Origin of the sequence: Hellea balneolensis DSM 19091, assembly GCF_000428525.1 — a bacterium.
In the GTDB taxonomy this organism is placed as follows: Bacteria; Pseudomonadota; Alphaproteobacteria; order Caulobacterales; family Maricaulaceae; genus Hellea; species Hellea balneolensis.
On the sequence record NZ_AUAC01000003.1, the window covers coordinates 287,410 to 345,080 of the forward strand.

Here is a 57,671-nt window from a genome sequence, read left to right on the forward strand (position 1 = left end):
GGCGCATCTCTTAATATTGACTGGTTAGGCCTGATACGCGCCTCCTTATCTTGCGCTTCAATCCTGACAGGTATCTTCTTTGTCATGGCCGGGACACTCGGTGTGTTGCGGCTGCCGGATTTTTACACTCGGCTTCATGCTGCAGGTATGACGGATACGCTTGGCGCGGAGTTAGTTATATTGGGCCTGATTATTCAATCAGGATTTACGCAGATGAGCCTCAAGCTCTTATTAGTGGCGTTCTTCCTGTTGCTGACAAGCCCGACGGCGACACATGCCATTGCCAATGCGGCTTATAAGGCGAAGCTAAAGCCCAAGCTCGGCAAATATACAGCGCCGAGTATTGACGGAGACGGTTCATGATTATGGCGTCGTCTTTTGTGCCATCTGTGCTCATTCTGGATCTAGCCTTTATGGCGATCTTAGTTGTTGTCGCTTTTTCAATTGTGCGGATGCGCAGCCTTTTTGCCATTGTTATGTTGCAGGGCGTCTATTCACTGGTCTGCGCGGCTTGGTTTGTCTCGCTTGATGCGGTCGATGTGGCTTTTACCGAAGCGGCAGTAGGGGCAGGGGTCTCCACTGTCCTGATGTTAGCGGCGATGCTCTTAGCTGACCGTAAATCTGAACCCGTCCCAGTGTCTAAGCAAATCGCGCCGCTTATTGTCGTTATCGTGGCGGGCCTTGCAATGTTCTATGCCATTGGGGATATGCCAGCCTTTGGTGATGTGAACTCTCCGGCCAATAGCGGCCCCGGCATGGATTATGTGGATCGCACAACGGAAGAGATACACATTCCCAATGTCGTGACAGCTGTTTTGGCAAGCTATCGCGGCTATGATACATTTGGCGAAGCTGTCGTGATTTTTGCGGCGGGTCTGGGTGTTTTGCTCTTATTGGGCCTTAACGGCAATGCGGGACGCTGGACGGCCTCTCCTAACGGGCAGCGTATCTCTGCTCCGGCAGCCCCTTCCGCGGCCACGCCGAAACCTGCGCTAAAGCAAACGCCGCCTCGGCCCTCCGCGCCTCTGAAAGGCCCGCTCAGGGAAGAAGAGAGGGAACCTTCAGCCGCATTAGTTTCGGCCCCCGAACCCGTAAAGGGCCCTATCGTTGAAACTGCGAAAACAAATACAAAGCCAACCGCAAAGCGAAAAGCTCCTGCGAAGGGAAAGACTGACGCAAAGCCAAAGGCCGCGACCGCAAAAACTACAAAATCGAGCACAAAGGCGGCGCCCAAAAAACGAGGCCGCCCTGCCGGGTCCAAGAACAAGCCTAAAACCACAGCAAAAAAGACAACTGCCAAGAAGATAACTGATAAGACTGCTCCAAAGTCTACGCCCAAAAAGCGCGGCCGTCCTAAAGGCTCTAAGAATAAGCCTAAAACGGGAGGCACATCCTAATGCGTGATCCTCATGTTATTTTACGCGTGGTCAGTAAGTTTCTGATCCCCTTTATCGCGCTTTTTGCGTTTTACGTTCAGTTCCATGGCGATTTTGGTCCGGGGGGAGGTTTCCAAGCGGGTGTTATTCTGGCGGCGGCTGTCATCCTCTATGCCCTGATCTTTGGTCTTGAGGCTGCAAAGGAAGCTTTTCCGCCAAGCTGGGTCAGAATTGGTATGAGCCTCGGGGTTTTGCTTTATGGCGGAACAGGGGTCGTGACATGGATATTAGGCGCGGACTTCCTCTCTTACGGCGTCCTTGCTGAGAAATCCTATCACGGACAGCATTATGGAATTATAGCAGTTGAGCTAGGTATTCTTTTGGCCGTGACAAGCGTGATGATTGCGATTTTTTATGCCTTTGGCTCTCGTCAGCCCGAAACAGATGAGGGGGATTGGTAATGTTCTCAATTCTGTTCGAACAATATAATTATGCGGTTGTTATTATCCTGATGATGACAGGGCTTTATGTTGTTTTTGCCAGTCAAAACCTGATCAAAAAACTCGTTGGGCTGTCCATTTTTCAAACTTCGGTCTTCTTACTCTATATCACAATTGGCAAAGTCGAAGGCGGGCAACCACCAATTGTCGAAGCTCACGGCGATGACCATGCGAGCCTGGAACCCGTCTTGGTCGCAGCGGGGAATGCCAAAGACGCGGCAGGTTACGCGGCAGGGCATTCTGATGTGCTCTATTCAAACCCGCTGCCTCACGTTCTTATCCTGACAGCTATTGTTGTGGGTGTGGCGACGCTTGCGATTGGTTTGTCCCTTGTTGTGCGTATTCGTGAAGTTTACGGCACAATTGAGGAAGGCGACATCAACGCGTTGGATTACAGCTATAATCTTGAGGGCATAGAGGAATAATGGACATTTTATCTCTATTCCCGGCATGGCTGCTTGAGCAAGGTCCGGCCTTTGTTATCGTATTGCCGCTGCTGATGGGCGCAATTGTGGCGATTCTACCAAGCCGGACATTAGCCTGGTGGGCGGCCCTAATTGTAACGCTTCTCTGCTCCGTTACAGCATTCGGACTTTTATTACAGGTCTATTCAGAGGGCGCGTCGCTTTACACCATGGGCGGATGGGACCCGCCTCACGGAATTTCTCTCGTTGTTGACGCTTTGAGCGCGCCTGTTTTGTTGCTGATTGCAGCTATGGCTGTCGTGACAATGGTTTACGCTATGCCGGCTACAATAGCCGAGATTGAGCCTAAGAAACGCGCCCCATTTTATGCGGCTTTCCTACTCTGCTTCGCAGGGCTAATGGGCATGGTTATTACGGGCGACGCCTTTAATGTCTTTGTCTTTCTTGAGGTCAGTTCAATCTCGACTTATGCGATCGTTGCCATGGGCGCGGCGCGAGATCGCCGTGCTTTAGCCGCCGCTTATAATTACCTCATAATGGGATCCATTGGCGCTACGTTTTTTGTCATCGGCCTTGGATTTCTGTTCATGGAAACGGGCACACTGAATATGGCGGATATGAGCCGTATTCTGGCTGACTTGGATGGCGGCTCACGCGTGGCCATGGTCGGCTTTGGCTTTATAGTCGTCGGTTTAGGCTTAAAAATGGCCATGTTCCCACTTCACACCTGGCTGCCGGGGGCCTATGCGTATTCACCGACAATGGTGTCCGTCTTTTTGGCGTCAACGGCGACGAAAGCTGCGCTTTATCTATTGCTACGTTTCACATTCACCGTTTTTGATCCGAGCTTTAACTATGACATTGTTGTCGTAAAATATGTCCTTGTTGGCGTTGGGGTTGTCGGCATGATATTCGCCTCACTTCAAGCTATCTTCCAAACGGATGCCCGCCGTACGCTAGCTTATTCTTCTGTGGCTCAAGTCGGTTATATGCTACTTGGCGTAGGCATCGCCACAGCTGCAGGTATTGCGGCTGGGTATCTACATCTGCTCAATCACGCGATTATCAAGGGTGGTTTGTTTCTGGCGATGGGCGCATTTTGGTATCGCTTTGGGATTACGCGCGTTACGGATTTTAACGGCCTTTCTAAAACAATGCCTTGGACCATGGGCGCCTTTATGATCTCCGGCCTCTCTTTGATTGGCGTCCCGTTTACAGCCGGGTTTGTGTCCAAAGTAAACTTAACGATTGCCGCCGCCGATAAAGGGTGGTGGTGGGCTGTAGCCGTTATCGTGGTGACCTCTGTTTTAGCGATCATCTATATAGGACGTATTTTACTCGCCGCTTATTTCGGCTCCCCGCCGGAAATTGACGGCGAAATGGCCAAGCGCAATGAAGCGCCTCTCATGATGCTTATCCCGATGTGGATTTTGGTTTTCCTCTCTATTAGCATAGGGTCAAACCTCTTCGGTCTTGGCGATAATTTTGTGATGGCCTCTGAACGCGCTGCAAACCTTCTCGTCGGAATAGGAGGTTAGCATGGCCTATACAGCTGAACTCGCATTATTCCTCCTGCTGGTGATCCCGCTCGCTGCGGCGGTAATTATACCAATTGTCGGATCCCGCCCAAATCTGCGCGAAGGCGTTACATTTGTGGCAGGGGTCTTATTGCTATTGAATGTTATTGGCCTGATATCCATGGTGTCCGCCGGTGACAGGCCTGAGCTTCACCTCTTTACCTTTGCTGGTAATTTTGATGTACGACTCAAACTCGAACCGCTTGGCGCTATCTTTGCGGCCATTGCCAGTTCGCTCTGGATCTTAAATTCACTCTTCACGCTTGGCTATATGCGCGGGAATAACGAGAAAAATCAAACCCGTTTCTTTGCTTTTGTCGCTGTAGCGATTTTTGGCGCAATGGGGATAGCGGCTTCGGCGAACTTGATTACGCTTTTCATTTTTTACGAAGCCCTTACGATTTCGACATTCCCGCTTGTGACGCATAAGGGCGATGCCAAAGCCAAACGCGGCGGTACAATATATGCGCTTATTTTGATGGGCACATCGCTGGCATTACTACTTCCCGCCATCATCGGCACCCAGGTTATTGCCGGAACAACAGAATTTACAGTGGGAGGCGTCTTTCCCGAAGGCACAGGCACGATGGCCACGTCAATCCTTCTGTTCCTCTTTGCTTTTGGTATTGGTAAGGCCGCGCTTATGCCGGTTCATCCATGGCTGCCCAATGCTATGGTGGCGCCCACGCCGGTATCGGCTTTGCTTCACGCTGTAGCGGTTGTGAAAGCAGGCGTGTTCTCGATTTTGAAAGTCGTTATATTTATCTTTGGCGAATCTGTTATGGCGGATACGTCCATGAGCACATTCTTGTCTTGGGTCGCGGCGATCTCTATCGTGCTCGCCTCTATCATAGCTTTGCGTCAGGATAATCTCAAAGCCCGTCTGGCGCATTCAACCGTCTCGCAGCTCTCCTATATTACGCTCGGCGCGATGCTCGCAACGCCTGCGGCCTTTATCGGCGGAGCGCTGCAAATCGTCATGCATGCATGGGGTAAAATTACGCTCTTCATGTGCGCGGGCGCGATATACACTGTGGCCCACCGGGCGGAAATTTCGAAACTAGATGGTTTGGGCCGCACGATGCCTTGGGTCTTTGGGGCTTTTCTCGTGGGCTCAATCTCGATTATCGGCATTCCGCCCATGGGAGGGTCTTGGCCGAAATTTTTCCTTATGCTTGGGGCATTGGATAGCGGGAAAGGCATTTTGATGGCAGCGCTGATTGTGTCCTCTATTTTGAATATTATCTATCTCATCCCTATTTCCATCCGCGCCTTTATGAAACCTGCAGCCAGTCCGGATGGGGATTTGCTATTACTCGAAGAGCGTAAGAAGCACCGCTGGGTTATTATACCGCCAGTCATTTCTGCACTGGGAGCCTTTGTTCTCTTCTTCTTTGCCGGAACGATTGTTGACTTCCTGCAACCCATTATTTCGGGAGGAGGTTAGTTATGACCGATAAAAACGAACCCGAAACCCTCAGCCGAAAAGAGCTTGAGGAACGCCAAAACGCACATCCTTTTGCGGTGCCTTTCTTATGGCTCGGCAACCAAAAGGTTATTGATAATTTTATCTGGCTTCCCGTATTGGGTATGATTGCCATGATAGCATTGGGCATAGTCTTTCCGCAGGCAAAGCCCGCGCCGTGGGACGCCATTCCCGGCTCTTGGGCCCTTATCGGATTTGTCGCTTACAGCTTTATCGTGCTTTGCGCTAAGCCGCTGACAGCCCTGCTATCGCGAGATGAAACTTATTACGGTGAGGGCGGCTTGCCTGACCCTGAATATTCGACAGAGCATTCAAGTGGAGATCATCATGATTGATATCTTCCAAATAAATCCAGGTCTGTGGATGATCCTCGCAGGTCTTATCTGTGCGCTTGTACCCAAAGGCGATACCTTCGCGTTAGTGCGTAAAGTCTTTATCATAGGCGCGCCGATTTTTGCAGGGGTCATGATAACTCAGATTTACACCTCACAGGAAGTCCTGGCAGGGCAAATTACGATAGGCGGGTTAGAACTCACCACATTGCGCATTGATAATCTTTCTATGGTATGGGGTTATCTCTTTTGCTTAATTGCGGTCATTAACGGGATTTACGGCTTTCATGAGAAATGCCGTATCACCGACAGCTCCGCGCTGATTTATGCAGGTGCGGCGATTGCCGGCGTCTTCTCTGGTGATTTGCTTACGCTTTTCTTATTCTGGGAATTGACGGCGATTTCTTCTGTCTTCTTGATTTGGAAAGGCGGCAAGAGGGCCTATGCGGCAGGTATTCGCTATCTGGCACTTCATGTGCTGTCCGGGGTCTTGCTTCTCGCGGGGGCTATCTTCTACGCGCACTCTAATGGCGGGGATTATAGCTTTAACGCTATCGGGACAGACACACTTGGCGGTTGGCTCATCCTTTTTGCCATTGGTATAAAATGCGGTTTCCCATTCCTTCATATGTGGATGCAGGACGCTTATCCCAAAGCCTCAATAACGGGCACGGTTATACTCTCAGCCTTTACCACCAAGATGGCGATTTATGCTCTGGCGAGGGGTTATGTCGGCGTTGATATTCTAATTTATATCGGCGCGATAATGACCTGTTTCCCGGTCTTCTTTGCGCTTATCGAAAATGATCTTCGCCGTGTCTTGGCGTTCTCGTTGAATAATCAACTTGGCTTTATGGTCTGCGGCATCGGCATTGGAACAGAGCTAGCGCTGAACGGTGTTGTAGGACAGGTCTTTGTCCACGTCATTTTCAAAAGCCTCCTCTTTATGTCCATTGGCGCGGTTATGTATCGCGTCGGCACGGCCAAAGCGTCAGAGCTAGGCGGACTGTTCCGCTCCATGCCGATAACGGCGGTCTTTTGCTTGATTGGCGCGGGCTCTATTGCGGCTTTCCCGTTACTTGCCGCTTTCGTGACCAAGGCCATGATAATAAGCGCCGTCATCTATGAAGCGGCTTACAATCCAGGGCTTTATGTCATTGCAGCGATGCTGCTCTTTGCCTCTGCTGGTGTGATGGAGCATTCCGGAATTAAGGTCCCATATTTCACATTCTTTAGCCATGATAGTGGCCGCCGCGTGAAAGAAGCGCCGTGGAATATGCTCGTGGCAATGGGCCTTGCAGCGCTACTTTGTATTGTTCTGGCCTTCCCCTGGGGCGGATATCAAATACTTTACAGCCTTATGCCTTATGAGCCGAATTATCAGCCTTACACAGTGGATCATGTCGTCTTTCAGTTGCAGCTCTTATTCGCTGCCATTTCGGCCTTTTGCGTTCTCAAGAAGTTTAAGCTTTATCCTGCTGAAAAACGCGGTGAAATTCTTGACTTCGATTGGACGTATAGGAAGCTTGGCCTTGGAATTATGCAGTGGATAGGTGCGATGTGGACGCGGCTTTCTGTACAGACAAAGCGGTTACGTGAGCGCGCGATTGAGAGTGCGGGCCGGCGCCTGTTTCAGGTCTTTAGTCCTGCGGGCGCCATGAGTGAATCTGCGCCAAGCGGACTTGCCGCTGTGCTGACAGCCGCGATGCTTATCATCGTGCTTATCTTTGTCTATTTCATACGATGAGCGGTGACGAGCCCGTCATAAGTAAATCTGCGCTGCTGGATATTACGGCAGATATTGTGAGCGCTTATGTGGCGCACAACCAAATCAAGGCCAAAGCTGTGCCTGAACTAATAGACAGCGTCTTCGCTGCTATTGACGCGATTGCCAATAGCTCTGAGGCTGATGATGATACTTCGCGCCCCGAACCCGCCGTGCCGATAGTGGACTCGCTAACGGATGATTACATCATCTGCCTCGAAGATGGTGCGCAATTCCAATCGCTCAAGCGTCATTTACGCGTGAAATATAATCTCACCCCCGAAGCTTATCGGAAGAAATGGGGTCTCCCCAGAGACTATCCCATGGTCGCGCCTAATTACGCCAAGCGAAGATCAGAGCTCGCGAAGAAGACGGGCTTAGGAAAAAGCCGGACTTAGGCCTTCACAAATCGGATTTCTTTTCCATTCACCTCACTCGAATCGGCTCCGTAACGAAAAACGTGGTTAATTTCGTGTTAACTATTTAAAAAGTGTTAACGGCGCTTGCTGAAAGCCTCTCTACGATTCACACATGATGTGAGGGAAGGGATGGGGCCCACTTCATAAAATTAAACCATAAATAGGGCAGGGGACCTGTACTATGCTTTCAGGCAATGCACTCAGACATCAAATGATATTGCCCAAGCAGCAGCGTTTTTACGATTATTGGCGCAGCAAATGTAAGGGCGGTAATTTCCCATCGCGCCACGATATCCTACCAGAAGATATTGTCTCACAGCTCACTATGACTAGCCTTATCGATATTGAAGAGGGCGAAAAGCGCCGCTTTAAATACCGCCTCGCGGGAACAGGATTTTGGAATTTATACCTTGATGAAATCCAAGGCCAATATGTTGATGAGCTGCCTCTTGGTGATCGTTGTGCCTATTGGGACCGCGTTTTAGGACAAGTTATTGAGAAGCGCCGCCCTTTTGCAGGTGTCACGCGCCCGGGTACGCCTACCGGGGCTCATCTGGCGCAATTTTGGATTCGGTTGCCGCTGTCTGAGAATGGTACCGATATCAATCTTATCCTTGGTTACGATCATCTTGTTAAGCTTTCCGACGTCCCTGCTTTAGGGGCTGTAAAAGCGCAAAAATATGCTTAAAGCTCTTTAAAAACAGGACTTTGAGAGGCCTTTATTTTACTCTCAATCCAAGCCGTTAAAGACTCGCTATTTCCTATAATAGGAATATAATCCTCATATCTTAATTCTGTGTTACACTGCGCAGAGATAAGATTGAGGAGTTATATGCCACATAAAAATAAAAACCCGCTCATCATGGATAAGACTTGTGCCCGCCTTGTCGTCTCGGCTGTCGCGATGGAATTTGCTGTGCCTGGCTTTGTTCTCTCCTCGCGATTCAAAGGTAAGAGCGAGGTCAGCTATGCACGGCAAATCGCCATGTATTTGATGTGCTGTGTTTACGGGCTGACCAAACAGCGCATCGCCGAAGTCTTTGAGCGTCACTACACCACCGTGTCTCATGCATGCCGCCTGATCGAAGATCAGCGCGATGACCCGGTCTTTGATGCCAAGCTTCTCAAATTAGAGAATTTCTTGGGGCAAGCCCCGCTTCCCTCTGCCGATAACTTTAAGGAGTCCGAATTATGTTAAGTTTACCCGATCGCAAACTGGCCGAAAACCTAGCGTATAAAAATGCTGTCATTATTAAATCCGCTCAAGGGGATGCCTATCCCGCTTATGCCTATGGCGATCGACGGAAACGGCCTTTGCGCTGGATAAGCCGTGAAAGCTTCCAGCAACTCACAAGCTTTGGTGGTCTGCAATCCACAGATCAAGGTTACCGCGTCTCTGAGAGCTTTGCGCGGCGGTTGAAATCTGGCGGTGCTCATTCGGCTCAACATCGCGATATGGAAGAAAGAGAGCTTTACGTTCCCAGTGGGGTAAAGCGGTCTGTGCGCCGTAATATTGGTATGAGCGCCTTTGAACGGCTTTGCGGGCGAACAGATAAAGAGGGTGAACCCCTGCTGAGCGCGTCTCTGCAAGAAGCCGGCAAAATGCTTGCGCAAGATTTCGCTCATGCCGGTTATGCAAAAGTCAAAACACAAAATTATCAGAGCGCGGGTGAGGATTGGCGCAGCTATAATGGCGGTGAAGAAGATAATCACATTCGCAGAATTGATGCCGGAAAGCGGCTTAGCGCGGCCAAAGCAGCGATGGGGGAGGGTCTGGATAAAGCCGTCCTTGCCGTCTGTTGTCATGATCAGCGATTGGAACAGATAGAACGCGCTGAGCAATGGGCGGCAGGCAGCGGCCTTACGCTTCTCAGGATGGGGCTGACGCGCCTCGCCAAACATTACGGCACACAAGCGGGATATGAAAACTAAACATATATTCAAAAGGATTTTAGATGCAGCAGCTTTCCACAGATACACTTATAGAGGCCGTAAATCGCCTGATGGCGGATATTGGCATACATGCACAGAACAAAGAAGAGGCAGCAGTGCAGCGCCTTGATCACTGCGCCAAGGCGCTTTGCACGCAGCTCAAAGCTATTCAGGAATTAGAGGCCCATAATCTGCGCTGTCACAGCGCTGAAACAGATAAGAAATTTACGCGCTATGAAGACCTTCCGCCCCTCCCCGTCGAAGACCGAGAGCGTTTCAAGTAAAAACTTGTCGATATGCTGTCTCCGAGAGGAACTGATACGGAAACAGCAGCATCCTAACCAATATCTTGAGAGACGTACTTCCGATATTCTGCTCGCGGATATTAACTTATTTTGGCCGCTTCACGCGCGTTCGCATCAAAGCCCCGCGCATGACCAATGGCTCATTTGGATGCTACTCGGCTCCTGTGCGGGTAAGACACGCACAGGAGCCGAGTGGATTAGGGAGCAGGTCTTTGCCAAGGGGAAATCCCGTATCGCTTTGGTCGCGCCGTCTATCAATGATGCTCGCGAGGTTATGCTGGAGGGGGAAAGTGGGCTTTTAAATATTGGTTATCCTTCTGAGAGGCCATTTTTTTCACCCTCGCGCCGCCGCCTTGACTGGCCCAATGGCGCGGTCGGGCATATTTTTACCGCCGAAGATCCGGACGGCTTGCGCGGGCCGCAATTTGATGCCGCCTGGGCAGATGAATTTTGCGCGTGGGCCTATCCCGAGCAGACCTTGTCAAACTTGCGCTTGGCCTTGCGTTTGGGGCGGGCTCCGCAACTTGTCATCACGACTACGCCGCGCCCCATTCCGGCGCTTAAAGCTCTGCTGAAAAGCCGCGGCCTTTTGATCTCGCGCGGCACGACTGCGGATAATGCAGATAATCTGGCCCCAACATTTCTCAGCGCGATGGAAGATGCTTATGGCGGAACGCGGCTTGGGCGGCAGGAGCTGGGCGGAGAATATATCGAAGATCTGGATGGTGCGTTATGGACACGCGCAATGCTGGAGACGGCCTATACCTCTCAGCGCCCGAATTGCAGCAAAATTATTATAGCCATTGATCCGCCCGTGACCTCCGGTGAAAACTCCGATGCTTGCGGTATTATCGTGGCAGGAACACAGGGACATTACGGCGCAAGCTCTTGCAGGGAGAAAGCCTTTATTTTACACGACGGGACAGTAGAGGGCCGCTCTCCCGAGGGCTGGGCTAAAGCCGCCGTTCAGCTCGCGAGACAATGGGAAGCGGATTATATTCTGGCCGAAACCAATCAAGGCGGGGAGCTTGTAAGCTCAGTTCTGAATATGGTTGACCCAAGCATTCCCGTCCGCAGCGTCTATGCCAGCCGTAGTAAGACGATCCGCGCCGAACCTGTTGCCTTGCTTTATGAAAAAGGCCGCGTTGCGCATTGCGGGCATTTTCAAGCGCTAGAAGATGAACTGACAACATTGGGAACGGAGGCTATGCGCCGTAGTCCCGACCGCGCAGATGCGCTAGTCTGGGCGGTAAGTGAACTACTACTGAAATCCCGCGCCGCGCCGCGTGTAAGACATTTGTAATTGTTCATGAAACGTTCTATGATAAGGGATGCTGGAAACATGTCTCATCATCATTCTTATCGCCGGTCTATGTCTGCTGTCTTTTCGGCGAAAGAGCTTTACGCCGCCCAAGACGATGCCTGCGGATAAGCGTATTTTTGCCTGTTTCGAGCGCGTGGATAACCTCTTCGTCAACCAGCCTGAGCGTGAGTTTTTTGACATATTAAATCGCAACCTTCCTTCGGATTATCATCTTCACAGCAAGGTCAGGCTGGAAGATATCGTGCGGGTGAAACGCCAGATAGAGGGGCGTGCGCAATGGCATCTGCGTGGGCGCGTGAAATCTCGTCATGTCGATTATCTGATTACCAATAAATTTGGCGTCCCAAAAGCCGCAATTGAACTTGACGGTAGCAGCCATAATAAAGAGACGCTCAATGCAGATAATTTCAAGGATGATTTGTTCAATGCTGTCGGGCTGCCGCTTATTCGCGTGGCCAGTAGGAGTAATTACACAGCAGTGTCCCGAAAGATTTTAGCACAGCTTGAGTCCCAATTTTAACGGGACATTAACCGTAAACTGGCAAGTTTTGGGCGCAAAAGCTATTGGGGCTGGAAGACGTCATGAAGAAAACGAAACTCGATTTGAAACGTAAACTGAAAAATACCAATAATGAACTGGCAAAACTCAACCGAGAACTTGCAGGTCAAATGGTAATTCTTGCTTCACAAACAGGCGACAGCGAACCCTTAATAAATGCGGTCAAAGCGCTGCGGTCTGCGCAAGAGCTTTATTCCGTTGATAACATGCCGCGCGAAAATGCCGAAGTACAGCAAGCCCTTGCAGATACGCTCTTAAAGCTTGGCCGTGCCAATAATGATACGAAGGCCCTAGAGAGCGCAGTAAAAGCCTATCGCGGCGCAATTACAATTGCTTCAGTTTTAGGTGACGAGACCATGCGTAAAGAGCTGAAAAAGAATTACGGCTTGGCACGTGCGCTCCTCGGTGACAACACTAAGACTCAAGGCCTGTTCAGCGCCGCCTAAGGAATATCTAGGCAATAGGTAAACTTGCTTAGTGTTATGAATTGCGCTTAGATTGCGGCTCACAAAGAGTTGGGCCGTTATATCTCCTTAAATCCACAGACAACACATAAGCAGGGCCAGTCATTTGACGTTCGAAGGTTTGTCTTCTGGATGCCCTTATCCGTTTTTACAATACTTGTCTTTACAAGCTTAATCTGGCCTGAAGGCTTTTTGCGTTATGCGACATATCTGAATGATACCATCTTAGCGCTATTTTCGAATGTTTTTGCTTGGGCTGCTTTTGCATTTTTAATGACAATTCTTTGGGCGGCTTTTTCACCTTTAGGAAAGATCAAGATCGGGGGGGAAGACGCCACACCGTTATTATCACGTTGGAACTGGATGGCGGTTACGCTGACCACCACCATCGCCATCGGAATTTTGTTTTGGGGTACAGCAGAGCCAATCTATCATCTTTATGATCCGGGCGGGACGGATCTGACCACCGGTTCAGATGACGCCGCGCGGTTTTCATTAGTCTCACTCTTCATGCATTGGTCTTTTACGCCCTATGCGATTTACACGCTTCCAGGCCTCACTTTCGCGCTAGTTTACTATAATCTGAAATTACCATTTTCTTTATCGTCTCCGCTAACCGTTTTGACGGGGCGACCCATACCCAAAGCTGGAGCAGATCTGCTTGATGGCATTGCTCTATTGGCACTGCTTTTTGGATTATCAGCCAGTCTGGGCGCAGGGATTATGTCCATTTCCGGAGGTATCGCGCGGCTAACCCCACTTGATACCGGCCCTGTAATGCTAGCTATTGTCGCGATTTTTATTGTAGCGGCGTTTTTTATTTCCTCTGCCAGCGGCTTACATAAAGGCATTCGAATTTTATCAGATATCAATACAAAAGTGTTTTTGGGGCTGATTTTATTTGTTTTTATCGCTGGCCCTACACTCGCCATTATTGATTTAGGTGGCCGCTCGGCTCTGCAATATTTGAAAGCCATCATCCCGCGCTCGCTTCTTCTAGAGCCATTTAATTCGGCAGACTGGCTTAATAGCTGGACTGTGTTTTATTTTGCGAATTGGATGGCGTGGGCGCCTTTGGCAGCCCTGTTTCTGGGGCGGATTTCAAGAGGCTATAGGGTGAGGGAGTATATTCTCGTTAATTTAGTTATTCCGGCTTTTTTCTCGATGCTTTGGATGACTATTTTCGGCGGCATGGCGCTGAACATAGAAATGCAGGAGACGGGTGTTTTAAATAATATTCTTCAGGATAAAGGGCCGGAACATGTGCTATATGCTGTTTTAGATTACCTGCCTCTCGCCGCGGTTCTAGCGGCTATCGTCACTTTGATCTCATTTCTCTCTTATGTGACGGCGGCTGATTCCAATATGGATGTAATCTCAAACCTGTGTTTAAAGAGCCCTGCAGAGGACGCCCCTAAACGCGCCGTCATCTCCCTAAAACTGGTCTTTGCTATTGCCGTTGGTTTTGCGGCTTGGATTATGACGTCGCTCTCTGGCATAGACGGTATAAAAATGCTGTCCAATTTAGGCGGTTTTCCGGCGCTCTTTATAATTATCGCCTTTAATGTGGTTTTGCTCATTCTAGGCACGACTAAAATAGGGTTGTTAAGAGCTGGCCAAACCCCTGTCTCAGGAGACGTGCCGACTCAAAGAGTCGGTCACCAAAATTAAAGCGGTCGGCTTACGTTATACAGGCCCCATGACATGTGAGCTTGTAAATTCAAATAGCGTTCCCGAGGGCTCGCGCACAGTAAAAGAGCGATGCGCGCCGCCATGAGAAAACTTCGAAGGCTCGTAACCCGCCTCGATTAAACGCTTTCTCATTTCGTCTATATCATCCACCATGAGATCAAATTCGGCATGTGTTGCAGCGGCATCAGGGTCATATCTGAGAATAAGATGTGTTCCGCCGCGTAGTTCTAAAATGGCTATGCCGGGTCTATGCATGACACTGCGGGCTCCGATAAGCATGAAGAAATCATATGACTTTTGAAAGTCGCTTACCCTTAATCCGATATGCCCAATAGAAATGTCAGGCCGTGTATCATTTGTTTTCGTTTTTTGAATAGCTAATCCCATATCGTCTCCTAAATTATTGTTGAATAAAGCCTAAGCGACGAGCGTTTTGACGCGCTTATGTTCAGACTCGATGAGGCCACGTTTCCAATAAGAGCTTATATAAAGCTGATCCTTGGCATAGCCTTGTTCCTTACGGAAATATGTCCGCAGATCTCCAACAGCTTCATATTCTCCGGCTACAAAGACGCTTTCATCACCTGTTAAGCTGTGGTTGCGAATAGCGGACGTCAATGCGGCCGACCCAGCATGTGGTGCTGAATTTATGATCCAGTGCAGCTTAATTCCATCAGGTGCATTTACGGGCTGAATATCTTTCTCAGACAAAATCTCGGCATAGACATCGCCGGTAGAATCCGATGACAGGCCTTCCAGACCTGCCGCGGCGGCGGGGAAAGCTGTCATGTCAACAGCCACTAAATATCTGCCGGATTGTGAGGGTTTTAACTTTGGAGATCCCGGAGATGAGAGCCCAATGAAATCTCCTAGCTTAGCTGATAAGGCCCAAGCTGAGGCTGGACCGTCGTCCCCATGGGCTACAAAATCGATATCGATTTCGCCGCTCTGAAGGTTCAAATGCCGTACTGTATAAGTCCGCATGCGTTTGCGAACCCCAAATGAGCGTAAGAATTTCTGAAACTCACGTGAATTATGCTCTGGCTGAGGTATGATAAGCTTAATATGTCCACCGGTAGCATTTGCCGGGAAAGATTTTATGGCTTCGGACTGTAATGTGATCCGGATCATATTTGGGCTGATATAATTATGGCCTGTGACGAGCGCGATATTGAGATGTTTCATAATAAACCTTTTAATGCAAATAATAATCATTCTCAATATATGAGTGATATTTTAAAATACAAGACTCGGTATATTATTTTCATCAGGAGGTAGAGTTAAACGCCGTCCGGGCTTTACCACATATTCATAATGAATAAGGCTTAACAGGAATCCCTGTTTTCTATAGCCCTCATTCAGCCGCCATTTTCTACACAGGATTTACGCGCTGTGAGTTTGGACCGCTTTTCGTGGGAGTGAGCAGTTCAGGCGAGCAGCGCGAGCGCCATTTCAAACGCCTTTGATGACCGCACATTTGAAGGCCCGCGTCTGGACAGTTTTCATTTGCAGACCTCCCGCGACGGAGCGCCTATGGCGCGTATCTATGGGCGGGTGCGTTTGGCAGGACAGGTAATCTGGGCCTCCCGCATCAAAGAGACAGTCAGCGAGTCGCCCGTGCAGAGCGGCAAAGGCGGTGGGCCGACACAGCGTAATTATAGCTATAGCATTTGTTTTGCGATTGGCCTTTGTGAGGGCGAAATTCTGGGTGTGGACAGGCTTTGGGCTAATGGCGCGCCTCTGCAGCAGCGAGGCCTTGTCAGCCGAGTCCACCTCGGGACTGAGAACCAACTCCCTGACCCGATTATCTCGGCGATTGAAGGTTCGGATGTGCCAAGTTTTAGGGGGACGGCCTATATCGTTTTTGAGGATTTCCCTTTGGATGATTATGGGGCGCGTCTGCCGCAGATAAATGCCAAAGTCATTCGCGTGCCTCCGAGCCAGCAGGATACACCGCGTTTGGAGACTATGATAAGAGGTGTGAACTTGCTGCCGGCAAGCGGTGAGTTTGCTTATGCTACGGAGGTGGTCGAGGAAACACCATCGCCGACATCCGCCCGCCCTATCAATATGAATAATCTGTCGGGGCAAGCCGATATAGAGCAAGCCCTTGATCAGCTAGAAACGCAATTACCCAATGTGAAAAATGTCTCTATTATTACAGCTTGGTTCGGGACTGATTTACGCTGCGGGAGCTGCGAGATAAAACCGGGCGTGGAGACCATATCCCGCATCACGCCGGACGCCACATGGCGGGTCAGCGGGGTCACGCGCGGCACGGCATATCTGGTTAGTCAAAGCGTAGATGGCCGCCCCAATTATGGCGGCACACCATCTGATGCTTCAATTTTGCAAGCCATTACGAGCTTGAAATCACGCGGATTTAAGGTCACGCTTTATCCTTTTATCTTGATGGATATTCCCGAAAGTAATGGCTTGCCTGATCCTTATGGAGGCACTGAGCAAGAGGCCTTTCCGTGGCGCGGACGCACAACATGTTTCCCGCAATCCGCTGAAAATACAGCGGCGGTTGCTGGACAAGTTGATAGTTTCTTTGGCACGGCCAATAAGGTTGATTTTGGCGTCCAAAATGGCGTTCCAAATTACAGCGGCCCTGATGCGTTTACTTATCGCCGCTTTATTTTGCACTACGCTAAGCTTGCGCAAATCTCAGCAGGTGTTGACCGCTTTGCCATAGGTACTGAAATGGTGGGCTTAACGACATTGCGCGGCGCAGGTGACACCTATCCGGCCGTTCAAAAGCTAGTAGATCTCGCGGCGGATGTTCGCGCCATGTTACCAGTACAAACGCAAATAACTTATGCGGCGGATTGGACGGAATATTTCGGGCATCATCCCCAAGACGGCAACGGTGATGTCACCTTTCATCTCGACCCGCTCTGGGCCTCGCCTGATATTGATGCGGTTGGAATAGATGCCTATTTCCCGCTTTCAGATTGGCGCGATAGGGATGAGCATTTAGATAAAGCACTGGCGGATGATTGCTATGATCTGTCTTATCTAAAGAGCCAAATGGAAGGCGGTGAAGGCTATGATTATTATTATGCCTCCCGCTCGGACAGAGATGCTCAAACCCGAACGCCGATAACAGATGGCGCGGTGGGTAAGCCTTGGGTCTTTCGCAATAAAGACTTGCGAAGCTGGTGGTCAGAGCCGCATTATAATCGCCGTAATGGGGCGGAATTAAATACGCCAACCGCGTGGATACCCCAGAGCAAACCGATCTGGCTGATGGAGATTGGCTGCCCCGCCATAGATAAAGGCGCTAATCAACCCAATGTGTTTTATGATGCTAAATCGGCACAATCACAGATCCCTTATTACTCTGATGGCGCGCGGGATGATTTAATTCAGCGGCGATATCTTGAGGTCTTTATCTCTTATTGGTCGGAGGCATCAGGTAATAATCCGCACTCCGCGATTTATAACGGTCCGATGATTGAGACGGATATGGTTAATGTTTGGGCGTGGGACGCGCGGCCTTTTCCTGATTTTCCTGCCAGAGACACAGTTTGGTCAGATGGCGAAAACTGGCAGAGAGGGCATTGGCTCTCAGGACGTATGGGCTTGGTGCCGCTCGCCGATATGGTTGAAGACATTTGCACCGAGAGCAATATTGACAATATTGATGTGACTAAGCTCTCAGGCCTTGTCCAAGGGTACCGCATTGACCGCCCCATGACAGGCCGCGCCGCCTTGACTCCGCTTTCATTAGCTTATGATTTTGACCTGAAGGAAACCGCAGAGGGGTTGCGCTTTATGAGCTATGGACACGCCTCCCCAATAGAACTCAGCCCGGAGGCAATTGCAGGAGATTTATCGGCCTCGATTGAAGATATTAAAGCTTCACCCGAAGACCGTCTTCGGGATGCGCGGCTGCATTTTATCGACGCCGGGAATGACTATGAACTAGGCCTCGCGTCTGCGCGAGACAGAGCGGCAGAGACAGTGCGCATATTGGATGTCAACGCGCCGATTGTGATGGACCGCAGCTTTGCACGGCTTACCGCTGAGTGTCTACTTGCGCGGCAACTAGCTTCTGATCGAAGGCTCAACTTTCAGCTCTCAAGCGCGAATCTTCACGTCGAGGTCGGGGACATTATAAAGCTGCCCACGCTTGATGAGCTTTGGCAGGTCGAAACATTGGAAGGCTTGACCACACAGAGGGTGCAAGCAAGGCTCTTGGGTGAGCGAGTTGCGCCGCCCAATCACGGCGGTATTCCGTCCGTCTCAACCTCTCCGCAATGGGCGGCGAAACCTTCGCTTTTTGCGATCGATATTCCGGGACAATATGACGGCCCTCTCGTGGGTGTCGGGCTTGATCCGTTTTTCACGGCGGAGATCGTAGCCCCTGAGGAAAGCGTGACCGTGACTTCACCCGCGCGCATAGGAGCATTATTGAGCGATTTACCGCGCGGCCCCATTGGGCGGTGGGATAAGGCGAATGTGATAGAGGCGCTCTTACCTAATGCGCTGCTTTCTTCTTTGCAGGAGACTGAGCTATTGGCGGGCGGCAATAAATTTGCGGTTGAAACAGAAACAGGATGGGAGGTTCTGCAAGCAGCAAATGCTGAGCTGATTGCTCCCTTAACCTACCGCCTTTCACATTTATTGCGCGGGCAGGACGGGTCTGACGCGCAGAGTGTGCCGCTTATCCCTGCGGGGGCGCGCTTCATATGGCTTGGCGCGGGATGGCAGGACTTGCCGCTTCCGGACAGCGCGGTTGGCGAGACTGTTGCCATGATGGCTACCGCAGCAGGGCGCGAAAGTGATGTGCTAGAGCACCTCTATAAAGCGGCTCATCTGCGCCCGCTCAGTCCCGTTCACGTCAAGTTCCGAGAAACGGATGACGAAACGCAGCTAAGCTGGATTCGCCGTACCCGAATAGGCGGAGATAACTGGACTGGGCTAGATGTCCCACTTGGCGAGGAGGTCGAGCATTACCGCATACAATTATGGTCGGGTGACACACTCATAGAAGAGCATGAAACAACTGAGCCAAAGCTCATTTTGCCAAGCCTTAGGAACGCAGATAGAGTAATAATCGCACAAGCCTCTCGCGCCTATGGTTGGGGCGCGGAGGTAACTCATTCTCTCTAACCCCTTGCGTCCGCCCCATTCCCGCCTAAATACAATGCATGGCGAAGGATCCGTATAAATTACTGGGTGTATCCCGCTCGGCAAGTGAGGCCGAGATTCGTAAGGCATATCGGGCCTTGGCGAAGAAATATCACCCTGACGTGAATAAAGATAAGCCTCAAATGGCCGAGAAATTTAAAGAGATTTCTGCGGCTTATTCTCTGTTATCCGATAAAGACATGAAAAAGCGCTATGATAGCGGACAAGTTGATAGTTCGGGGCAGCAGCAGAGTCCCTTTGGCGGCGGTAGGAACCCTTTCAACACCGGATTCGGAGGCATGGGCGGCATGGGCGGTGGTCGCCGCGGCCAAATGGGAGGCGGCAATGACGATATGGCCGAGCTGTTCTCCTCACTTTTCGGCATGAATATGGGCGGCATGCACGGTGGTATGCAGCAGCGCCGCAAACCGCCTCAAAAGGGCGCGGATATTCGCTATAAAATCACGCTACCTTTTATTGACGCTGTCACAGGCGGGACAAAGAAACTGACGGGCGGCCTGACTGTAAAAATTCCCAAGGGCGTGGAAGAGGGCCAGGTTTTGCGTGTTGTGGGTAAAGGCAAGCCCGGTATTAATGGCGGGCCTAAAGGTGATGCGAAAGTCGAGATCTCAATCAAGCCGCATAAGCACTTTTCGCGCGATGGGAATAAATTGCGCCTCACATTACCTATTTCGCTCAAAGAGGCCGTTACGGGCGGCAATGTCAGTGTGCCTTTGCCGGGCGGTGATGTGGAGCTGAAAATTCCCAAGGGCGCAAATACAGGCCAAAAACTGCGCCTGAAAGGCAAAGGCATTGCGGGCGGTGATTTGATTGTAACTTTAGCCCTCATCATGGCGGAGAGCGATGCCGCAAGTCTGAGCGATTGGGCTGATTCAAGAGAGAGCCAGGATTTTGATCCCCGCAAAGGGCTGCTCTCTTAAAATGGGCTTTTGCCTTAAAATCTTAAGTAAGTCTAAAAATACTATTCAGATTGCGTTCAGGGGCTATGAGCTAGACATCTCCACTATGACAAAACGCAGACATATAACGCTAGGTTTATCCGCCATTTTATGGGCTGGTATTGCTATTTTGCCAAGCACTGCGCAGGCTGAAGTGGTTGAAAATATACCGTTTAAAGCCGAATCAGCTGTGAGCGGCATAAATGAGTCTTCACCTGAAACTATGACTGAATACTTGGTGCGGCGTGATGTTTCGGCCTCTGAGGCTAAGAGAATAGCCCGAAAAAGAGCCGGCGGTGGTGAAGTTGTTGATATTTCGCGTAAAGGTAACACCTATAGGGTCCGCGTTATCCGTAAAGATGGCCGAGTCGTTGATGTTTTGATTGACGCCAGAACTGGACGTGTCAAATAAGGGCATGGGCGAGTTTCAGAACGCGAGGGCCTGATGCGAATATTAGTAGTTGAAGATGATGCGGATTTATCCCGTCAACTCAAAGATGCTTTAAAAGATGTTGGTTATGCTGTTGACGTTGCCGGAGACGGCGAAGAAGGTCACCATCTTGGCGATACCGAACCTTATGATGCGGTTATCCTGGATTTGGGTTTGCCGATAATTGACGGTGTCAGCGTGCTGCAAAAATGGCGTGCTGACGGAAAGCTTTTCCCAGTCTTGGTGCTGACGGCACGGGATCAATGGAGCGAAAAAGTCGCTGGATTTGATGCAGGTGCAGATGATTATCTTACCAAGCCTTTCCATACCGAAGAATTGATGGCCCGATTGCGTGCGCTATTACGCCGGGCTTCCGGCCACACAACCGATATGATCGATGTCGGAGAGCTGTCTGTTGATAACCGCTCTGCGCGTGCGTTTGTCAGCGGAATGTCGATTAAATTGACCTCACACGAATTTCGTCTCTTATCTTACATGGCCACACATCGCGGCCGCGTAATTTCCCGGACGGAGCTTGTAGAGCACATTTATGATCAGGATTTTGACCGCGACTCAAACACAATCGAGGTCTTTGTGGGGCGCTTGCGCCGCAAGATTGGCACGAACCGTATCGAAACGGTCCGCGGATTGGGTTACCGCCTCATTGATCCGGATGATCAAAAAGCTGGCGATGCCAAAGCCAAATAAGTGCCTGAGGGGCCTTTAAAAAATCAATCTCTCGTTTTGCGCCTCGTTAGAGGTGCAACAATGTGGGCGCTGCCTCTTTTATTGGTAACAGCCCTGACGCTCACTTGGTTGTATCGCAATACAACATATCGCAGTTTTGACGATCCTCTGGTGAGTGCTGTCACAGCTCTTATTGCGACTGCGGAAGTTCAGGACGGTTCGCTGTCCCTCACGCGTGAGCCGCTTGACCCGCGTTATCAACGTGCTTTGTCAGGCCGTTACTGGGTTGTGGGTTTTCTACGAGATGATGGTATCATTACACCCATATCGGCGTCTCGGTCGCTTTTAGGGGCGACGTTAGTCCTACCGCCTGACGCGGTTGATGAGCTGCAAAACCAGCAAGGTGAAGAAATTCGTACGCGAGCAGAAGGCCCGGATGCCGATGAGTTTTTGCGCCTTGTGGCACGGCAGGTCGTTCTGCCCAATATGAATACCCCTGTTGTAATTGTGGCGGCCGCAGATAGCCGCGCGGCAAGCCGCTCTATCCTAAGTTTTGCACTGACGGCTTTGGGGTTGATGTTACTAATCTCTTTAGGCCTAATCATTGCTGTGGTGACACAGGTGAGGACGGGGCTGAAACCGCTCTTTGAATTACGAGACCGCGTCGCAGATGTGCGCGAAGGCCGAACGGCGCAAGTGGACGGGGCTTATCCTGCGGAAATTCAGCCTTTGGCAACAGAGTTGAATTCCTTGATTGCGCATAATAAGGACGTTGTCGAGCGGGCTAGAACCCATGTCGGGAATTTGGCTCATGCCCTTAAGACGCCCCTGGCGGTATTACAAAATGAAGCTGAAGCCTCAGAAAAAACACCCTCTGAAATCGTCTCTCGCCAGACGGAAACAATGAAACAGCAAGTTGATCACCATTTGCGCCGTGCCCGCGCCGCAGCTAGGGGGCAAGCGATTGGTGTTTCGACAGATGTCACGCAAACATTAGAGGGTCTGGCCCGAACATTATCGCGTATTTATAAAAGTAAGAATATCGATTTCGATATTGATTTTATGCATGGCCTAATGTTCAGGGGCGAAAAACGCGATCTCGAAGAAATGGCCGGAAACCTCATGGATAATGCCTGTAAATGGACGAAGACCTCGTTAGAGGCGCGATCTTTTGTGAACCCTGATGACGAGACGAGCTTTATTTTAGTCGTTGCGGATGATGGGCCAGGTATGGCAGCAGATCAATATAGCGAGGCTTTAAAACGCGGGGCAAGGCTTGATGAAGCAACACCTGGCAGTGGTTTTGGTCTCGCAATTGTTCAGGATTTAGCGCAAGCCTATAAGGGTTCACTTAAGCTTGATAAATCAGAAATGGGTGGCTTGAAGGTAACGCTAACATTGCCGCGGCGGATATAAGATGAGCCGTAAAGATCCGATACATTTGGAAAACCGCGGACAGTCTGGTGCCAGACTGTTTTCTCCGACAGCGGGCCGCAATAAAGCTCCAATAGGGGAGGTTATAAATCAGCATATTGTCCATGGTGCCCACGTCCTAGAAATCGCCTCCGGTACAGGGGAGCACGGGGCCTTTATGTGTGACTTACGGCCCGATATTATCTGGCAGCCAACGGATCCAAATGCCGAGAGCCGTGCGAGCCAAGATGCCTGGGCGAATGATTGCGCAGGGCGCATGTTGCCATCACTAAGTCTGGACACGACACAGCCTGATTGGGCCCGCGAGCTACCGTCATATGACGTCATATATTGCGCCAATATGATTCATATCGCTCCTTGGGAGGCGGCTTTGGGCTTGGTTTCAGGGGCTGCGGATGTTTTGAAAAGTGGCGGGACATTTATTCTTTACGGCCCGTTTCAAGAGGGTGAGGACACTGCGCCCTCAAATCTGACCTTTGATGTGTCGCTAAAGAGCAGAAATCCAAATTGGGGTGTGCGAAATTTAGACGATGTTAAGCATATATTTAGCGAAGCAGGGTTTACTCACAAGGCTCGTATTGTGATGCCAAAAGAAAACCGGACGCTGATTTTCACAAAATCACGGTAACAAGCCCAAAGCATTACGCTCTTGTCATGTTTTGGACATAATTAGGTTACATGCGGTTTGTCACAACCGCTTTAGACGTTGGAGTGATTTGTGTCCCATAAGACCAAGACCATTATTGGAACTGCCGCCCTGCTAGCTTCGGCTATCAGCATGCCGGCTTATGCTCAAACAGTTCCTGTCATAAATGATACACCTGCCGCGCAAGAGGCTTATGAGATTGAAATATTCGACCTTAAAGCTCTTGAACCCGCAACGGAACAAACTGTTCCGTCCCCTGATATTCAAGCAGCTCCGCGGCCTCAACTCAGTGCGCCTGCAACACTTCCGGCGCCGCTTATGACAATGCCAGCCCCGCAGGGCGCAACGCGTAGCCAGCCCTCAAATTTATACCAAACTCCGATAAGCGCCTTGCCGTCTATTGCGAACCTTGTGGACCGCGTAAGCCCGTCCGTTGTCAATATTATTGTCACAACAGAAACAGGTGAAACGACGTCTGAAGGGCAGGGTTCTGGCTTTATTATTTCACCTCAGAAAGAAGTCGTTACAAATTATCACGTCATAGAAGGCGGAACTAATATAGAAATTGAATTTAACAGCGGCGAGAAATTTCCGGCCAGTATTATTGGCACTGATGAAGAAACAGACTTGGCTCTTTTGCGCATTGATGCCGATAAGAGCTTTCCGCATGTGAAGTTTCATCGGGGCGAAAAAGCACGTATTGGCGATTGGGTTGTTGCGATTGGTAATCCCTTTGGGATTGGACAGTCCACGAGTCTTGGCGTTATTTCGGCCATTGGCCGCTCCCGCGTAGATAGCGGCTCTTATGTTGATTACATTCAAACAGATGCCACCATCAATCGCGGCAATTCAGGCGGCCCGCTATTTAACCTCGAAGGTGACGTGGTGGGCGTAAATTCGGCAATTTATTCCCCGACAGGCGCTAGCGTCGGGATCGCCTTTGTCATTCCTCACGGCACAGCGGAAGATATCATCACCTCTATTCGCAATGACGGAGAAGTCCGTCGTGGATATTTGGGCGCTGGCCTTCGTACTGCCACATTTGAAATGGAAAACAGACCTGGAATATACAAGTCCGGCGCAACCATAAATAATATTGTACCGGGAAGCCCGGCGGAGCAATATGGTTTGCAGATTGATGATATTATTTTGAATATAAATGGCAAAGCCGTCAGAAATTCAGTTCAAGCCACACGGGCTATCGGAGCATTAAGGCCGGGTGATGTCGCGCGTATGATTTACGAGCGTGATGAAAAAACCTATCAATTAAATGTGTCCATTGGCGAGCGTCCTGACAAAGAACAAATCGAACGGGCTAATGCCATAGCGCAAGGCTTGCCGGTGCCGGAGCCTAAGCGCGTTGGGCCTAAGGTAAATATAGATACCGGGCTTCAAGTTTTGGACCTGTCCTCCGAATTTCGATCAGCTATTGGTATGCGGGCTGACCAAGTTGGCATTTATGTAGAATCCGTTACGCCTGGCAGCGGCGCGGAGCAAGGCGGCTTTACAACGGGTATGGTAATTTTAGATGCAGACGGAACACCCATGGCTGAAGTCGGCTCTCTCAGAACGGTTGTATTGAATGCACGCCTCGCAGAACAAAACAGCCTTATCATGAATGTAAGGCTCAAAGATGGCCGCGAAACATTCATGGTGTTGCCGTTATAAAATGAAATGGGATGGGGATCACATTGGCGCTTATGCCGAGGAGACTTAAATGAGAATATTAGTTGTAGAAGATGATGAAGTCGCAGCGGAATATGTCCGCAAAGGCTTAATGGAAGCCGGACATGTCGTTGATCTGGCCCCGGATGGAGATCTAGGGCTGGAAATGGCCCGCGCGGCGGATTATGACGCGCTTATTTTGGACCGTATGTTGCCTAAGCGTGATGGCATGGAACTGCTCGGCGATTTGCGAGAGGATGGCGATGCCACACCTGTATTGATTTTATCAGCTCTTGGTGAGGTGGATCACCGCGTAGAGGGCCTTCGTGCAGGCGGTGATGATTACCTGGCCAAGCCTTATTCCTTTACCGAGCTTTTGGCGCGAGTCGAAGCGATTGGCCGCCGCTCTGATCCTAGTGCCGCCGTTACCAAACTCAAAGTCGGCGATCTCGAAATGGACCTGTTGGCCCGTACAGTGAGACGCTCAGGTCAAAAAGTTCTATTGCAGCCCCGCGAGTTTCGTCTTTTGGAATGCTTGATGCGTAATGCAGGCCGCGTTGTGACACGGACGATGTTGCTCGAAAAAGTCTGGGATTATCACTTTGACCCCCAGACAAATGTTATTGATGTCCATATTTCGCGTTTGCGCGGTAAGATCGATAAGGACTTCGACGAGCCTCTGCTTCATACCGTTCGCGGGGCAGGATATCGCTTGCAGGTTTAAGCCCCTGCGCCTAAGCGTGCTTACCCATGATTGAGGCGATCAAAAAACTTTCACGAAATACGCTCTTCAGATTATCTCTGTTGGGCGCATTTCTATTTGTGGCCTCATTATTAGTCGTGGCGGCGTCAATTTATTATTCGACTGTGACTTCAGAACTTCGCCGCGTTGACCGGGTTGTCGAAAGTGAACATGCTGAGTTCCAGAAGATATTTGATGAGCAAGGCTTTCAAGCCGTGCAGCGTGAAGTGACACTAAGAACTGCGTCGAGTGAAGGTTGGTATGCTCTTTTAAATGATCGCGTAGCAATCGGTAATCTTGTATTCCAAACTGTTACTAAAGACGGAAGCGATTTACCTCTGCTCAGCGGTGTTGAGCCGGGAACCTTTAAAAAAGTCCCATTTGTTTATAGTAATCCGGAAAGCGAAGAAGAGGACTTTCAGGACCGAAGAGGCCGTGCACTAGTAGGGCCCATCAAGACGGATAACGGCGTTGTTGCTATCTTAATTGTGGGCCGTGACGTTGAAGCGATCATGCGCACGGGCGTTAAAGTCCGCAATGCTATTCTAACCTCTTCTGTTATCGCTTTGCTCTTAGGGCTAATCTCGAGCTGGTATGTGTCGCTTCGATTTACGCGACGCGTAGAGGCTTTCAATAAGCTCGCAGATGATGTGCGTTCAGGTAATTTGGATCGTCGTGCTCCGCGCACTTATTCCGAAGACGAAATGGACTTGCTAGCTGAGCATCTTAACGCAATGCTGGATCATATTGACCGCCTTATGAAGGCGATGCGATATGCGGGTGACAGTGTGGCCCATGATCTGCGCACGCCCTTAACGCGGCTTCGCACGCGGCTTGAAAGTGCTGCCATTGATTTGGGTGATACACCCGAAGCCGATACACTTTTTGCGGCTGCGGAAGATGCTAGCGAGCTTCTGCAGACCTTTGACGGGGTCTTACGTATTGCAAGATTAGAAGCCGGAGAGCGCAGAGAACTCCTTGCCGATGTAGACCCAAAGCCGATGCTTGATGATCTTGCGGAATTATACGAACCAGCCTGTGAGGATGCAGGCCTCGATTTTTCAGCAGATATATCCAGCGGTGTTATGGTTCTGGCGGATAGAGGGCTCTTGTCTCAAGCAGTCTCGAACCTAATTGAGAATGCGATTAAATATACCCCCAAAGGCGGAAAAATACATTTGAGCTTATCCAAGAATAAATCCGGACGTGCTGAAATTTCTATCACTGATGATGGCCCTGGGATCCCAGCGGAAGATAGAGAGCGCGTCAAAGAACGTTTCGTCAGGCTTGATAAAAGCCGTACCTTACCGGGTAGCGGGTTGGGCCTTGCATTGGTTGATGCTGTTGCGGATCTTCATCGCGCCGAATTTGTAATGGGAGCAGGACTTGGATTGACAGATGAAAACCCAGGTCTCAAAGCCACTTTATTATTGCCGCGCAGGAAAGCTTTAAAAGCTAAGAATTAAAACTTATGCCGCTGGATGACTTTGCTGCGGCGGAATATAGGGTTGGGGCTGAGACGGAGCTTGCGGGGCTTGATGCGGAACAAAATTCGCAGGAGGCGGCGGTGTAGGTGTCTCCTCCGCGGGAGCCGCTGACGGCAGGGCTTCGGCTACGGCCGGCTCTTGCGCCTCCTCAATGTTTTCTGTCCCCTGATTGGTCAAAACATCCGCAATATCTTGTGCAAGTCGTGTAATTTCATTCCCAACTTCATTATCTTGGTTCGTCTTGGCTTTCTTCTCAAGAGGACGGTTTGGCAAGGTAAAGATTACGGTTGTACCTTGGCCGATAACGGATTCTATCGTGAAGTTACCGCCATGGAGTTCTACCAAGGATTTGGAAAGCGCCAGACCAAGCCCTGTGCCTTCATGCTGGCGTGAATGCTGACTATCAATTTGTTCGAAGGGTTGTGCCAAGCGTTGAATGTCTTCCTCAGAAATGCCGATACCTGTATCGGAGACCCTTATGATGAGGCCGGCTGATTTAGGTTCAACAGCAATTCTTACCATGCCGCCTTCAGGAGTGAACTTAATCGCATTTGTCGCGAGGTTAAGCAGGATTTGTTTGACCGCGCGAGGATCAGCCTCGATCTCAGGCAGGTTCAATTCTTCGAAAACTAATTTAAGTCGATTATCATCGGCGCGTCCACGTACAATTCGAATGACTTGCGCAATCATATCATTCATCTGCATAGCCTCGGTATTCAAAGTCATCTTACCGGCTTCAATTTTGGACATATCAAGGATATCATTGATAAGAGAAAGTAGATGTTGTCCGGAGAACAAGATATCGCTTACATATTCTTTGTAGCGCGGGTCACCTAACGGGCCAAAAAGCTCTTTTTTCATAATATCCGAAAAGCCATTAATAGCGTTTAGAGGAGTCCGCAATTCATGGCTCATATTGGCAAGGAATTCTGACTTTGACTGGTTGGCTTCCTCAGCACGAATTTTTTCCTGTTCGTAGTTTTCGGCCAATTCAACGATGCGAACTTGAGATTTTCTAAGGACAGAAATCGTTTTTTGTAAGGCCTCTTGGTTTGTTTGGAGCTGATTTTCACGTGTGCGAATAGCTGTGACTTCAGTTCCGATAGAAACGCGTCCACCATCAGCGGTTTGGGTTTCCAAATAGCGGATCCAACGCCCGTCTTTCAGCTGAATTTCAGAGCCGCTCTGCCCCGGTAGCCGCGTAATATTTTCAATGCTGTTGTTTGCGTGATGTTCGATAGTGGCATAATCTAAACCCTGTTGGAGGTTTCCGGCATCAAAACCGAAGAAATCTTCAAATTTATTATTCCATAAGACAAGGCGATCAAGCTGATCCCAAATCACAAAACTATCATTCATAGAGCGTAGCGCATCGAAGAGACGCGCTTCTGCGGCTTGAAGACGAGTTTGTGCGCCACGCATTTCTGTGACGTCGAGCGCCACACCAATAACGACTTTTGCTTGATCAGAGCCACGTACAGACGGACGGCCGCGACATGCAAGTGAAAGAGGTAAATGAGCGGCAGCAACATCAATATCAAATTGACCATTTACATGAGCACGCCGCACAGTTGAGAGCAGCTTTTCGCGATCCGCGGGCGCAAATAACCCCATAAACTGCGGCATGGATAAGGTATGTTCTTTCTGTGGTAATCCCAACAAACCGGCCAAAGAGTGGCTGATATAAGCTTGGTTGTTGCTGATATTGAGCTCCCACACACCGCCGCGAGAGCCGTCAATTGCTGCGCGGTAGCGTTGTTGGGAAACCTCGTCTTCTGACCGCTTGTCACGAAGAATTTGAATTTGTTGTATCATGTTGCGCAGCAATGTCCAAACTAACCAGGCCGTTCCGGCGAATAGAAGTGCGAATAGTAAAATGTTACTTCTTAGGCCCGGCGAGAACCCTCGCGGCGCACTTTCCACAACGCTTAAATAAGAATTTGGTATGCGGGCTGAAATCAGCCAGACATCTGACCCTGACATATTATGAGAATCTATTGAGTTTTCAGAACCCGGGCCTGTTATGGCCTCAAGTTTTCTTGGCGAAATATCGTAATAAGACTGAACACCTGCTCGTCCCAAATCTTGAGGGCCGTCAATAACGCGCCCCCCATTTTGAATAATTGAGAGATTTGAAGAAGATTGGCCTATAAGACTTCCGGGGAACAATCCGACGACAAGAAATTGATCACCTTTGCGGCGTGTAATCACCGGGGTGATAATACCCGATCCATCTTTGGAAATCAGTGAGGATAATTGAACGCCGTCTTTAGGAAAATTTCTGCGGCTGATTTTAGCTAAATCCTCACCAGCCCCTTCCGTTGAGGCCAGTATTTTTCCTGTTGAGTCTATGAGCGCAGCGCCAGCCGTTTGGCGGCCACGGGCAACGAAATTGATAATTTGCTGTGGGCGTCCGTTTAAAGACAGTGCCGTATCCATCCACGCAATTTCACTGTCTATGGCGCGCGCAGCATTATTTGCCTTACTGACAATCTCGGATTGATAGCTGCTGGTCTCTGTGGCTCTGTAACGTTTGTGGTCATTATAAAGTTTAGTAGCCGCCAATATGATAAAAAGCGCAAAAAATGCGAGCGAGCTTATCAGAAGGCTTTTGAAAGATGACTGATCGACTTTACCCGATAAGGCACTGAGCTTTTTGGATAGGTTTTTTGTAGGCCGTTGAGGCACGGTTTCAAATGAAGCCCGGGGAGCTGAGTGTTGAGGGCGCTGTGCGTGCGGAGGCGCCACACCGCGCGGTATGTGTTGTTGTGGCATCCGGTTTTGAGGCGGAGAAGCGGGAACATGTTGATTAACTGAACCTGTGCGCACATTATCCTCTAAGCTAGGGCCGACTGATAGATAACGGCGTAAAATGCTTCGTTTTATAAGTCGAACAAAACGTGGTTAATATTCGATTTAAATTGGCCAAAAAACGCCTTTAAATGCGTGTTTCGAGCTCCGGACGCCCGATTGCGTAGCCTTGCGCCGCGTCAAACCCTAAATTCTTCACGAAGGTCTTGATTTCTTCCGTTTCAACGCCTTCAGCTATAAAACGAACATCAAGTGCCTCTCGCAGGGATAAAAGCGCCTCTAAAATTGCGCGATCCCGCGTTGAGTTGAAGGCTGCGGCGACAAATCCGCCATCAATTTTTAGCCAATTTGCAGGAAGGGCCCGCAAATATCGAATAGATGCAGCGCCCGCGCCAACATCATCTAAACACACAGGGTGACCACGTGTTTTAAGCTCGGTTAGAAGACTCTCGGCCAAAGCCAGGTCATGCATATCCCAGCTTTCGGTCAATTCTATAATGAGTTTTGTGGGGGAGGCTTCAAAGGCGGTCAGGCAAGCCAGCACTGAGCCTTTAAAAGCGGCTTTATCAACGGAGGCCCCCGAAAGGTTTATGGCAATGCCTGCGCCGCTAGGATCAGCGTTTAAAACAAGTATAGCCTGAGCCAGCATAGACAGATCCAGATCTCTGATAACGCCTGAGAGCTCAGCAGGGCGAATGACGCCTTGTGTCTCTGTCTCATCGTCAAAACGGACAAGCCATTCATAGTGATGAATGCGCCCATCATTGAGATCCACAATGGGTTGGCGCATCACTTTGTAGAGCTGTTCCGATATATGAGCGCGAAAGCCATCTGCTGTGAGAATATCTACCATGCCGCCCCATAGCAGAGTGTAATGAACAGAGGGTTATTAAGGCGCCGTTATATTGTCTGACTAACCAAGCGTTTTCGACGCGATTTCCAAAACATTCTTTGAGGGTTTTGATTTTATGACGCGGCGAAGCTGAGCCTTGATCTGATCTTGGCGAGCGGTATCAAGCTTACGCCAGATTTCATAAACGCCCAATAGCCGCGCAGCGACAGAGGGGTTACGGCTATCCATATCTAAAACTTGCTCAGTGAAGAAGTTATACCCTGCGCCGCTAGCATCATGAAAGAGATGCGGATTACTCATGGCAAAACTTCCGAGTAGAGCTCTGACACGGTTAGGGTTTCGCGGATCATATGCATCATGTTTTGTGAGTTGCTCAATCGCGTCAACCCCGCTTGGGTGTTTGCGCCCGGCTTGCACAGCGAACCATTTATCGATCACAAGCGGGTTAGCTTTCCATTTGACGTAAAAGTCTTCCATTGATTGATCCACGCGGCGTCCGCCGAGCTTGTCCAATGTAAGTAAAGCTGAAAGCTCATCCGTCATATTGGTGGCGGCGTTAAACTGCGAAATAGCGAGCGGCGCAGCTATAGCATCCTGACGCGAGGCGAGTAAGTTCAGGCAGCGGTTTTTCAAGGCCCGGCGACCCGCAGCGGCGGCCCCGGGGTCAAAAGGACCCTCATCTTTGAGCGCATGATAAGTTTCTATGAGATCGGTTTTCGACTCATCAGAAATGGCCCGGTTTAGCCAGTCCCCTGCCAAATTCACTGCGATAGGGTCGGACTGAGGCAGGCTTTGCATAACATCCATATTAGAGGGTATTGTCAGGGCTAAAGCTTTGAAATTATTGTCAAATTCAGCATCCAAAAGTGTATGCTTTAAAGCGCGTGCATATCCGCGCAATGCTGTGTCGGGCTCTGGCATCTTGCCGCTTTCAATCGCTTTTGTCAGACTGCCCATAAGTTTACGGGCGAGGGACTGCCCGGCTTCCCAGCGGTTAAAGGCATTGGGGTCATTTGCCATTAATCGAAGCGCGTCTTCCGTCGTCTGATCCGTGTGCAGGATTGCAGGGGCAGAGAAGTCTTGCAAAATAGACAGACTATACTCTTTTCCCGCCAAAGGTAATGATACGTGTGTCTGAGCTGCATCCAGAACCGTTAGTTGCGCCTCTCCAATAGGGCCGTCATCACCAATGGCTTGCCATTTAATTGGCAGAACAACAGGCTTTTTAGTTTTCTGACCGGGCGTAGGTAGAGTCTTTTGTTCAAAAGTTATAACGTCGACGCTGACATTGCTTTCCGAGCTGCGAGTGCGCGTCACTTTGATATGTGGTGTGCCGGCTTGTTCATACCAACGCATAAATTGAGAGAGGTCTTTGCCTGAAGAGGCTTCAAAACTGGCAATAAACTGCTCAACCGTTGCGGCTGTACCGTCTAGCGTCTCGAAATAATGGTCACAGCCCTTGCGAAACGCCTCTGCGCCCAAAAGAGTTTTTAGCATACGGATAAGTTCGGCGCCCTTTTCGTAGATTGTCGCGGTATAGAAATTATCTATTTTGACATATTGATTGGGCCTTACAGGATGGGCGAGGGGGCCGGCATCTTCAGGAAATTGCCTGCCGCGTAAGGCCCGCACATCTTTAATACGCTGTACCGCCGCGCCGCGCTGGTCAGCGGAAAATTCTTGATCGCGGAAAACGGTAAAGCCTTCTTTCAGGCAAAGCTGAAACCAGTCGCGGCATGTAATACGGTTGCCCGTCCAATTGTGAAAATATTCGTGCGCAACAACAGACTCGATACGCTCGAAATTCATATCAGTCGCGCTCTCGCCATCGGCCAAGAGCAGCGCGGAGTTGAATATATTCAGCCCCTTATTTTCCATCGCGCCAAAGTTAAAATCGCGCACGGCAACAATCATGAAGCGGGCCAGATCATATTCGCGGCCAAAGGCCTCTTCATCCCATTTCATCGAACGTATAAGGCTGTCCATGGCATATTCCGCGCGGTGGGCATCACCCGGATCCACATAGATGGTCAGCGGAATTTCTCGTCCGCTCATTGTAGTAAAGCTGTCCTCCAAAAGATCAAATTGACCTGCAACGAGCGCAAAAAGATAGGCGGGCTTCGGGAAGGGGTCTTCCCACACCGCAAAATGCGTTTTCCCGCCATCAATAGAGCCGCTGTCGATCATATTGCCATTGGCTAAAAGGTGCGGATAGTCTTTGAGAGGCGCTTGAACGCGGACGGTAAAGACGGACAGCACATCGGGACGGTCAGGATAATAGGTAATGCGGCGAAAGCCTTCCGCCTCACACTGCGTACAAAAACGTCCGCCAGAAACGTAAAGCCCCATAAGGGTCGAGTTTGCGGCAGGGTTACAGCTATTTTCAATCTCGAGGGTAAAGTGATTGGGGAGGTCATCAATGATAAGATGCGCCTGTGTGAGCTTATAGTCGCTGCGCTTTAGCAAGCGGCCATCAAGTTTGACCGATTTTAAAGAAATCTCATCGCCATCAAGCGTGAGGGGCCCGGCGGCGAGGCGCGAGACTTTTAGCGTGCTCCGAACAACTGTATTTTTTGGATCCAAATCGAAATCCAGATAAACGCTCTCAATTTTGAAATTGGGCGGCGTGTAATCTGAGAGCTTGGTGACAGTTGGGGCAGTATCGGTGCGCATGGGATGTCCTTGAGTGAGGTGCCTAATATGTGGCGGTAGAACATTTAAATACAAGAGCTATTTCAGGGCTTTTGCGGGCGGCGCGAAAAAAATAAAATTATTTCCAAGGATAGCCGTTTCAGATACGTCTTACCCTATAGAATGACAAACACAGAGTGTGATGAAGACCTGGCCGCGCGCGCGGCTTTGGGGGACAAGGCGGCCTTTCGCGTCTTATTAGATCGGCATTATGACCGCGTGTTTCGCGTGGTTTATAGTGTGCTGCGCAATCAAAGCGATGCTGAGGATATCACGCAGGAGATATGGGCGGCTTTGCCTAAAAAGCTAAAGAAATGGCGCGGTGATGCTAAGTTGACAAGTTGGTTGCACCGTATTGCCCTTAATGCCGGAAAAGATGCACTCCGCCGCTCCGCCACACAAACGCGAACTGTGGCAGGCTATGCCGAGATGGAAAACCTGTCTCGGGGCGAGAGTCTGGACACGCAAAAACGCCTCTCTTGGCTTCATGCGGCTCTAGAAACCTTGTCGGAAGATTTGCGCGATACGGCGGCGCTTACATTAGGTGAGGATATGAATTTTGCCCAAGCCGCAGAAGTTTTGGGCGTTGCAGAAGGCACAATAGCCTGGAGGATGAGCGAAATTAGAAAGAGGCTAAAATCATTGGCGTCAAAAGATAACGGATTAGGCAAGGAGGCGCTGGCATGAGTGATGATGAACTAGAAAAGTTAGCGGCTGAAATGCAAAATATGAAGCCGTCCGAGGCCTCTCGTAAGAAGGGCCTTGATGTAGCTATGGCGGCTTTTGACGCGGAGTTTGCGGCTGAGGCTGTGCAAGACAGACCGCAAGAAAAATCACATCGTTCCCAAGGATTAGCGGGCGAGCCGCGTCCTATGTCTCAGAGCACAGCCATTGGGTCTGTGATGACCTTTGGGAGAGACACGATGCGCAAAATCACAGATTTATTTAGCTTTAACGGCAAGGCCGCGATGATGGTAGGCACCTGCGCCGCTGCGCTTTTCGCTACGTCGCTTTATATTCCAAATAACAGATTTGAAGACATGCCGCCAAAGTCAGCGCCCCAGGCTGTAGCATTGGATTTCGAAGCGGGTGAGGATAAAAAGACTGAGCTTAAAGAATTAGCAGAAAGCCCTGTGACAGAGCCGATTGCTGTGAAGCCGCTTCCTGATGCTAAGCCTGACATATCCCCTATTGAGCCTGTTGTGTCAGAAGATGCGAAACCTTCCGAACCAGCTAAGTCTGTTGAGAGTAAAGAGCCTTTAACGGAGACAGCTCTATCAAACGAGACTGAGACTGTGCCCTCTGTTGCCAAAGCTTCCGAAGTTGCGACCCCCTCAAATGTCGTGACGATTGAGCGGCGCGTTGTGAAGACGCCAGGCCGCACAGTTGAGCGCGTCATCCCGCCAGTCACAAAAATGGAAACGCGCCGCATCAGAGATAAAGACGGAAGCTTTAAAACGGTTGAAGAAACTGTGGTTGTCCAAGAGGCCAGTACCGAGCTTGTAATGATACCGCCAACTTATGACACCGTGCGTGAAACAGTAATGATAAATGCGGATGGCACGTCTGAGGTCTTAAGCTCTGAGCCCGTAGCAGCCCCTGAGGGCGGTATAAACTCTATCAGTCATCTTCTCAGGCCTATAAAAACGGACAGTGCGCGTGGCGACACTGGTGAAGGTGAAGCTCTGTTTGCGGCCCCGCCGCCACCTATCGTTGAAAGCTATTCCGCGGATATAGCAGCTGACGGGAGTATTGCTCCCATGGTCGAAGCCACGTCTGAGGCTTCGAGCTTTGATGAAATCGTTGTTACAGGTGCGCGATCTGGGTCTAGCCGTTCGAAGCGAAGCAGCCGTGAAGCTGTAGCGGCTCCTGCGCCGCCTCCCATGCCTGTGACTGCGCCTATGTCAGAAGACAAAGCGCCAGTGCGCATGGTGGAGCGGACCATTCCGGCTGTGACGAAAACGGAAACTAGGCGTGTGATTAAGACGCCTGCCTCAACTCAAGAACGTGTTGTTCCGGCGATTACAAAAGATGTCACCGTTCAAGTGCTCACCGAGCACGGAACCTATAAAGACGTTACCAAGACATTCGTGATTGAACCCGCGCGTGTTGAATATATCTCAACGCCGCCTGTTTATGAAACCGTGACAGAGACTGTGGTTGTACAAGAGGCCATGACCGAAATGGTTGCGATTGACGCGGACGGAAATATCATCCGCTCTGAACCCGTTGTAAAACCCAAGCCAAAGCCCACGCCGCAATCTGGTCTCTTAACGGCGGGGGATTATGACGATGTCTTGAACCCTGACCTATACAAAATTTATTTGGATAAAATGCTCCAAGGAGAGCTGCGCGGCAAAGACTTGCCTTATGTCGATGCGGATCAACGCATCAATATTCGAATTGTCGATAGCCTAGGTCAACCTGTGCCTCTGGCGGATATTACGCTGACCACGTCTAAAAGAAACAAGATGTTTCCATTGCGCACGGGGGCCGATGGCATGGCTTATCTTTACCCTGATTTTGACGGATTAGAGTCGGGCACACGGCTAAAAATATCAGCCAAGGGCTCCAAAACGGTCAGAACAAAATTGACACGCAAAATGATAAATAAAGGCGGCGATCTTGAGATTGAATTGAAAACAGACGCGCAGCCTATTGAGGAAATGGACTTGCTTTTGACCATTGATGCCACAGGCTCAATGGGCGATGAAATGCGCTATCTGCAGTCAGAACTCAAAGCCATTGTGGGCCGCGTAGAAGGAGCCAATCCGGGTATTGATATCCGCACGGGGCTGATTGTGTATCGCGATGTTGGCGATGCTTATGTTGTGCGCGAAGTGCCTTTCACAGGCGATATTGAAGAGTTCCGTAAGGCGCTAGGCGAGCAAACTGCCAATGGCGGCGGCGATACGCCCGAAGCTATGCACACCGCTATGCAAGCGGGACTGGAGATGGACTGGCGCGAGGATGCGCTCAAGGTCAACCTTTTGGTCGCCGATGCACCGCCGCATGACCGCCATATCACCGAGACATGGGAAGCTGGATTGCTTTCGCGCACACGCGGCATTCATGTCGTGCCTTTGGCGGCTAGCGGCGTGGATAAAACCGCCGAGTTTCTGATGCGCTCCATGGCGCAGGTTACAGGCGGGCGGTTCCTCTTCCTTACGGATGATAGCGGCATCGGAAACGCCCATGCAGAGCCCACAGTGGATTGCTATGTTGTCACGCGTTTGGACGGATTAGTGACCCGCGTTCTAAGCAGCCTTATAAAAGGTGAGCGCGTCGAGCCCGAAGCTGGAGAGGTCATCCGAAGTGTCGGCAATTACCGTTCAGGCACGTGTGAGATAGATCCGCAAGATCAAATTACAACGCCGCTCAATGTGAATTACGAAAAGTAAGACACATCTAAGCAAGCGAGAAATGGGCGGTCGGGGGACCGCCCGTTTCTATTTTAAAAACTGCCGCTAAATTCTATATCTAATATTGGGCCAAAGGTGCGCGATTGAAATTCAGTAAAATCCAGAACGCCGCGGTCACGCCTGTCCGTGAAAACCTCGCGCGTAAATTCTTCGCGGGAGTCAATGAGGTTCGTTAATTCCGCTCTTATTTTGATGCCCAGAATGTCTTTATGCTCCAGAAAAGCATAAGTGATGGGGCGTTCTAATGTTGGGTTATCCGTGGTGAAAAGACGAAAGCCTTTATAATCCGCATATTCACGAACGCCGCCGCCATAGGCCCAGTCTGTATTCGGAATATCATGGCGCATACGCGCATGCCAAAATGTTTTCTTATCGCGGCTAAGTTGACGTTTCTCAAAGGTCACGGGATCTTCAACGCGGCTATTGCGCCATTCCACATCAAGATCAAATTGCGTGCCTTTCCAGCCCCATCTATCCCCTTTGATACTGGTGTTAAAATCGATGCCATAACGAATGGCGCTGTCAATATTTCCAACTGCGTCGCCATCATCGCCAATAGGGATACGGTCCACCAGATCCGATATTTGATTGAAATAAGGATTGATATTTATGGTAAAACCTTGGCCGAAATCTTTGTCATATTCGGCCGATAAAATCCAACGTTGAGACGGCACCAGATTGACGTTGCCTGTGCGGTCAATATTATCAACAACGTCAACGGAAGAGATAAAATCAAAAAAGCTGAGCTGATCAACTTCACGCTCAATACGGAAGCGTAGCGAGGTATTTTCTTCGGGTTTATAAGTGGCGAGCAAAAATCCTTTAGGGCGAACAAAATCGCGGGACAGGCCACCTGTTTGCTCCAGTTTTGAATATTCAACACCTGCGGAAAGCTGAACATTCCACTTAGCTGAAAGTTCTCGGCTATGCGTGAGGGTGGCTTCGGCACGGCGTTCTTCAACGCGTGAACTGGCACCATCTAATTCAAAATCAATATAGGCACCGTCTTGAAATGACTGTAAATCAGATTGAATGTCGAGATAATTAAACGCACCCTCGACGCCTAATGTCCAATCTCGTCCCTCTTCAGGGGACCAGCTATATTCACTTCGCGCAATCGTTTCAGCCTCATCCGCGAGGCGGTCAAAGATGGACCCACTGAGCTGCTCGCCATCCAAGTCAAAGACAGAAAAAGCGCTTCGCGTTGGAGAACGTTCAAATCGGTAATAACCAATCGCTTTTAATTTACCAGGCCCGACAGGAAATTCGTAATCTGCGCCGATCTTGGCATTCCATTCATTCTCGCCGCCTGTGAAGACTGTATTTAAGTCTTGGCCGCGATCTGTGATCGCTCTTCGGTTTGAGAGTACGCGTTGAGCCGCATTTAATTTATTATATTCCAAGTTCAAATTGGCGACATGATCCGCTTTAGGTTTCCAGTTTAAATCCAGTGTCGCGCCAGGGCCTTCAAAGTTATAGCGCCCACGTTCGTCGCGGATTTCAAAGAGTGTGCCGTCAGCGGCTGTGAGGGTTTCAGGACCCCAATCACCATTGCGGTTAATCTCATTTCGTATTTCTGCGGAGTAAGTCAAATTTCTCGTTTCGCCTGATATAGTCAAATGAGCATGGGTGAGGCTAGCTTCTTGGCGCTCTCGAAATTGTGGAGCCCAGCTCCATGTTCCTGTTCGGCCTTTGGACGCAGTCACGATATTGGCAACCTGACCGGACAGACCTGGAATATCTAGTGAGGCTCCGTCTTTGATTTCTATGCGCACGACGTTTTCCGCTACGATACGGTTAAGTTGAGACCCGACATCGGTCTTACCTGTTAGCCGCTCTCCATTCACTAATATATTCGCGCCACCTTGGCCCAAACCGCGCCGATTATCCGCGCCTTGCAACTGAAAGCCCGGAATTTGGGCAATCATGTCGAGCGCATTGCGCGGCACATATTGCTCAAAGAAAACGGCTTCAAATGTATTTTCATTTGTTTGGGCTGTAACATTTTGAGCCGTGAAAATTAGGGTGAGGGGTATTGTGGCTGCGCTAAGCAGCTTGTTTATATGTGTCATGAGAGGGGGTCTTTCTTGCGAGACGTATTGTTTTATGAGGCGCTATTTAATTTGCGGGAGAGGGTCGAGCCTTTGGCCATCCTTGCGCAATTCGAAATGTAAATGCGGCCCTGTTGATTGGCCTGTTGAGCCGATACTGCCAATGATATCTCCGGCCTTAACGCTTTGTCCGCGCGACACGTCAATGCTGTTCATATGTGCGTATAGTGTTTGATAGCCACTCGCATGTTTTAGCATGACGCGTTTACCCCACTTATCTGCTGTCCCTGCATATTCAACAGTTCCATCTGCGCTCGCATAAATTCGCTCTCCGACGGCTCCTTTAAAGTCTACGCCGTGATGATAGCTATCCCACAGCTTCCCTTTTTGACCATAAGTGGTCGTGATATGACGGCTCTGGGTTGGCCACATAAAGGCAGGGGCAGAGGCCTTCACTTCAGCGCTAGTTTTGTGAATATGCGTTTTGCTATTCTCATGGTTAAACTCTCCAAAGGTCATATGTGTGGACTGTTTTCCGTTTTTGGACTCATTGACCACATGTGTTGACCCAGGCGTGAGTTCAATTTTTTTGAGGGTCGATTTTTTAATCCCCATATCCGCAAATAATTTGCAATATTTGTCTTCTTTGGAATTTGGAATTGCCACGCCATTAACGACCCAATCATTAGATTTATTCAAGAATGTCACTTTTTCGGACTCAGATGAAATAAAGCCATCTTTCACCAGATAACCATAAAGCGTTTCTCGTAGCTGATTGTAATTAGCATGCTGCTTATTTGCTTTTGCGCGCATTTTCTCTGCACGTTTATTTTGCTCTTTTCTGCGCTGTCTTTGTTCTGCGGCATGTTCACGCTGTTCTGCGGCACGCTCTCTTTGTTCTTCAGCGCGTTCACGCTGTTCTTCCGCGCGCTCAATAGCAGCCTCTACGCGCTCTTCATTGCGTTCGGCGAGGCGTTCAGCTCTTTCTGCAAGGCGCTCGGCGTCGCGTTCTAAGCGGTCCTGTTCGCGCTCGCTCAGTTGATTATTCTCTTCAAAATAACGTTCCATTTCAGCTTCGAAATATTCCATATCAATCTCGAATTGGCTCATCTTTGCTTCGAAGCTTTTTGTATTTATCTGGCCGTTCTTATATAGAGGCGGCTGAGGCATAGCCATAGGCAAGCGGTTTAAGACGCTTGGGTTTTTATCGACATCTCTCCAAGTCCCGTCAGCTAGAACCCAGCGGCGGCCATCTTCTGTGATTTTGACGGTAACGTCCCGCCCATTTAGGCGTTTGGTTTCAAAGCGGTAATTTTCTTTATCCGCTTTGGCATGTTCATAGGTTTTCTGTGGTGCGTCTGTGGGCTCTGGGTGAGCATTAGCTGACGTCGTCGTCGAGAGATAAATGCCGCCAATAAGAAGCGTTGCAATTAACGGCATAAGCAGATGTTCAGGGCGGCGCTGATATTCCGTGGAGCCGACGAGGCGTTTCAGACGTTCCATTAAAGGCGTGTCTTGATCCGTTCTTTTTCCGTCTGCGGCCATAGCAAGGCCTTGGGAGGATAGATTAAGGCGCAAAGCGGCTAATCCGCGAATAAGCGCTTGCGGGTTACGTGATTGAGCTACGGCCAAATCATCACAGGCTTGCTCACGGTCAATATCAATTTTTTTGGATATAAAGTGAATAGCAGGGTGGAAAAACAAGACCGTCTTCACGGCTGTTTGCATCAAATTCACAAGGTAGTCATAGCGGCGAATATGCGCGAGCTCGTGTAATAATATGGCCTCGACTTGTTCGCGCGGCAATCCCATCAGAAATCCTGCGGGCACTAAAACGACGGGCTTTATAAACCCAATCGTAAGCGGCCCAGAGACATGTTCTGAAACATAAAGCCTTACATTTTCAGCTACGCCAGTGTTCAGAACAAGCGTGCGGAACCGATTTTGCCATTTAATGGACACCTCTGTCAGGCCTGTGTCACGGAGCTTACGTGTCATCATATAAGCCGCCAAATATCGCGCGGCCATAAAGGCAAAGCCAAGACACCATAATAATCCCAATAAAGGTGCGGAGGCCGCCGCTGATATGGATATATTCTGAGACGTCAATTGAAGGCTCTCAGGCGCTTTTGTAAATAGAGAGGCCGCTTGGGAAACGGCATCACCTGTAGTGATTTGCGCCGTAGAAGCCGCGGTTGAGCCGCCATTTTGGTAAAGGCCGAATGTCACAAGAAACGCGGCGAAGCATCCGAATAAGCATATGATTTGAAAATTATAACGTAGAGCCGGGCTTGTGTTTTTTGTCAGTCCCCTAAACATCACAACGGCGAGCATGGCGAGCCCCCCTTGCCAAAGACTATGCAATAAAGCCCATCCTAGGCTATCAAATATATGCGTCACTTACGTCTCCCTCGCTTATGAACCCTTGGCACAGGGTTTAGGTGTTTTGTTCCATGTCCCTTAGGAACTGTTTGATTTTTTCAATTTCATCTTCACTAGTTTCAGGCTTGCCAAGCGCATGCATGACAAGATCGGAAACCGAGTTGCTGAAAGTTGTCTCGACAAAGCGGTTAAAGAGATGAGATTTTGTTTCATCCTCCGAAACAATTGCTTTGTAATTATAGGATTTACCTTCGCCGCGCTCGCGCGTCACAAGACCCTTATCAAACATACGCTGAATTTGTTTTAGCGTTGTCGTATAACCCACGTCTTTTTTAGACCTCAGGCGCTCATGTATGTCTTTAACGCTACAAGGTTCATGCTCCCAGAGAACAGTCAATATAGCTGTCTCGGCTGCAGAGGGTTTGATTTTTTGTTTCATAGGCTCTGTGTAACGACAGTTGTCGTTTTGTAAAGTTACAAAAATGACATTTGTCGTAATAGTGGCGTGTTGCCCACGCCCGTAATGTGCCCTCTGAAACTAATCCTTGCCTTTTAGCGCTTATCCGCTAGTGCCTCGCACAACTCTCAAATCTCGGACTTTCCGCTATGACTGACTCTATTCAAACCCTTCGTAATGTGGCCATTGTAGCTCACGTTGACCACGGTAAAACGACGCTTGTTGATAAGTTGCTGCGCCAGTCCGGCACGTTGGATGAGCGCGGGGAGCGCGAAGAGCGCGTCATGGATAGTAATGATATTGAGAAAGAACGCGGCATTACGATCTTGGCCAAGAACACGGCTATTCGCTGGAGCGATAAAAAAGAGGGCACGGATTGGCGCATTAATATAGTCGATACACCGGGTCACGCGGATTTTGGCGGTGAAGTAGAGCGCGTGCTCTCTATGGTCGACTCTGTTGTGTTGCTTGTTGATGCTGTCGAAGGCCCAATGCCTCAGACGACATTTGTGACCAAGAAAGCTTTGGCACAAGGTTTAAAGCCCATTGTCGTCGTCAATAAAGTTGATCGGAATGGGGCGCGTCCTGATTGGGCTGTGGACCAAACATTTGATTTGTTTGACCGTCTCGGCGCGACAGATGAGCAGCTTGATTTCCCCGTTGTTTATGCCTCTGCGCTAAATGGTTGGGCGTCTCATGAAGTGGACACAATTGGCGAAGATATGACACCGCTTTTCGAAGCGATTGTGCAGCACGCCCCTGTCCCTGATGTGGACCCTGATGGCGCGCTACAGCTTCAGGTCTCAGCGCTGGATTATAATAGCTATACAGGCGTTATCGGCATTGGCCGTGTTGTGCGCGGTAAGATCAAGCGCAATTCCCAAGTCATCGTCGCCACGCCGGACGGTGTTGAGCGCAAAGCCAAAGTGCTCTTGCTTTATGGTTTCATGGGCCTTGAGCGTGTTGAAATGGACGAAGTCTCGGCGGGCGATATTTGCTGTTTCACAGGGATTGATAAGCTCGGCATTTCAGACATGATTTGCTCGCCTGATAAGGTAGAGCTCTTGCCGCCGCTATCCGTCGATGAACCGACGATTTCTATGACCTTCCAAGTAAATGACTCACCCTTTGCGGGCCGCGAAGGTAAATATGTGACCTCGCGAAACATCAATGACCGCCTTCAAAAAGAGCTCATTCACAATGTGGCGCTGCGCGTGGAGCAGCTTGACGAGGCCGATAAGTTTCGCGTCTCTGGCCGCGGCGAACTTCACCTGTCTATCTTGATTGAGAATATGCGCCGCGAGGGATATGAGCTCGCTATCTCGCGTCCGCAGGTCATCAATAAGGACATTGATGGTGTCTTATGCGAGCCTTATGAAACGCTGACCGTTGATGTTGAGTCCGACCATCAAGGCTCCATCATGGAAAAGCTCGGTGAGCGTAAAGGCCAGCTTAAAGATATGGTGCCAGACGGGCAGGGGCGTGTGCGCCTTGATTATGAAATTCCAACTCGCGGCCTGATTGGTTTCCGCTCCGAGTTTCTGACCCTGACTTCTGGGACGGGTCTGCTTTATCATAATTTTGATGCCTATAAGCCGCGCACGAAAGCGGGCATTGGCCGCCGCCAAAAGGGTGTGCTGATTTCCAAAGGCGATGGTAAGGCGGCGGGTTTTGCGCTCTGGAACCTCCAAGATCGCGGTAAGATGTTTATCGGTCACGCGGAAGAAGTTTATGAAGGCATGATCGTCGGCATCAATGCGCGGGATAATGACCTTGTCGTCAATGTGCTTAAGGGTAAGCAGCTCACAAATGTGCGGGCAAGCGGAACGGATGAAGCTGTTGTCCTGACGACGCCGATTGATGTGACGCTGGAATATGCACTTGAATTTATCAATGATGACGAACTCGTCGAAGTCACGCCAGAGAGCATCCGCATTCGCAAGCGTTACCTGCTAGAGCATGAGCGCAAAAAAGAAATGCGCCGCAGAGATGCACTGGGAGCCTCTTAGGAGGCAGCCGCCTTAACAGCTAGCGCTTGACCTTGAAAGGTGGGCGCGAGAAGCCCCAGATGGAAGCTGCAGAACGGATAAGTTCTGACTCTTCTTTGACATATTCATTATCGCTAACAGAGATTGCGAGCATAGCGTCATAGATATTTTCCATCTCGACCGTATCTTTAAACCGCGTCAAGGCGCGCAGGATAATCGTATTTTTGCGTTTGCCGCCTAAGTCCTCATTAAGCTCTGCGTGCTTTTTTTCATACCATGCCATAAGTTGAGATTTCGACATGGGCTCTAAATCGAAAAGGTCAATTAGCCCTGCCGCTTGGCGGCAGAACTCGTCCATCTCCGGTTTCCTGACTTTTTTGTCGATTATGACAGTCAGAGCTAAGGGCAAGAGGATATCGTCTAATGTAAACATAGCGGCTACATACTCTCTGAACGCTAGATGAACAAGCCTTTCAAGCGCCGAAAAGCGCCTGTGATTGCCGTTTTACGTTCTTATCTAGATAATATATGACTTATATTAGAGATTTAGCGGAGTTCTGCCATGAAACATCTTCTTTTAACGGCCGGGGCGGCTTTGGCCTTAACGGCTTGTGCCACGGGTCCTTCGGCTTATGGCCCCTCTGACGGACGCTCTATGGGCTTTGAAAACACGCAAATAGAGAAGGACCGTTTCCGCATCGCTTACACCGGACGTTCCGAAGCTGAAGCCAGAGACTATGCTTTACTTCGTGCCGCTGAAATTGCTTTGGCAGAAGGCTACACTCATTTTAAAGTCTTGGGGGGTAACACCTCTGATAATGGCGGCGCGGCGCCGGTCTCAAGCCGTATTGGTATCGGCATTGGTAGCGGGGGCTATGGCTGGGGCCGTCGTGGGCGCGGCACCCATAGCAATGTCAATCTGGGCATAGGCATTCACGATGTTGCCCGCGCCTTAGAGGGATCGAAAGTTACTGAGTCTATCGAAGTCGTCCTCAAGCGTAGCGGCAGCGAAGATCCAAGCGTCTATAACGCCAAAAGCGTTTCAGAAAGCATCCGCCCGGCGGTCTTTGCGGAGTAGTTTATTATAGAATTTATCGGATTATACCCGCCGTAATTCCGCCCGTTGGCTTAGGTCATGCGGGCGTTTTAGGTTGGAGACGAGTCCGATGGCCTCTAGGCTTTGTAATACCCACCAACCAGGGTCAGACTGTCCCTTATAGACTCCAAGCTTTGCACTTTCGGGAAAGGCATGATGGTTATTGTGCCAGCATTCGCCAAATGTAATCAGTCCGCACCAACGCACATTATGCCCCTGAACGGCAGCCCCATCGACTATCCAGTCTTGGTGGCCATCATTATGTGCGAAATAGCCGACGAGCCAATGCCCAAAGATTGAGGCTGTCACGCGGCCACAAATACCCCAAAAGACAAAGCCCCATCCACCCCATAGGTAAAGCGCAATAGCGAGCGGAATTTGCTGCAACATTGCTGTACGTTGTAGCCATATCATGAAGGGGTCTTCTGTTAGTTTTGGCGGGAAGGCAAAGTCAGGGCTGTTTTCAAGATGTAATTTGCAATGCACTTGCCACCAAAAATCTTTGAGAACGGATGCGCCGTGAGAGAAGAAGTCATGGCACTCTGTCTGCCGCTGTGCCCAATCACGCATATCATGTGTGCGCATCATGGTGAACGGCCCGCCTAGTCCCACAAGCGTTCCGAGATAGACGCCCAGACGCTCAAGCCATTTCGGGCAATCAAAGCTGTCATGAATAAGCTTGCGATGCATACCCAAAGAGTGGCCGCCGCAGAGAATAATGGCACAAAGCAGGAAGAAAACCGCAACTGCCGTCCACGAAAAGAAGAGACTGCCGCCAATAATCCACCCTATTGCCATGGCCGAAAACCAGAGCGATTTGGCGGGGCTCCAGCGTACTCTGCCGTCATAGCAATTTGTATCAGCACTATTGATAACGCGATCTGTAATGTCCCTCATAACGCGCCCCTTGCAATGACGTGTTGTATTAAATATTCGCCGCTCTCGGTGATGGCTGATTTTTGTAGTGGGCCGAAATACCATGCGGGGTCTAATTCGCGGCGGTAATGTATCGTCAGGCTTATTTGTGTGCGGTTGGCATTTAAGGGGTTTAGCTTAATATCTGTGCCGTGAATGGTCAGGTAATGCGAGAAATAACTGGTATCTTTGACAACTTCCGTCTGGATATGAAGCGGCGTCACAGAGGCGATTTTAAGCCAAGTCTCGCCTGTTTTTACATTAAACCCATCGTGCCCCCAACGTTTATATTTAAAATGAGCCTTATGAATATCCCCTGTGTTTAATGAGCCCGCCTCAACATGGGTAGGGAGCGGAAATAAAGAGAGAAAAGTGCTGCGCTTAGCGTCTAGGTGAATAGGCTGAGATAGATTCCTATGAATTTGTTCTGGTGTTAAGTTGACGATTTGAGTGCGCGTAAGGCTGTGTTCGCGCTCCAGACTTAGCGAGGCATTGATGCCTTCGAGAGATAGAACAGCAATTACAATGGGCACGAAGGACACGCGAAATACATCAGCTGTATTCTTCGTGGGGTATTCTTTCGGTGCGAAAGCAAAGCCTATGATAGCGAAAATGATATAAATTGGCATGAACATAAGCACGCAAATAAAGCCCTCGAAAAGAAGAGCAGATGTCGCGAGCATAACAATCATGGCGCTGAACATATGCCGCGCAAACCTCTGCCAGCGATAGCGTCCCTGTGGCTGCGGCATGAAAATATAAATCACAATCGCCACGCAATAGGGCACCAAGCAATAGAGCAAGCTGCTATGGGCGAAAGAGGAGTCCAAGATCAGCCGAGTAATCAAAAAGAAGAACCCTATGATGAGAAGGTAACGCACCCAAACAGGTTTAGGGCCGCCGATAAAGAGAGTTTTTAGGCTCATATGAATTCCCTATATTTTAACTTTGGGCGGTTAGTTCTTCTTCCTGCCAATATTTAGAAGCCCGACAACACGGTCTCCCATGCTGATGAGCTTGGTAAGTGTCGAGGTAGGCACTGACTGCATCTGCTCATACCAACGGTCCATCGTCGCCGTGAAGTCTTGCATGTCTTTCAGGCGATTACGCTGTTCTTGGGTTACATTTGAGTCGCCTTCAGCCGCAGCAAGGCAATAGGTAAGGGTCTCTAGCGCGGGGTCAATTTCGCGGGCCTTTCGAACTGCGGCAATGCGCTTAGCGACCTCCCACACGTCTGTTTCAGCTGTGAAAAAATCACGGCGATCTCCGGCCACCGGGACGCGGCGTATGGTTTTAAAGGCTAATAACTCTTTTAAAGAGTTAGACACGTTGGACCGTGCTACGCCGAGGCAATCTGTAATTTGTTCGGCATTAAGCGGGGTCTCCATAATAAACAGCAGCGCGTGAATTTGCGCGACAGTGCGGTTCACGCCCCATGTCGTGCCCATATCACCCCAATGAAGGATAAAGCGCTGAACGGCCTCGGGCAAATCATCTAATTTTGTAATATCTGTATATTTTGTTATTTCTGTCATAACAGAAATATAGGAAATAAGACTATAAGAGTCAAGGGCTGTAAGTCTGCTTTTAAGATGTAAAAGAAAGAGGGGACTTTAAAACCATTCCGTCTTTTCAGCCGTAATTAAAGTCAACATATTTGCGACAAATTAGTAACTCAATGGATTGCACATGGCATTCGGACTGGAACCCGTTATTGTAAATACTATGACGGATGAAGGGGTTAAGCCCTACAACACCGGACGAAAGGCGTCCCCGAAAAGTATAAGCGCTGCAAAGCGTGATGCACAGTGGCTTTCGGCTATTGCACAAAAGCAGGACGCACGTGCGCTCTCCGATCTCTTTGAAATATATGGACCTAAACTAAAAGGCTGGCTCATGGCACGTGGTGTAGGGAATGGCACTGCCGAGGATATTGTCCAAGACGTTATGATCAAAGTCTGGACAAAAGCCGCCAGTTTCGATCCCGTAAAAGCTAGCTTTGCGACATGGGTTTACCGCATGACGCGGAATCGTTGGATTGACCATCAACGCAAACATGGCCGTATGGATATACGTGACCCTGAACTCATGAAGGTAATCGCCGATGATGAAGTGCCGTCCGCCGAAGCCAATTTCATGGCGCAGCAAAATTCAGATATCCTCAGAGAACAAATTGCGAGGCTGACTCCGTCGCAGCAAATGGCCATCCGTATGGCCTTTATGGAATATAAAACCCACAAAGAAATTTCCGCCGAAACGGGTCTTCCGCTCGGCACCGTAAAAACACGTATTCGCAGCGCGATCCAAGCGCTTAAAGCGAATATGGCTAAACATGTGAGCCAAATACAATGACCTTGACGACTACACACGACGTTATCTTATCTGATGATGTTATCACAGATTATGCTATCGGTGCGCTCAGCCCCGCCAAGCATGTTATGCTCGCCTGTCAGAGTGAGATTTCACAGGCTGTCTCTGAGCGCGTGGCGTTCCAAGAGGATTTGGCGGCGTCCATGTTAGAGGACGGCTCATCGCAATCGCTCTCACCACTTTTTATGGGCAATGTATTAGCCAATCTTCCGCCGCAGGAAAGATCCGATCTCAACACGTCGAGTGATCCCGAGAACGGCCTTGCGCCCAAAAGCTTGCGTCATATGCTTGGCCATGGGCTGCAAGACATGAATTGGAAATCCCTTGTACCGGGCGTGGCTGTTCACGACATTATGGGTGACCGTAAAACCAAAGATGGGGATCGGTTATATCTTCTGAAAGCCAAGGGCGGCATGAAAATGCCTGAACATAGTCATAATGGCGAAGAATGGACACTCATCCTGACGGGAAGCTATACCGTCGGGGAGCAACTCTTTACGCGCGGTGATATGCATATCGAAGACGAGAGCGAAACACACAGCCCTCATATTGATGAAGGCGAAGATTGTATTTGTCTGGTGATGACGCAAGGCCCGCTTAAGATGCAGGGCTGGTTGCCGAAAGTCGTTCAGCGGGTTGTTGGGATTTAGTGACGCTAATTCGTGAGTAGGGTGGATTAGCTGGCGTTTCGATAGAAACGCAGGCGTAATCCACCCTACTTTACTCCTCATCCTGAGGCGGCGCGAAGGGTCGGGACTCGAAGGATTGGTGAGTGTTTCAAATTAGTATGGCGGGCTAGGGCTTCACCTAATCCGCCCTATCTGCTATAATGTCTTCCAAGACAAGGTGTTGTTCTCATAGAGAGGCCTTATGGCAACAGTTTCAGCCATCTTTACGTCGGCAATAGTTGCGGCTGCGGTCTCAGTCATTCCAGCATTTCTAAGTCGAAAAACTGCAAATATAAAAGCCAAGTCGCTGGAGAGTGGAGAAAAATATATTGAACTCTCCAAATATTTATTTTGGTTTGTTTACACTGCTAGCACTTTATTCATAGTCTTAGGCGCGTTGGTATGTCTGTTTACAGATGAACCAATAACTGGAGTCGGATTTATTTTTATGGGGTTTGTTTTCTTCCTGCCAATGGCGATTTTGCAATCAATCGATACCTCTATTAATTGGACGTCGGAATACATTAATGGCGCCAAATCGGGTTCAAGCTTGAAGAAGAACAAAATACTTTGGAAAGATATTAGCTTGGCAAAACTCCATCCAAATTACACTCTTCAATTAAAAGACAAATCGGGGAAAAGTGTTGTTTGGTCTATATACCACAGCGGATGGCGTGAGATTATTGATGATTTACGCCTAATTCGACCAGATATTGAAATAGGCGATTTTGACTGATTGCCTATTTGTTTTATAACACAATCGGTTGCTTGTTTTTTGAGGCTTTTATTTTTCTATGTGTAATGTTTTCGGTTAATTTTTTATCGAAGATAAAAATATTAACCGAATGCATCATAATGGTGCGTTATTGCCACCGTTATTTGCCGCGTTAAATCCCTTGCGCGTTCTAGCGGTTTGATGATGGTCTCGCTAATATGCGGGAAACCGCCTGAGGGGGCGACTGGCGTATCTGTTTTTTCTTGTAGTTTTTCTGTCCATTCCAATGCGGCGCGCGTTGCAGGATATTGAGCCTGTAGGTCTGAGAGAATGCTGTCGATTTGGAAAGTTTGCAGTTTTTGCAGCACATTCATTTGCGACGTGCCTTCTTGTCCAATGGCCGGAAGCTCGGCGGCAATAATCATCATCTTCATCACTACGGCGAGGCGCAGGCTGTGCAAAATTTCAAGTGTTTCGATATTGCCAAAATTCGCACCTTTATCGCAAGCTTCAAAGTACCGTACAGAGTCGTACACATCCATACGCAAGCGGTTGGCCAGATCCATGATTTGAGAGCGCCACGGCAAGGCGGTGAGCGTATCGGCCACTATCATACTCTTATGCGCTAAGCGCGGCTCATTGCCTGAGAGGCCGCGGGACACCCAGAACCCCGGATCAAAAAGGCGGCCATAGGCTGTAAGTATAGAGAGGTTGGAGCGCTCCATCGAGCGGATAACGAGGGTGAAGATAGACTTCGCGCGGGCTGAATTTTGAAAATGGGCTATGAACTTTTCAGGGTCAATTGCGGCAGCGCGGCCGACACCGTAAAAGATATTGGCGGGTGTTCCGAATTGCTGTAAAATCGCATTATGTGGAATGGCGCGGAGTTGACGCGGATTAAACATATCACTGCCAGACTTGGCACGTTTCGCGGCGCGCGAGCCAGTCGGAATCAGCATATTCTGCCCAAAGCCGCCCAAGAGCGTGACATAATTTTGGTCATTATAAAGGCTGTCCTGTTCTGACGCGATAGTGCGGAAAACATCCCATGAGAAATCATTCTCTTTATAGAAGACATCATCTTGAGCATTAGATTTATCCGCGTAGCGGGCCTCAATTAATGAACCCACGGTGGCACGGGCAAGGGTATCCGTTTGGAACCACATAAAGCCGTCACCGCCTTGGAAACTGGTTTCGTGGCAAAGCGGCAAGCCGCGTTTTTCAAACTGATGCACCGCCCAAGGGCTCATGACGTAATTGACGCGGTCAACCACTGTGCCGGGATGTCCGCCGCGGCCCAGTCCTTCGCCATGCGTATTAAACACAAGCGAGACGACATCTTTCATGCCGTATCTTTCCATCTGAGCAGCGAAATGAGATTGCAAGCGTTCAATGGCAAGGGTTGCCGGGATTTGTCCCATGAAACGGCCAGCATCAGAGAATCCTGTCTGGATTGCAAAAACGCCGCGATCTTTAATATAATCGCGGTAAACTTCGTTGCTTAGCATCTTACCGATAATTCGTCCGCCATTATTCAGCGCATCTGCGGTTTCAAAGAGCGGGGAGATATCAAGATGTTTTTCAAGTCCGTAACGCCGCGCAAGATAGAGCATACCTAGCGGAGTGAGGCTGTCTTCGGTCTCTGCAATCAGTAAGCGAATAGGCGTTGCGTCATCAATATATTTATGGATTTGCGCGGTCAGGATCATCTTCTCATGGGCGGTGGATTTCTCCAGCGCCAGTGAGGCAAAGTTGACAGGCTGCGGTTTGACATTTTTGGTTAGCTTAGAGGCCTTCATCAACATGGTGCGATTATCAGATGTTTTCTCATCAATGCCAAAGACCGATTTCATAGCCGAGACAACATGACGATTGTTCAGGCGAAAATGAATCCGCGCTGTGCCCAACCCAAAGGCCGTCATTTGCGCGCGCAGGCAAATAAGGTCTTTGATGACGGCATCAGAGGTGGCGCAGCTAATCGCTTTTTTGATCAGCGGCATAGCCGGTTTCAGATTGAGAAATCGTCGGGTTGAGCTGCGAGTCAGATTGTTGGCCGCAGCGACAAGGTTTTCAGGCTCAGTGATGTCTTTTTCAAATAAGATTAAATCGCGCTCTGCGCTTTCATGGGCGTCAGCTAATTTATCGACTAGCTTATCCAGCGCGGCTTCGCCCTTAGCGTCAACCTTGCCTTTGCCCTGAATGGTTTGAGCCGCAGCTTTATAACGCAAAAGCTGATCACGTTTTTCTTGTAGTCTTAAACGAAGGGCATCGCCCCATGTAATATCTGTGCGGCCATCGATGTCATATCCCACCCAGCTATAAGCATCGACCAGGTGAGGGGTGATCGCTGTCCATTTTTCAGGAAAAGCTTTGCGCGCCGTGTCGAGAATTTTCGCATTTATACCGTTCAGTGCCCCTTGAATACGGGTTAAGGCATCCTGCGTGTCCTCATGCTCTTCTTTCAGGGTCGGTGCGCGTTTTGGGAGGTATGGATACGTCTTTAGCTCTTTAATCTCATCCTGAAATGCCCCTTCTTCTGCTGAGGCGACGCGGCCTAGACAGCTTCGGATATCGCGCGAGAGCGAAAAGGTCGGATGCGCGGTTAAGACAATGCCTAAGCCGGGCTGTTCCGCCCAAGCCTTGAAAGCTTTAAAGCCTTTTTCGGCCTCTTTCGCGGCGATATCCGTGATGGTTTTATCCATTGCACGCAAGCTGCGTATATTGGCGCGCTCTCGCAAGCGGCGGGCGCGGTCAATGGCGGCCTTATCAGAGATGGTTTTAACCAACGCTTCAATATCACGAAAGGCAACGGCGCGGTCCTCGACATCCTTAGAAATATCATAAGCCAGCAGCTTGACCGCATTGGATTGTGGGTCAGAGACTTTGCGGCTTTGATGCTCTTTTAATTGCGATTGAAGACGTTTGTGAAACTCGGCGACTGTCGATTTGCGGGCGATGATGCTCTCCTCCCAAAAGGGACCTTAAAGAAATTTAGCCATAGCTGCGGCAGTGTCGAGCATACGGTTCGAGAAACCCCACTCATTATCGTACCAGCTTAACACACGTATAAGATTACCGTCCATAACGACAGTTTCACCTGTGACCAGACTAGAAGAATGCGGGTCGTGGTTGAAATCAGTGGACACGGTCTTGTCATCAACGATTTGTAGAACGTTTTTTAAAGCTCCGTTTGCCGCTTCCCGAATAGCTTCGTTTACGGCAATAGCGTCAGCCTTTTTTGCGGCGTTGATAACGAGGTCAACAACAGACACATTGGGTGTCGGCACGCGAATGGCTTTGCCGTCAAGCTTCCCGTTAAGCTCAGGAATAACAAGTCCGATGGCCCGTGCTGCACCTGTGGATGTCGGTATCATGGACAATGCCGCTGCGCGGCCGCGATTATAATCTTTGCGGTGGATTGTATCGAGCGTCGGCTGATCACCCGTATAAGCGTGAATGGTTGTCATGAAGCCATTTTCAATGCCGAAAGTGTCGTTAAGGACTTTGGCAACAGGGGCGAGGGCATTTGTCGTGCAGGACGCATTTGAAACGACCACGTCATTTTTTGTCAGGACATCATGATTGACGCCGTAAACAATTGTTTTATCCGCGCCGGCTCCAGGCGCTGAAATCAAGACGCGTTTAGCACCTGCCTCCAAGTGCTTGGCGGCGGTTTCTCGCGCGGTAAAAATGCCTGTGCATTCCATGACGATATCAACATCATTATCGGCCCAGTTTTGATCTTCCAGATTACGGATGGCCGTGACTTGAATGTCGCCTTTGCCTATGTTGAGTGACGTTTCTGTATGGCTCACTTGACCACCGAAACGTCCATGAACTGAATCATATTTTAGAAGATGCGCGAGATTATCCGTCGAGGATAAGTCATTAATGGCGACGACTTGCAGGTCATCACGCCCGCTCTCTTCGAGAGCGCGAAGCACATTCCGCCCGATACGGCCAAATCCATTGATTGCAATCTTAGTCGTCACGGTATTATCCTTTTTTGCTGACAGCGCTGTCATACACTTCCTCTGAGCGGAGTAACAGAGAAAATAGTATAATTGTGCCGCTCAGAGGCATAATAGTTCGCGTGTAAAAAATCAATTCGTAATGCTCAAAAATACTCTAAATCGAACATTTTTAGGTCAATTTTGTCTGTATATTATTCAAGGTGGCACTATTTCGCATGATTAAGTGCTACAGGCTAAATCAAATTTCAAAATTCGATGGTCTATAAAATTAATTTATTACGTATACGAAACAAAGTATTACGGCATCGCTTTTTAATAGATATATTTATCAAGCCTGAAACAGGGCATGGCACGTAACTAATGTATGACACATAACCCCTATACGACCTTCACCCCCGTTAAGACGACTAAGAGCTATGAGAGTGCTGTCGCGGTAAAGGCCCTATCCCCTTGGGCTGACGGAGAGGCGTCGCCCATTCGCGGCGATATTCACCAAATGCAGGACGTATTGTCCGCCTTAGATCCCCTGTCCTACAGCCGGACACGCAATCACTTGGGCGGGGCCGTTACGCAGCTCTCGCCCTTCATACGTCATGGTGCCCTGACACTTGATCATGTCCGCAATCTGGCAATTGAGAGGGCTGGAAAAAAAGACGCGGAAAAATTCGTTCAGCAACTCACTTGGCGTGATTATTGGCAAAGGCTATACAGGCGTAATCCTGATATGATCTGGGACGACGTTGAGGCCTATAAAACAGGCTTTAGCCCTAATGATTATGCTGATGAACTGCCTGAAGATGTGCTGAACGCCCAAACGGGCACAGCGTGTATTGATCAATTTTTGGAACAGTTAATGTCTACTGGATGGATACACAATCATGCTCGGCTTTATTTGGCCGCCTATATCTGCCATTGGCGGCGGGTGAAGTGGCAGGTCGGGGCAAAGTTTTTCCTGACGCATCTTTTGGACGGTGACCCTGCGAGCAATAATCTCTCATGGCAATGGGTCGCCAGCACATTCAGCCATAAACCTTATTTCTTTAACTTGGACAATGTCGCAAAATATTCAGGCGCTGATATCAATACAAAGTTCAACGCAAATAAAGATATTGCAGGAAGTTATGAGGCTCTCGCTGAGCGGCTGTTTCCCTATATGGAGCCAAGGCGATGAGCGCGATGATTTGGCTGCATGAAGACGCTTTGCGCAGCGATCACCCGGTCTTTAAAGCCGCAGGTGAGGGGGCTGAGGCAATATTTATTTGGGATGATGCTTATTTTCAGCGCGAAGGCTACAGCCTGAAACGACTCGTTTTTATCTATGAGCTATTGGCGGATTTAAATATTACATGTCTTCAAGGCGAGACCGAGCAGCTCCTTGAGTCTTATGCAGACGGCCGAAGTCTCTTTATTCCCCAAACACCTAATCCATTATTCAAAAACATTATCGATAATTTGCAAAAGAAACACAATGTTACCACTGTGCCGGATATTCCGCTGGTCATTGTTCCGGATGATGTCGATTTAAGGCGCTTCTTTCGGTTCTGGAACAAGGCCAAGAAATCTGCTTTATCTCCTAGTACAGGGCCACTTTTGTAAAGCTATATTATGATGAAAAACATTGCGATTATTGGAGCCGGTGTGTCCGGCCTTACCGCAGCTCATGCACTTAAATATAAGGCGCACGTAAAACTGTTTGATAAATCACGCGGTGTTGGCGGGCGCATGTCAACGCGTTATGCGGGAGCCTATGAGTTTGACCACGGCGCGCAGTTTTTTACGGCGCGCGACTCGCGTTTTCAAAAAGTCGTCGAATTGGCGATAGATCAGGGCGTCGTTGCCCCTTGGCATGGCCGCGCGTTTTATAAAAAGGGCACCGCGCTAGAAGTGGATATTGGCAGTGATAGATTTGCCGCTGTGCCCCGTATGAATAGTTGGCCCAAGGTAATGGCTAAGGGGCTAGATATTTCACTGGGCGCAAGAGTCTCCAAACTCACTAGAGATGATAAGCAATGGGAATTGCATTTCGAAGATGGAGGTATTCAGGCTGGATTTGATCATATTATTTGCGCCGTACCCTCTGTTCAAGCAATTGAGTTACTGCCCGATAATTTTAGCGGGATGGAGGCGCTGAAGTCGGTCCAAATGGATGCCTGCTTTGCCCTCATGATAGGCTTTGACCAGCTGCATGATTTCGGTTGGGACTCATTGCGGGTCAATGATGATGTAAATGCTTGGCTGGCGGTGAACAGTAGCAAACCAGAACGCAATAAGGATGTGACAACCCTCATGATCCATAGCGCGCCACAATGGTCTAATCTGCACGCCGATGCGGATAGGGAATGGGTGCAGGCCCAAATGGAACGCTCGGCCAGCGAAATTTGCGGGATTGATATATCTGCCGCACCGCACCGTGCCCTGCACCGCTGGCTCTACTCATCAGTCTCTGCCTCGCCGCAAAAAGGGGCCTTGCATGCCCAGGCTCTAGGTCTCACGGCCTGCGGGGATTGGTGTCTGGGCGGCCGGGTGGAGGGGGCATACCTCTCCGGTTTGGCCGCCGCAGACGCTTTAATATCCCAGTGCTAGAACCGCGATGAGATATTAAACCGGACATTACGCCCCGGAAGCGGTGCTATGTCTTTGAGGAAAGATGTGTGCTGACGCGCATCATCATCGAGCAAATTCATAACGGAAACATTTAAGCGGACATCTTGGGTGTTCATAGGCGCACGCCATGTCGCAAAGAGATTGACGAGCGCATAATCATCTGTCGGAATTTCAAAGCTCTCAACTTTATTCTGTTCTGCGGCATAATCCAGTTCTGCGCGTAAAGTGTAACGCTCACTTTCCGCCTCTATACCTGTCAAAACAGAGAGCGGCGGAATACGAGGAAGATTGCCGCTATCCGTTTTAGCGCGTACATATTCCGCAAGGGTATCAGCTTTGATCGTAAAAGAGCCGAATGTCGTAAGATCCATACCAGCTTGAACTTCGAAGCCTTTGAAGCTTGCATCCTCGCCAGTGAATTGGAAAACAGGTAATTCGTCTTCTTCTTCACCAGTCTCGCGCTCATAAATATAGTTCGAATAATCTGTGTAGAACGCATTCACGGTGATGTAATGTCCGCCTTCGCGTTGACGGAAGGCGGCTTCTACGCCGGTTGCTGTTTCTTTATCCAAAGTCGCATCACCGAGTTCGAATTGCTCAGTCGCCAGATGTGGGCCGTTAGAAAACAATTCTTCTGTTGTTGGGGCACGTTCTGTGCGGAAGACCGTACCGCCGATACGAACAGCGTCAGACACATGGAAATCCCCTCCCGCTGAAACACTGAACAAATCAAAGCTTATATCTTCATTAGTCACGCTATTTTCCTGCTTTGTGTTTTCAAAGCGGGCCGCGCCTTCAAGGTGGAAATCGCCCATATCTTTCTTTTGGAAGGTGTAAAGGCCAATTTGTTTTGTCTTCGTTGGCGGGACAAAGGCTTCCTCACCGACAGCGGAGAAGTCGCGATTGCGAAGTTGAACGCCATAAGCGGCAGACCATCCATTATTTTCGCGTTGAATAGCCTCCAATCGGGCCTCATAGCCTTCATTTGTAAAGACGGTTCCGACTTCGCCCGGGCCTTCAAACTCGATATGTTCGTAGTCAGCATAGCCGCCAAAGAATTGAACACGTTCAATAGGGCCATTAAAATTCAGCGCCGCATTTACATCAAGCCGGGTTTGATCAAGTCCGATGGTGATGTTCTCTTCACCTTCTTCCTCTTCTCCATGTTCTTCTTCATCGTGATCTTCATCTTCATGCTCTTCATCGTGCTCATCTTCATGGCCATGGCCGTGACCGCCAGGAATGCCGTAATCTGAGTCGAATTTATGCAGAGCAATACCGAAAAAGCCGCGATCACCAATATAAGAGACTCCGCCTGTTAGCGAAGTA

51 protein-coding genes (2 of these 51 only partly in view) are annotated in these 57,671 nt (G+C 49.6%); 36 read left to right on the forward strand and 15 right to left on the reverse strand.

The window, feature by feature from the left end; genetic code table 11:
* The 17 genes from mnhG to F569_RS17045 all read left to right on the forward strand — a co-directional run.
* On the forward strand, positions 1-363 hold the 3' portion of the coding sequence (mnhG, locus tag F569_RS17025) for a monovalent cation/H(+) antiporter subunit G (protein ID WP_233353621.1). It extends 48 nt beyond the left edge of the window; the window shows 363 of its 411 coding nt (coding positions 49-411); its start codon lies off the left edge, out of view; it ends in the stop codon at positions 361-363.
* Positions 360-1,397, forward strand: coding sequence for a DUF4040 domain-containing protein (locus F569_RS19360; protein ID WP_233353622.1), 1,038 nt, complete (start codon positions 360-362; stop codon positions 1,395-1,397). The genes mnhG and F569_RS19360 overlap by 4 nt, the downstream gene beginning before the upstream one ends.
* Positions 1,397-1,837 (forward strand): Na(+)/H(+) antiporter subunit B, encoded by a 441-nt coding sequence (locus F569_RS0107405; RefSeq protein WP_026941681.1) that lies wholly within the window; start codon positions 1,397-1,399, stop codon positions 1,835-1,837. Before F569_RS19360 ends, F569_RS0107405 begins: the two co-directional genes overlap by 1 nt.
* Complete coding sequence (locus tag F569_RS0107410; RefSeq protein ID WP_026941682.1) at positions 1,837-2,301, forward strand: cation:proton antiporter subunit C; 465 nt, start codon at positions 1,837-1,839, stop codon at positions 2,299-2,301. Before F569_RS0107405 ends, F569_RS0107410 begins: the two co-directional genes overlap by 1 nt.
* A complete protein-coding gene (locus tag F569_RS0107415) occupies positions 2,301-3,839 on the forward strand; it encodes a monovalent cation/H+ antiporter subunit D family protein (RefSeq protein ID WP_026941683.1) in 1,539 nt (512 codons plus the stop codon). The genes F569_RS0107410 and F569_RS0107415 overlap by 1 nt, the downstream gene beginning before the upstream one ends.
* 1 nt (position 3,840) lies before the next feature.
* Entirely contained in the window at positions 3,841-5,325 is a 1,485-nt protein-coding gene (locus F569_RS0107420; protein ID WP_026941684.1) for a proton-conducting transporter transmembrane domain-containing protein, read from the forward strand.
* 2 nt (positions 5,326-5,327) lie between these two features.
* Positions 5,328-5,699: a hypothetical protein gene (locus F569_RS0107425; protein ID WP_026941685.1), complete on the forward strand. Its 372-nt coding sequence runs from the start codon at positions 5,328-5,330 to the stop codon at positions 5,697-5,699.
* On the forward strand, positions 5,692-7,443 hold the full coding sequence (locus F569_RS0107430; protein WP_034388012.1) for a Na(+)/H(+) antiporter subunit D: 1,752 nt from the start codon (positions 5,692-5,694) through the stop codon (positions 7,441-7,443). Before F569_RS0107425 ends, F569_RS0107430 begins: the two co-directional genes overlap by 8 nt.
* On the forward strand, positions 7,440-7,859 hold the full coding sequence (locus tag F569_RS0107435; RefSeq protein WP_051279540.1) for a MucR family transcriptional regulator: 420 nt from the start codon (positions 7,440-7,442) through the stop codon (positions 7,857-7,859). The genes F569_RS0107430 and F569_RS0107435 overlap by 4 nt, the downstream gene beginning before the upstream one ends.
* A gap of 232 nt (positions 7,860-8,091) precedes the next feature.
* Positions 8,092-8,568 carry a PAS domain-containing protein gene (locus tag F569_RS0107440; RefSeq protein WP_162143755.1) on the forward strand — a complete coding sequence of 159 codons (477 nt, stop codon included), beginning with the start codon at positions 8,092-8,094 and terminating at the stop codon, positions 8,566-8,568.
* A gap of 144 nt (positions 8,569-8,712) precedes the next feature.
* Complete coding sequence (locus F569_RS17040) at positions 8,713-9,078, forward strand: helix-turn-helix domain-containing protein (RefSeq protein WP_034388014.1); 366 nt, start codon at positions 8,713-8,715, stop codon at positions 9,076-9,078.
* Positions 9,072-9,812 (forward strand): DUF6456 domain-containing protein, encoded by a 741-nt coding sequence (locus F569_RS0107450; protein WP_026941689.1) that lies wholly within the window; start codon positions 9,072-9,074, stop codon positions 9,810-9,812. Before F569_RS17040 ends, F569_RS0107450 begins: the two co-directional genes overlap by 7 nt.
* A 23-nt stretch (positions 9,813-9,835) precedes the next feature.
* A complete protein-coding gene (locus tag F569_RS0107455; RefSeq protein WP_026941690.1) occupies positions 9,836-10,096 on the forward strand; it encodes a VOC family protein in 261 nt (86 codons plus the stop codon).
* Positions 10,097-10,265: 169 nt separating this feature from the next.
* Positions 10,266-11,420, forward strand: coding sequence for a DNA-packaging protein (locus F569_RS0107460; RefSeq protein ID WP_034388017.1), 1,155 nt, complete (start codon positions 10,266-10,268; stop codon positions 11,418-11,420).
* A 28-nt stretch (positions 11,421-11,448) separates the two neighbouring features.
* Positions 11,449-11,961: a DUF2726 domain-containing protein gene (locus F569_RS0107465; RefSeq protein WP_026941692.1), complete on the forward strand. Its 513-nt coding sequence runs from the start codon at positions 11,449-11,451 to the stop codon at positions 11,959-11,961.
* A gap of 62 nt (positions 11,962-12,023) precedes the next feature.
* Entirely contained in the window at positions 12,024-12,446 is a 423-nt protein-coding gene (locus tag F569_RS0107470) for a hypothetical protein (protein WP_026941693.1), read from the forward strand.
* A gap of 150 nt (positions 12,447-12,596) precedes the next feature.
* Positions 12,597-14,135 (forward strand): BCCT family transporter, encoded by a 1,539-nt coding sequence (locus F569_RS17045; protein WP_084168905.1) that lies wholly within the window; start codon positions 12,597-12,599, stop codon positions 14,133-14,135.
* Between the two features lie 15 nt (positions 14,136-14,150).
* On the opposite strand, the gene F569_RS0107480 is transcribed toward F569_RS17045, so the two are convergent.
* Positions 14,151-14,543, reverse strand: a complete 393-nt coding sequence (locus tag F569_RS0107480) for a VOC family protein (RefSeq protein WP_026941694.1) — start codon at positions 14,541-14,543, stop codon at positions 14,151-14,153.
* A 30-nt stretch (positions 14,544-14,573) separates the two neighbouring features.
* The gene (locus tag F569_RS0107485; protein ID WP_162143756.1) at positions 14,574-15,341 is read right to left on the reverse strand and encodes a siderophore-interacting protein; all 768 of its coding nucleotides are present in this window, start codon (positions 15,339-15,341) and stop codon (positions 14,574-14,576) included.
* Positions 15,342-15,605: 264 nt separating this feature from the next.
* On the opposite strand from F569_RS0107485, the gene F569_RS17050 reads away from it, so the two are divergent.
* The 9 genes from F569_RS17050 (at position 15,606) to F569_RS17065 (ending at position 27,324) form a co-directional block, all read left to right on the forward strand.
* Entirely contained in the window at positions 15,606-19,277 is a 3,672-nt protein-coding gene (locus F569_RS17050; protein WP_456077558.1) for a baseplate multidomain protein megatron, read from the forward strand.
* 38 nt (positions 19,278-19,315) lie between these two features.
* The gene (locus F569_RS17055) at positions 19,316-20,236 is read left to right on the forward strand and encodes a DnaJ C-terminal domain-containing protein (protein ID WP_034388020.1); all 921 of its coding nucleotides are present in this window, start codon (positions 19,316-19,318) and stop codon (positions 20,234-20,236) included.
* A gap of 85 nt (positions 20,237-20,321) precedes the next feature.
* Positions 20,322-20,666 carry a PepSY domain-containing protein gene (locus tag F569_RS17060; protein WP_162143757.1) on the forward strand — a complete coding sequence of 115 codons (345 nt, stop codon included), beginning with the start codon at positions 20,322-20,324 and terminating at the stop codon, positions 20,664-20,666.
* Positions 20,667-20,699: 33 nt separating this feature from the next.
* On the forward strand, positions 20,700-21,392 hold the full coding sequence (locus F569_RS0107505) for a response regulator transcription factor (protein ID WP_026941696.1): 693 nt from the start codon (positions 20,700-20,702) through the stop codon (positions 21,390-21,392).
* 60 nt (positions 21,393-21,452) lie between these two features.
* Positions 21,453-22,787, forward strand: a complete 1,335-nt coding sequence (locus F569_RS0107510) for a sensor histidine kinase (RefSeq protein WP_154813678.1) — start codon at positions 21,453-21,455, stop codon at positions 22,785-22,787.
* A 1-nt stretch (position 22,788) separates the two neighbouring features.
* Positions 22,789-23,433: a DUF938 domain-containing protein gene (locus F569_RS0107515; RefSeq protein ID WP_034388024.1), complete on the forward strand. Its 645-nt coding sequence runs from the start codon at positions 22,789-22,791 to the stop codon at positions 23,431-23,433.
* A 90-nt stretch (positions 23,434-23,523) separates the two neighbouring features.
* Positions 23,524-25,119, forward strand: a complete 1,596-nt coding sequence (locus tag F569_RS0107520) for a trypsin-like peptidase domain-containing protein (RefSeq protein ID WP_154813679.1) — start codon at positions 23,524-23,526, stop codon at positions 25,117-25,119.
* 49 nt (positions 25,120-25,168) lie between these two features.
* The gene (locus F569_RS0107525; RefSeq protein ID WP_026941700.1) at positions 25,169-25,840 is read left to right on the forward strand and encodes a response regulator transcription factor; all 672 of its coding nucleotides are present in this window, start codon (positions 25,169-25,171) and stop codon (positions 25,838-25,840) included.
* Positions 25,841-25,866: 26 nt separating this feature from the next.
* Entirely contained in the window at positions 25,867-27,324 is a 1,458-nt protein-coding gene (locus F569_RS17065) for a sensor histidine kinase (RefSeq protein WP_051279546.1), read from the forward strand.
* Between the two features lie 3 nt (positions 27,325-27,327).
* Here the strand turns inward: F569_RS17065 and F569_RS18885 are convergent, their stop codons facing one another.
* From F569_RS18885 to pepN, 3 genes are all read right to left on the reverse strand, one after another.
* Positions 27,328-30,174 carry a PAS domain-containing sensor histidine kinase gene (locus tag F569_RS18885; protein WP_051279548.1) on the reverse strand — a complete coding sequence of 949 codons (2,847 nt, stop codon included), beginning with the start codon at positions 30,172-30,174 and terminating at the stop codon, positions 27,328-27,330.
* A gap of 109 nt (positions 30,175-30,283) precedes the next feature.
* Entirely contained in the window at positions 30,284-31,009 is a 726-nt protein-coding gene (locus F569_RS17075) for an EAL domain-containing protein (RefSeq protein WP_051279550.1), read from the reverse strand.
* Positions 31,010-31,069: 60 nt separating this feature from the next.
* A complete protein-coding gene (pepN, locus tag F569_RS0107545) occupies positions 31,070-33,682 on the reverse strand; it encodes an aminopeptidase N (protein ID WP_026941701.1) in 2,613 nt (870 codons plus the stop codon).
* Between the two features lie 141 nt (positions 33,683-33,823).
* On the opposite strand from pepN, the gene F569_RS0107550 reads away from it, so the two are divergent.
* Together F569_RS0107550 and F569_RS18890 are read left to right on the forward strand one after the other, a co-directional pair.
* Positions 33,824-34,387 (forward strand): RNA polymerase sigma factor, encoded by a 564-nt coding sequence (locus tag F569_RS0107550; protein ID WP_026941702.1) that lies wholly within the window; start codon positions 33,824-33,826, stop codon positions 34,385-34,387.
* On the forward strand, positions 34,384-37,101 hold the full coding sequence (locus F569_RS18890; RefSeq protein WP_051279552.1) for a hypothetical protein: 2,718 nt from the start codon (positions 34,384-34,386) through the stop codon (positions 37,099-37,101). Before F569_RS0107550 ends, F569_RS18890 begins: the two co-directional genes overlap by 4 nt.
* 53 nt (positions 37,102-37,154) lie before the next feature.
* Here the strand turns inward: F569_RS18890 and F569_RS0107560 are convergent, their stop codons facing one another.
* Genes F569_RS0107560 through F569_RS0107570 form a run of 3 tightly spaced genes read right to left on the reverse strand, consistent with a single transcriptional unit; the run spans position 37,155 to position 41,994 of the window.
* Entirely contained in the window at positions 37,155-39,194 is a 2,040-nt protein-coding gene (locus F569_RS0107560) for a TonB-dependent receptor plug domain-containing protein (RefSeq protein WP_026941703.1), read from the reverse strand.
* 42 nt (positions 39,195-39,236) lie between these two features.
* Positions 39,237-41,573, reverse strand: a complete 2,337-nt coding sequence (locus tag F569_RS18895) for a peptidoglycan DD-metalloendopeptidase family protein (RefSeq protein WP_026941704.1) — start codon at positions 41,571-41,573, stop codon at positions 39,237-39,239.
* 37 nt (positions 41,574-41,610) lie between these two features.
* On the reverse strand, positions 41,611-41,994 hold the full coding sequence (locus tag F569_RS0107570; RefSeq protein WP_034388027.1) for a BlaI/MecI/CopY family transcriptional regulator: 384 nt from the start codon (positions 41,992-41,994) through the stop codon (positions 41,611-41,613).
* Positions 41,995-42,161: 167 nt separating this feature from the next.
* Here F569_RS0107570 and typA point away from each other — a divergent pair, with 167 nt between their 5' ends.
* Positions 42,162-44,021, forward strand: a complete 1,860-nt coding sequence (gene typA / locus F569_RS0107575) for a translational GTPase TypA (RefSeq protein WP_026941706.1) — start codon at positions 42,162-42,164, stop codon at positions 44,019-44,021.
* 19 nt (positions 44,022-44,040) lie between these two features.
* On the opposite strand, the gene F569_RS0107580 is transcribed toward typA, so the two are convergent.
* Positions 44,041-44,433 (reverse strand): hypothetical protein, encoded by a 393-nt coding sequence (locus F569_RS0107580; protein WP_026941707.1) that lies wholly within the window; start codon positions 44,431-44,433, stop codon positions 44,041-44,043.
* Positions 44,434-44,562: 129 nt separating this feature from the next.
* On the opposite strand from F569_RS0107580, the gene F569_RS0107585 reads away from it, so the two are divergent.
* Complete coding sequence (locus F569_RS0107585) at positions 44,563-45,078, forward strand: CC0125/CC1285 family lipoprotein (RefSeq protein WP_026941708.1); 516 nt, start codon at positions 44,563-44,565, stop codon at positions 45,076-45,078.
* 21 nt (positions 45,079-45,099) lie between these two features.
* Here F569_RS0107585 and F569_RS0107590 read toward each other — a convergent pair whose 3' ends face one another.
* The 3 genes from F569_RS0107590 to F569_RS0107600 are packed head-to-tail and all read right to left on the reverse strand — an operon-like array spanning position 45,100 to position 47,546.
* Complete coding sequence (locus F569_RS0107590; RefSeq protein WP_026941709.1) at positions 45,100-45,993, reverse strand: acyl-CoA desaturase; 894 nt, start codon at positions 45,991-45,993, stop codon at positions 45,100-45,102.
* The gene (locus F569_RS0107595; RefSeq protein ID WP_026941710.1) at positions 45,990-46,937 is read right to left on the reverse strand and encodes a hypothetical protein; all 948 of its coding nucleotides are present in this window, start codon (positions 46,935-46,937) and stop codon (positions 45,990-45,992) included. Before F569_RS0107595 ends, F569_RS0107590 begins: the two co-directional genes overlap by 4 nt.
* 30 nt (positions 46,938-46,967) lie before the next feature.
* Positions 46,968-47,546 carry a GbsR/MarR family transcriptional regulator gene (locus F569_RS0107600; protein ID WP_051279556.1) on the reverse strand — a complete coding sequence of 193 codons (579 nt, stop codon included), beginning with the start codon at positions 47,544-47,546 and terminating at the stop codon, positions 46,968-46,970.
* Between the two features lie 154 nt (positions 47,547-47,700).
* On the opposite strand from F569_RS0107600, the gene F569_RS17090 reads away from it, so the two are divergent.
* The 3 genes from F569_RS17090 (at position 47,701) to F569_RS0107615 (ending at position 49,785) form a co-directional block, all read left to right on the forward strand.
* Positions 47,701-48,363: an RNA polymerase sigma factor gene (locus tag F569_RS17090; RefSeq protein WP_051279558.1), complete on the forward strand. Its 663-nt coding sequence runs from the start codon at positions 47,701-47,703 to the stop codon at positions 48,361-48,363.
* Positions 48,360-49,031: a ChrR family anti-sigma-E factor gene (locus F569_RS18900; RefSeq protein WP_051279560.1), complete on the forward strand. Its 672-nt coding sequence runs from the start codon at positions 48,360-48,362 to the stop codon at positions 49,029-49,031. Before F569_RS17090 ends, F569_RS18900 begins: the two co-directional genes overlap by 4 nt.
* Positions 49,032-49,251: 220 nt before the next feature.
* On the forward strand, positions 49,252-49,785 hold the full coding sequence (locus F569_RS0107615) for a hypothetical protein (protein ID WP_026941712.1): 534 nt from the start codon (positions 49,252-49,254) through the stop codon (positions 49,783-49,785).
* 101 nt (positions 49,786-49,886) lie between these two features.
* Here the strand turns inward: F569_RS0107615 and F569_RS0107620 are convergent, their stop codons facing one another.
* Both F569_RS0107620 and gap read right to left on the reverse strand, forming a co-directional pair.
* Complete coding sequence (locus tag F569_RS0107620; RefSeq protein WP_026941713.1) at positions 49,887-52,550, reverse strand: phosphoenolpyruvate carboxylase; 2,664 nt, start codon at positions 52,548-52,550, stop codon at positions 49,887-49,889.
* A gap of 195 nt (positions 52,551-52,745) precedes the next feature.
* The gene (gap, locus tag F569_RS0107625) at positions 52,746-53,756 is read right to left on the reverse strand and encodes a type I glyceraldehyde-3-phosphate dehydrogenase (protein WP_026941714.1); all 1,011 of its coding nucleotides are present in this window, start codon (positions 53,754-53,756) and stop codon (positions 52,746-52,748) included.
* A gap of 346 nt (positions 53,757-54,102) precedes the next feature.
* Here gap and F569_RS0107630 point away from each other — a divergent pair, with 346 nt between their 5' ends.
* The 3 genes from F569_RS0107630 to F569_RS17100 are packed head-to-tail and all read left to right on the forward strand — an operon-like array spanning position 54,103 to position 56,321.
* Entirely contained in the window at positions 54,103-54,909 is an 807-nt protein-coding gene (locus tag F569_RS0107630) for an FAD-binding domain-containing protein (protein WP_026941715.1), read from the forward strand.
* Complete coding sequence (locus tag F569_RS0107635; protein WP_026941716.1) at positions 54,906-55,334, forward strand: hypothetical protein; 429 nt, start codon at positions 54,906-54,908, stop codon at positions 55,332-55,334. Before F569_RS0107630 ends, F569_RS0107635 begins: the two co-directional genes overlap by 4 nt.
* 9 nt (positions 55,335-55,343) lie before the next feature.
* Positions 55,344-56,321 carry an NAD(P)/FAD-dependent oxidoreductase gene (locus tag F569_RS17100; RefSeq protein ID WP_051279565.1) on the forward strand — a complete coding sequence of 326 codons (978 nt, stop codon included), beginning with the start codon at positions 55,344-55,346 and terminating at the stop codon, positions 56,319-56,321.
* Here the strand turns inward: F569_RS17100 and F569_RS0107645 are convergent.
* Positions 56,318-57,671: the 3' portion of a TonB-dependent receptor gene (locus F569_RS0107645; RefSeq protein ID WP_026941717.1), read on the reverse strand. 791 nt of this gene lie beyond the right edge of the window; 1,354 of the gene's 2,145 nt are visible here — the last part of the coding sequence; the start codon falls outside the window, past its right edge — the gene reads right to left on this strand; the stop codon is at positions 56,318-56,320. The two genes, F569_RS17100 and F569_RS0107645, sit on opposite strands and share 4 nt — an antisense overlap.

Coding starts and splice junctions, on each gene's coding strand:
- F569_RS19360 (WP_233353622.1), top strand. CDS start 360: ATGATTATGGCGTCGTCTTTTGTGCCATCTGTGCTCATTCTGGATCTA.
- F569_RS0107405 (WP_026941681.1), top strand. CDS start 1,397: ATGCGTGATCCTCATGTTATTTTACGCGTGGTCAGTAAGTTTCTGATC.
- F569_RS0107410 (WP_026941682.1), top strand. CDS start 1,837: ATGTTCTCAATTCTGTTCGAACAATATAATTATGCGGTTGTTATTATC.
- F569_RS0107415 (WP_026941683.1), top strand. CDS start 2,301: ATGGACATTTTATCTCTATTCCCGGCATGGCTGCTTGAGCAAGGTCCG.
- F569_RS0107420 (WP_026941684.1), top strand. CDS start 3,841: ATGGCCTATACAGCTGAACTCGCATTATTCCTCCTGCTGGTGATCCCG.
- F569_RS0107425 (WP_026941685.1), top strand. CDS start 5,328: ATGACCGATAAAAACGAACCCGAAACCCTCAGCCGAAAAGAGCTTGAG.
- F569_RS0107430 (WP_034388012.1), top strand. CDS start 5,692: ATGATTGATATCTTCCAAATAAATCCAGGTCTGTGGATGATCCTCGCA.
- F569_RS0107435 (WP_051279540.1), top strand. CDS start 7,440: ATGAGCGGTGACGAGCCCGTCATAAGTAAATCTGCGCTGCTGGATATT.
- F569_RS0107440 (WP_162143755.1), top strand. CDS start 8,092: ATGATATTGCCCAAGCAGCAGCGTTTTTACGATTATTGGCGCAGCAAA.
- F569_RS17040 (WP_034388014.1), top strand. CDS start 8,713: ATGCCACATAAAAATAAAAACCCGCTCATCATGGATAAGACTTGTGCC.
- F569_RS0107450 (WP_026941689.1), top strand. CDS start 9,072: ATGTTAAGTTTACCCGATCGCAAACTGGCCGAAAACCTAGCGTATAAA.
- F569_RS0107455 (WP_026941690.1), top strand. CDS start 9,836: ATGCAGCAGCTTTCCACAGATACACTTATAGAGGCCGTAAATCGCCTG.
- F569_RS0107460 (WP_034388017.1), top strand. CDS start 10,266: ATGCTACTCGGCTCCTGTGCGGGTAAGACACGCACAGGAGCCGAGTGG.
- F569_RS0107465 (WP_026941692.1), top strand. CDS start 11,449: ATGCTGGAAACATGTCTCATCATCATTCTTATCGCCGGTCTATGTCTG.
- F569_RS0107470 (WP_026941693.1), top strand. CDS start 12,024: ATGAAGAAAACGAAACTCGATTTGAAACGTAAACTGAAAAATACCAAT.
- F569_RS17045 (WP_084168905.1), top strand. CDS start 12,597: ATGCCCTTATCCGTTTTTACAATACTTGTCTTTACAAGCTTAATCTGG.
- F569_RS0107480 (WP_026941694.1), bottom strand. CDS start 14,543: ATGGGATTAGCTATTCAAAAAACGAAAACAAATGATACACGGCCTGAC.
- F569_RS0107485 (WP_162143756.1), bottom strand. CDS start 15,341: ATGAAACATCTCAATATCGCGCTCGTCACAGGCCATAATTATATCAGC.
- F569_RS17055 (WP_034388020.1), top strand. CDS start 19,316: ATGGCGAAGGATCCGTATAAATTACTGGGTGTATCCCGCTCGGCAAGT.
- F569_RS17060 (WP_162143757.1), top strand. CDS start 20,322: ATGACAAAACGCAGACATATAACGCTAGGTTTATCCGCCATTTTATGG.
- F569_RS0107505 (WP_026941696.1), top strand. CDS start 20,700: ATGCGAATATTAGTAGTTGAAGATGATGCGGATTTATCCCGTCAACTC.
- F569_RS0107510 (WP_154813678.1), top strand. CDS start 21,453: ATGTGGGCGCTGCCTCTTTTATTGGTAACAGCCCTGACGCTCACTTGG.
- F569_RS0107515 (WP_034388024.1), top strand. CDS start 22,789: ATGAGCCGTAAAGATCCGATACATTTGGAAAACCGCGGACAGTCTGGT.
- F569_RS0107525 (WP_026941700.1), top strand. CDS start 25,169: ATGAGAATATTAGTTGTAGAAGATGATGAAGTCGCAGCGGAATATGTC.
- F569_RS17065 (WP_051279546.1), top strand. CDS start 25,867: ATGATTGAGGCGATCAAAAAACTTTCACGAAATACGCTCTTCAGATTA.
- F569_RS17075 (WP_051279550.1), bottom strand. CDS start 31,009: ATGGTAGATATTCTCACAGCAGATGGCTTTCGCGCTCATATATCGGAA.
- pepN (WP_026941701.1), bottom strand. CDS start 33,682: ATGCGCACCGATACTGCCCCAACTGTCACCAAGCTCTCAGATTACACG.
- F569_RS0107550 (WP_026941702.1), top strand. CDS start 33,824: ATGACAAACACAGAGTGTGATGAAGACCTGGCCGCGCGCGCGGCTTTG.
- F569_RS18890 (WP_051279552.1), top strand. CDS start 34,384: ATGAGTGATGATGAACTAGAAAAGTTAGCGGCTGAAATGCAAAATATG.
- F569_RS0107560 (WP_026941703.1), bottom strand. CDS start 39,194: ATGACACATATAAACAAGCTGCTTAGCGCAGCCACAATACCCCTCACC.
- F569_RS0107570 (WP_034388027.1), bottom strand. CDS start 41,994: ATGAAACAAAAAATCAAACCCTCTGCAGCCGAGACAGCTATATTGACT.
- typA (WP_026941706.1), top strand. CDS start 42,162: ATGACTGACTCTATTCAAACCCTTCGTAATGTGGCCATTGTAGCTCAC.
- F569_RS0107580 (WP_026941707.1), bottom strand. CDS start 44,433: ATGTTTACATTAGACGATATCCTCTTGCCCTTAGCTCTGACTGTCATA.
- F569_RS0107585 (WP_026941708.1), top strand. CDS start 44,563: ATGAAACATCTTCTTTTAACGGCCGGGGCGGCTTTGGCCTTAACGGCT.
- F569_RS0107590 (WP_026941709.1), bottom strand. CDS start 45,993: ATGAGGGACATTACAGATCGCGTTATCAATAGTGCTGATACAAATTGC.
- F569_RS0107595 (WP_026941710.1), bottom strand. CDS start 46,937: ATGAGCCTAAAAACTCTCTTTATCGGCGGCCCTAAACCTGTTTGGGTG.
- F569_RS0107600 (WP_051279556.1), bottom strand. CDS start 47,546: ATGACAGAAATAACAAAATATACAGATATTACAAAATTAGATGATTTG.
- F569_RS17090 (WP_051279558.1), top strand. CDS start 47,701: ATGGCATTCGGACTGGAACCCGTTATTGTAAATACTATGACGGATGAA.
- F569_RS18900 (WP_051279560.1), top strand. CDS start 48,360: ATGACCTTGACGACTACACACGACGTTATCTTATCTGATGATGTTATC.
- F569_RS0107615 (WP_026941712.1), top strand. CDS start 49,252: ATGGCAACAGTTTCAGCCATCTTTACGTCGGCAATAGTTGCGGCTGCG.
- F569_RS0107630 (WP_026941715.1), top strand. CDS start 54,103: ATGACACATAACCCCTATACGACCTTCACCCCCGTTAAGACGACTAAG.
- F569_RS0107635 (WP_026941716.1), top strand. CDS start 54,906: ATGAGCGCGATGATTTGGCTGCATGAAGACGCTTTGCGCAGCGATCAC.
- F569_RS17100 (WP_051279565.1), top strand. CDS start 55,344: ATGATGAAAAACATTGCGATTATTGGAGCCGGTGTGTCCGGCCTTACC.